Below are 57,632 nucleotides of genomic sequence, written 5' to 3'. Positions count from 1 at the left end.
GGCGCAGGCGGGGTTTCGCGCAGCCCGCTGCGCACCGCCGTAGCCGGCTGGCTGTGCAAAGCCAGCCGTGGGCAGCCGAGCAGCACATGAGCCCTGATCAGGGCCTCGCAGTCAAACTGTGAGTAGGTTCTCAGGCTCCAAGGTTCTGCACGCTCACCCAGGCATCGGTGAAGCGTTTGTCGACGGAAAGCACTTCCATCGCGGGATAGGTTTGCGGGCGCAGTGCGGCGAGTCTGGCCGCGGTGGCCGGGCGGTGTTCGGGCTGCCAGCGGCTGAGCAGTTCGGCGGTGAGCTCAGGGTGGTTGCAGACCAGCACCACATCGCAGCCGGCGCGGTGGGCGGCGTCGGCGCGGGCAACGATGTCGCCCATCACGGCAGCACCTTGCATGGTGAGGTCGTCGCTGAAGATCAGGCCGTCGAAGCCGACACGGCCGCGCAGCACATCCTGCAACCAGAATGAAGAGAAGCAGGCGGGCACGCTGTCGCAGGCGGTGAACACCACGTGCGCGGGCATCACGCCGGAGAGTGTGCCGCGCAGCTCGCCCCGATAGGGCGCGATATCCGCCTGCCAGATGGCGTCGAAATCGCGGCCGTCGACCGGCATGGCGACATGGGAATCCGCCTCGGCGAAGCCGTGCCCCGGAAAATGCTTGCCCACGCAACCCATGCCGGCTTCGCGCAGCCCGATGGCGACGGAATGGGCGAGCATGGCGACGATCTGCGGCTCGCGGTGGAAAGCACGATCGCCAATCACGCCGCTATGACCGTGATCGAGATCCAGCACCGGCGTGAAGGAAAGATCGACACCATGGGCGAGCAGCTCGGTGCCCAGCACGTAGCCGACATCCTGCGCGCTGAGCAGCGCGTCGCGCGGCGAGCGCGCGTACAGATCGCCCAGCGCACGCATCGGTGGCAGACGCGTGAAGCCCTGGCAGAAGCGCTGCACACGCCCGCCCTCATGATCCACCGTGACCAGCAGCGCAGGCTCGCGCAACGCGTGAATCTCGGCGCACAGGCGCTGCAGCTGCTCGGGGCTGTCGAAATTGCGGGAGAACAGGATCACGCCGCCCACCAGCGGATGGCGCAGCGTTTCGCGCTCGGCCTCGGTGAGGACATGGCCGGCCACGTCGCAAAGGACGGGGCCCAGCGGCAGGGAAATCGTCATGGCTGGGTTTCCAGGATCGCAAAGGCGACGACGTGCTGCTGCTCGTCGCTGATCGAGAGGTGTGCGCGCAGGCCGCGCGCGGCCAGATGCGCGGCGAGCGCCTCGTCATAGAGATAGAGGGGTTTGCCGAGTTCGTCGTGCGTGATGCCGATGGCCGCCAGCGTGGCCGGCGGGCGCAGCCCGGTGCCCAGCGCCTTGGCGAAGGCTTCCTTGGCGGCGAAACGCTTGGCGAGAAAGCGCGCGCCATCGCGCGCGCGGGCATAGTCGGCCAGCTCCGCGGGTGCCAGCACGCGCTCGGCGAAACGCTCGCCATGGCGGCCGAGCGCCTCGCGCATGCGCGCGATGGTGACGATGTCGGTACCGATGCCGTGGATCACGCGATCACCGGGCGCTGCGGGTGGCGTCGGCTTCGCGCATCAGGCGCTTCATCTCGGACACCGCCTCGCGCAGACCGACGAAGACCGCGCGGCTGACGATGGCGTGGCCGATGTGCAGTTCGCGCACTTCCGGCAGGGCAGCCACCGGCTGCACGTTGAAGTAGTTGAGCGCATGCCCGGCGTTGAAGCGCATGCCCAGATCGACGATGGCGCGACCGGCTAGGCGGATCTTTGCCAGTTCCTCCAGCACGGCCGGGCTGCGTGCATCGCGGCCCTTGGTGTGGAAGGCCGCGGCGTAGGGGCCGGTGTGGATCTCGCAGACGCGTGCGCCGATACGGGCGGCGGCTTCGACCTGCGCGGGCGTGGCGTCGATGAACACGCTGGTCATGATGCCCGCATCGCGCAGGCGGGCGATCACTTCCTTCAGACGCGCCTCTTGCGCCACGATGTCCAGCCCGCCCTCGGTGGTGACTTCCTGGCGCCCCTCGGGCACCAGCATCGCCATCTCGGGCTTGAGCGCACAGGCGATGCCGACCATCTCGTCGGTGGCGGCCATCTCCAGGTTGAGCTTGATGTGGGTGAGTTCGCGCAGGTGACGTACGTCGTCGTCCTGGATGTGGCGACGATCCTCGCGCAGGTGCACGGTGATGCCGTCGGCTCCGCCCAGGTGAGCTTCGACGGCAGCCCACACGGGGTCCGGTTCGTAGGTGCGGCGCGCCTGGCGCAGGGTGGCGACGTGGTCGATGTTGACGCCGAGTTCGATCATGGTGGGAAGTCCTATGTCAGAGTGCCTGCAGCTCCATCAGGATGCGGCGGGATTCGAGCGGCTGGCCGCCCAGATGGTAATGGATGAGCCGGCGCATGAGGCCTTTGGCGTGCGCCTGGGTCTCGGCGGCGGAGAAATCGCCCGCAGCCATGGCCAGCAGCGCCCGGCCCGGGATCAACGGCAGGTCGGTGGGCGCATCGGTGGCCGGCAGCGGACCGCGCTCGATGAGATACAGATAATGCGCTCCGGCCTGCACCGGTTCGCCGCTGTCGGCCTCCTCGGCCAGGAGCGGGGCGTAGCCCGCCTCGCGCAGCAGCACCAGTTCGAAGGCGCGCAGCAGCGGTGAATGGTCCTCCCTGGCCGCCAGCCGGGCCAGGGTTTCGGCGTAGGCGTCGAACAGCGCCGGGTGCGGATCTTCGCGCGCCAGCAGGCGGATCAGGAGTTCATTCAGATAGTAGCCGCAGAGCAGGCCAAGCCCGGTCAGCAGCGGCTGGCCACCTTGCCAGTGCGCCTGGGTCAGCGTCTTCACCTCGCCCTTGCCACTCCACGAAAGGTCCAGCGGCTGGAAGCCCATCAACACGCCGCGCAGCATCGAGCCGGCGCGGCGCGCGCCCTTGGCGACCATCGGCACGCGGCCGTATTCGCGCGAGAACATCTCGACGATCAGGCTGGTTTCGCGCCAGGGGTAGCTATGCAGCAGAAAGGCCGTCTGGTGGTCGGCACGGGCGCGGGTGGAAGACATGAGGCGGGATATTACACAGGAAGCGGGGTCGAGCGCCGCAGGATGCCATGTCATCTTTAAGCCGATTAACGTCCATGTCATCTGTGTTGCCGCAACTGCGCCGCGCCGCAGTTGCGGCAGATTCCACAGGAGGCGTACCACGATGACTACCCCTTTCCTGCGCTGGCTTGCCGCCGGCGCCCTGATCAGCCTGTTGGGCGCCTGCGGCGGCAGCGATTCGGGCAGCGACAGTGCCAGCAGCTCGTCGAGCAGTTCATCCAGCCTGGCCGCCACGGCCTACACCCTGCAGTTGCTGCACGTTTCCGACATGGATTCGGGGGGCGATCTGGTAAGCAACGCCAAAGCCATCTCGGCGCTGGTGAAGAAATTCCGTGCAGACATGCCGGACAACACGCTTTTCGTCTCCTCGGGCGACAACTACATTCCCGGCCCCTTCTTCAATGCCGCCGACGACACCTCGCTCACCGATGAACTGGGTGTTCCCTCGGCTGGCCGGGGCGACATCGGCATCCTCAACGCGCTGGGCGTGCAGGCCTCAGTATTCGGCAACCACGAATTCGATAACGGCACCCGCACCGTGGCGGACCTGATCAAGCCCGCCACCTCGGGTAGCCAGACCTGGCCGGGCACGCAATTTCCCTACCTCGCCACGAACCTGGACTTCTCGGGTGACAGCAACCTCGCCAGCCTGGCCGCAGCCGCGAACGATGGCGCCGAAGCCGGCACGCTGAAGAACAAGATCGCGAAGTACGCGGTGGTCACCGTGAATGGCGAAAAGATCGGTCTGGTCGGCGCCTCGACGCCCACCCTGCCGGTGATCACCACGATGGGGGGCGTCACCGTGCGCCCGGCCGACAACAGCCTCAACGCACTGGCCGCCGAGATCCAGACTTCCGTCGATGCCCTCACCGCCAGCGGCATCAACAAGGTGATCGTGCTCGCCCACATGCAGCAACTGAGCGTGGAACGCTCGCTCGCCCCGCTGCTCAAGGATGTGGACGTGATCGTGGCGGGCGGCTCCAACACCGGCCTGTACGACACCGACGATATCGTGCGCGCTGGCGACACCAAGGGCGGAATCTATCCGCTGGCGTACACCTCGGCCAGTGGCGAGCCCATCCTGGTGGTGAACGTTGATGCCGACTACAAATACCTTGGCCGCCTGGTGCTGCCCTTCGATGCCAGCGGCCGCGTCATCACCGGCAAGCTCGACATCGCCGCCAACGGCGCCTGGGCCACGGACACGGCCGGACTGGCCCGCGCGGGCGTGACCAGCGCGGACGCCATGCCTGCAGTCGTCGCCATCGCCGACAAGATCGGTGCGGTGATCTCTGCCAAGGATGGGAACCTCCTGGGTGCGGCCAGCGTCTATCTGGAAGGCGACCGTGTGTACGTGCGCAACCGCGAATCCAACCTCGGCAATCTTTCCGCCGACGCCAATCTCGCCTATGCGCAGCAGACTGATCCCTCCGTCGCGATCTCGCTGAAGAACGGTGGCGGTATCCGCTCTTCGATCGGCACCATCTACGCACCGGCGGGCTCCACCGACGGCGGCACCAAGACCAGAACCGCTGCCAATGCCGACGTGGGCAAGGAGGCTGGCGACATCTCGCAGCTCGATATCGAGTTCGCGCTGAAGTGCAACAACGGCCTGTCACTGCTCACGCTGACCGCCGAGCAGCTCAAGCAGGTGCTGGAGCACGGCGTGGCGGACTGGAGCGAGACCTCCACGCAAGGCAAGTTCCCGCAAGTGGGTGGCGTGAAGTTCAGCTTCGACCCCACTCAGCCCAATGGCAGCCGCGTGCAAACCATTGTGGTGAACGACCCGGATGGTGCCGGCCCGCTGACCGGCTCGGAAACGGTGTATCGCGATGGCGCACTGCAGGTGGCAGCGGGCAAAACCTATCGCATGGTGACGCTGAACTACCTGGCGGGCGGCGGCGACGGCTATCCCTTCTCGAGCTTCGCAAGCGCGGACAGCGTGCTGTTCGACCGTGTGGACCTCGTTGCCAGCGGCGCCACCATGAGCTTCACCATGGTGGGCGGTGAGCAGGCGGCCTTTGCCTGGTATCTGCAGGCGAACTACCCGCGCGGCACACCCTATGCCGAGATCGACACCGCGCACGCCAACAACACGCGCATCCAGAACCTCGCCAAACGCAGCAGCGGGCTCTGATCCCCGGCACCAGACGTACGAAGGCCGCGACGCTTACGCGTTGCGGCCTTTTTCATTGCCGGGCCGTCCCAAGATGAAAAAGCATCCCCTTGGGGGATCGGGCCATCGCATAGCGATGGGCCGAGGGGCCACTCTCCCTGTCACAGCCCCGCGATCAGACCTTCATCAGGCGGATGAACTTCTGCATCAGCTGATCCGGCGACTCGACGATGGCCGGGTCCAGCTGGATGCAATCGACCGGACAGACCTGCTGGCATTGCGGCTCATCGTAGTGGCCGATGCATTCGGTGCACTTGTCCGGGCTGATCTCGTAGATTTCCTCCCCCTGCGAGATAGCGGTATTGGGGCACTCAGGCTCGCACACATCACAGTTGATGCATTCGTCGCTGATCTTCAAGGCCATCTTGGCTTTCCTTCTACTGGCTATTGATGTTCTTCGAAAACGTCTCAGAGGGTGTTTCCGATCTTTTCTTCGCTCTGTATTCACCCTTCGACAGGCTCAGAGCCTGCCCCGGACCCGATCCGGGGGCAAACGGCCGTTCCTGAACAACCGACACTTCAACCCCGTTCGTGCTGAGGTATCGAAGCATGAACGAGCGCCCAAACCTTATTGAAAGAGGTCATAAACAGCCTCTTCAGGCTTCGTCGCACTGGCGTGCCTGCTGAATCTCGCGGATGCGCCGGGCCACGCACGGCGCCACGAAAGTGCTCACGTCGCCGCCGAAAAGGCCGATCTCGCGCACCATGGTGGCAGAGAGGAACATGTGCTCCTCGCCCGGAGTCAGGAACAGGGTTTCGACATCCGGGTGCAGACGCCGGTTCATGCCCGCCATCTGGAACTCGAACTCGAAATCGGACACGGCGCGCAGGCCGCGCACGATCACCCGGGCGCCACGTTCACGCACGAAATCGATGAGCAGGCCGGAGAAGCCGGCCACCTCCACGTTCGGCAGGTCTGCCAGCACCTCCCGCGCCAGTGCCACACGCTCGTCGAGCGAAAACAGCGGGCGTTTGCCACGGCTGTCTGCCACACCCACCACCACGCGGTCGAACAGTCGCATGCTGCGCCGCACGAGATCCTCGTGACCACGCGTGAGGGGATCGAAAGTACCGGGATAGACGGCAATCCGTTCAGTCATGGGCGCTCTCCACTCCGCGCAACAATTGGTAATGCACCATGCCCGCCTTGCCGGACTTCACCTGCCGCAGGGCACCCAGTTCCAACACCGGGGCTTCGGCCTCGGCATACACCGCACCGCCGGGCGTCAGCACCCGCGCAAGCATGGGCGCCAGGCGCACAAGCAAGCCTTGCTGAAACGGGGGGTCCAGGAAAATCAGATCGAAACGCTGCCGGGTGGCAGCGAGGAATTCTAGCCCATCCCCGGGTTGCAGCCGGACATTGGGCAACCCGAGCTGCGCGGCCGTCTTCTTCAGATGCGCAAAGACCTTGGGCGCACGCTCGACCAGCACCACCTCGGCAGCCCCGCGCGAAGCGGCCTCGAAGCCCAGCGCACCGCTGCCGGCGAACAGATCCAGACAACGCAGGCCGGCGAGATCTTGCCCCAGCCAGTTGAACAGGGTTTCGCGCACGCGGTCCGGCGTCGGCCGCAGGCCGATGGCGTCCGGGACTTCGATGAGGCGCGAGCGGTGTGTGCCGCCCACGATGCGAACCTTGCTCACTTTTGCAGACTGTTTTTGCAGGGGGCACGCATTCTGGCACGTTCGCGCCGCAACGTTCGCCTTCTGTCACGAAACGATAGCGTTCGAAGTCGAAAATTCACGGTTTGGTCAATGGAGTGCTCAGTACATGAACCGACGTGATTTTCTTGGCGCCAGCCTGGCGGCGGGTTTCCTGCAGGGTATGCCGGCAATGGCACACGCCCAGGACCGGAGTGGCAGGCCGATCGTCGTCGGGCAGAGCGTGGATCTTTCGGGCGCGATGCAGAACATCGGCCGTGAATATTTCAGCGGCGCCAAGATAGCCTTCGATCAGGCCAACGAGGCTGGCGGTGTGGGCGGCCGACCGATCCGCTTCCTGCAACGCGACGATGGTGGCGACCCGGCACGCACGGTAACCAACACCAAGGCGTTTCTGGACGACGGCGCCGAACTGCTGTTCGGCTTCTGCTCGGAGGCCTGCGTGGAAGCGGCCGTCGGCAGCGAATTCTTCCGCCGCTCGGACGTGGATCTGTTTGCCCCGCTCACCGGCATCGAGCACCCGGCCGGCGCCGGCCGCATCACCTACCTGCACCCCAGCCTCGTCGAGGAGATGCGGCAGATGCTGCAACGCCTGGGCAACCTGTCACTGACCCGGTTGGGCATCGTTCACACCGAAACTCCGTCAATGCAGGCCGCATACCGTGCGATCCAGAGCGAGCTGGCCACACAACGCCTCGAACGCCCGAAGAGCTACACCCTGCGCGAGAACGCCGCCAACAGCGCCGAAGTGATCCAGGCCCTGGCACGCGACGGCATCCAGGCCGTGATCGTGATGGCGGACGCCTTTTCCGCCGGCCTGCTGCTCAAGCCCCTGCGGCAACGGGATCCTGCGATGTTCGCCTGCCTCGGCTCGATGGTGGACCTGCCCACGGCACAACAGCTCATCGGCCCGGATCTCTCGATGGGAATCCTGGTGGCGCGCGCGGTGCCCGACCCGACCAACACGCTGATCCCGGTCGTGGCGAATTTCCGTCGCCTGCTGGGGCGTTACCTGGATGAAGCGCCGACGGCAATGTCGCTCGAAGGCTATGTGGCTGCGCAGACACTGCTCGCGGTGCTGCGCCGCGCCGACAGCCCCCGCCGCCTGGCCGCCACCGCGCGCAACCGCATCGGCATGGTGGATCTGGGAGGCCTGAAACTGAATCTGGGCGGCACGCGCGCGATCAATCAGATCCAGCTTTCGATGCTCACACGCGACGGACGCCTGATCTGAACGGAAATGAGGAAGAGGGCAATCGCCCGAGCGGCGGCCCCCCGATGGTTCAACCCCAGGCCGGCGATGCCGCGATCAGGGCATCGGCATGGTCGATGCACTGCTTCCGCGCGCTGCCATCCAGGGCGCGTACCCAGCGCTCGGGCAAGCCTTCCTCGCCGGCCAGTGCGCCCATGATGGCGCCAGCGATGGCGCCCGTGGTGTCGGCATCGCCCCCCCGGTTGACCACATCAATCAGCACGCTCTCGAAGCTGTCGTTGATGTCGATCCCCTGCAGCACCGCACCCAGGGTATCGACGATGTAGCCACTGGGATTCTCGGCGCGCCGCCCGCCCCGGAAACGGAAAGCCGGAAATTCACGCACCAGCAGGTGTGCCTGGGCCATCAAGGCACCGATGCCAGCGCCGGCCACGCCGGCCTGCACCATGTTGACCACCGTGAGCGTGGCCGCGTCGGTGAGCGGGTTGTGATGGGTGACGCGTGCCTGCGCCAGCGTGGTGGTGGCCACGCGGTCCGGCGCAGCACCCAGTAGGGCCAGTGCGACCGGCGCGCAACGCATGGTGGCGCCGTTGCCGGCATCATCCGACTGTGGCACGCAGGTTTCCCCGGTGCGCCGATAACGTGCAATGCCACGGCGCACGGTATGGCCGATATCCACCGGCTTGCTGCGCATCCAGGCATCGAAAGCCTGCGCGAAATCCTCGGCGCTGGCCTGTTGCCCAGCACGCAGCAGGCTTTCGGCGAGCGAGAAGGCCATCGAGGTATCGTCGGTGACCTGCCCGGAGGCCAGGCGCAGCCAGCCGCCGCCCCGAATGCGGTCATGCACGCCGTATTCGACGCGGATCTCGCGTGGAGTCATGAATTCCAGCGTGGCGCCCAGTGCATCACCGATGGCGAGCCCCAGCATGGCGCCGCGCGCATGGCTGCGCAGCCAGGCGTGGTCGGCGGTTCGCCCCCTCACCCGCTCATGCGCCCCCAGCGACCACCCGAGAGGCAGCGTGCCGGCCGTTGCCATCAGGCCACCTGCGGCTGCAAGGAACCCGGCGGATTCAAGGCCACGCCGAGGGAATCCACGATCACGCCTTCCACCGGGCAGATCGCAGCACACTGTGGCGTGGCATAGGCCTCCACGCACTCGGTACAGGCTTCCGGCTCGATGAGGAAATGCGGCCGGGCCTCGATGATGGCCTCATTGGGGCACAAGGGCAGGCAGGCCCAGCAATTCACGCAGCCTTCGATGATTTCAAGGGACATGCTTTTCCTCCCTCCGGTCGGGGCAGGTGCCGAGGATCGGGTGCTGAGTCGATGCATGCGCCGGCCAGGCCGGCGGAAGCATTCGCTCAGTCCTCAGCACTCGGTACTCAGCACTGATTACGCCCTCATCTGGTCGGCAAACGGCGCAACATCCAGCCGGCCGCTCTCCAGCATCTGCCGCCATACGGCGAACACGCTGCCCTCGATGGACTCCATGGCATGTTCGGTGTCAGGACGGATGCCCGCCTCTTCCAGCTTGCGCCAGGGCTCGATGCCGATGCGCGAACAGAGGATGACTTCGCAGTCGGCCAGGATGGCGATGGTGCGGGCCAGCGTGTTGTCCGCCTCGTGCTCGCCGCATTCCACTTCGCCGCCGCAGTACTGTGCGGCACGGCGCGTACCGAGGAAGCGCACGCCCTTGCTGCTGGCCTCGTAGATGAGGAATTCGCGCGCATGGCCAAAGTGCTGGTTGATCACGCCGCTGCCGCTGCTGGCCACCGCCATCTGTACGGGACGGCCACGTGCGAGTGGCGTAAAGCTCAGCACTTCGGCCTTGCCCCCATGACGCGTCGCCCGCTTGGCTTCCAGTTCGGCGTGGATCGCCTCGCGCACCTCGGCGCGGCGCTGCCGGGCGGCCTGCTCGAAAGCTTCATCGATCTGCAGGGCGTCGATGCGCGCCAGCGAGAATTCAGAACCACGATCCTCGCCTAGCATACCCACGGCATCGGCACGGCACTGGCGGCAGTGACGCATCATGCTCATCTCGCCGGCGCAGGCATCCTGCAGGTTCTTGAGTTCTTCCGGGGTCGGCCCGCGCTGGCCGGTGAGGCCGAAATGGGTGCCATGCTCAGCCTCGGAAATCAGCGGCATCACGTTGTGCAGGAAGGCCCCCTTGGCGCGCACCACACGCGAGACTTCCTTGAGGTGCTCGTCATTGATGCCGGGAATCATCACGGAATTCACCTTCACCAGGATGCCGCGCGCCACCAGCATCTCCAGGCCCTTTTGCTGCTGGGCAATGAGAATCTCGGCAGCCTCGCGCCCTTGCACGCGACGATGGTTCCAGAAAATCCACGGATAGATCCGGGCGCCGATCTCGGGGTCCAGGCAGTTGATGGTGATGGTGACGTGATCGATGTTGGCGGCGGCGATCTCATCGACGTACTGCGGCAGCATCAGGCCATTGGTTGAAAGGCAGAGCTTGATGTCCGGCGCGCGCCGGGAGAGTTCGCGGAACACTTCGAAGGTGCGCCCGGGGTTGGCCAGCGCATCACCGGGGCCGGCAATGCCCAGCACGCTCATCTGCGGGATCTCGGCGGCAACGATCAGCGTCTTCTTCACCGCCTGCTCGGGGGTGAGCACTTCGGAAACCACGCCGGGGCGAGATTCGTTGCTGCAGTCGTACTTGCGGTTGCAGTAGTTGCACTGGATGTTGCAGGCCGGAGCCACCGCCACGTGGATGCGCGCGAAGTACTGGTGGGCCTCCTCCGAATAGCAGGGGTGATCCTGAAAACGTTGCTGCAGGCTGGCAGGCAACTGATCGGTCTGGCTGGTCGCCGCGCCGCACCGGGCGCTGCTGCACCCGCCGGCGGACAAGGGGCTGCCGAGGATGGAGGCTGACATGGCTGAACTCCCGCAAAGGTGGTGTTGCCTTGTCAGTGCAAGCCGCGTGCCGCACCTGCAGCAAAAAACATATCTCTTTCAAAACATGATCTTGCCTATTGAAGACCGGCGGCGGGCTGTCGACTAGATGACAGATCGACCTGTCTGAAACGACACAAGCGTACGAACACGCAATCAGAACTTTCATTCATGAGCGAACACGACCAATGCACCACAAAAAAGCACAACACCACCAATAAAGGTGCATTTACACGCAAAACCTCTCCAGATACGCCACAAAACAGTGCTTAAACGACTAGTCAGCGTGATAATGCGCATCTTTTTTGTGCATACAGCAACGGAGGCAAGACAGATGCGGTATCAAAGCAGTCAGGAGTTCATCGACGCGGTCGCCAGTCGCAACCCCGGTCAGCCGGAATACATGCAGGCCGTCACCGAGATCATCGAGAGCCTGTGGCCTTTCATCCAGAAGCACCCCCGCTACACCGAGCAAGGCTTGCTCGACCGCCTGGTGGAGCCCGAGCGCGCAATCATGTTCCGCGTCTCCTGGGTGGATGACGCCGGCCGGGTGCACGTCAATCGCGGCTACCGCATCCAGCACAACTCGGCCATCGGCCCCTACAAGGGCGGCATCCGCTTTCACCCTTCGGTCAACCTGTCGATCCTCAAGTTCCTCGCCTTCGAGCAGACCCTCAAGAATTCGCTGACCACGCTGCCCATGGGCGGCGGCAAAGGCGGCTCCGACTTCGATCCCAAGGGTAAGAGCCCGCGCGAAATCATGCGTTTCTGCCAGGCCTTCGTCAGCGAGCTGTTCCGCCACGTCGGCGCCGACACCGACGTGCCGGCCGGCGACATCGGCGTCGGCGGCCGTGAGGTGGGCTACATGGCCGGCATGTACAAGAAACTCGCCAATCGCGCGGATTGCGTGTTTACCGGCAAGGGCATCAGCTTCGGCGGCTCGCTGATCCGGCCCGAGGCCACCGGCTACGGCACCGTGTATTTCGCCGACGAGATGCTCAAGCACCATGGCCGCAGCTTCAAGGGTTTGCGTGTCTCGGTTTCGGGTTCGGGCAATGTGGCTCAGTACGCCGTCGAAAAGGCCATGGCGCTGGGCGCCAGGGTGCTCACGGTATCCGACTCCTCGGGCACCGTGATCGATGAGGAAGGCTTCACGCCGGAAAAGCTCGCCATCCTGATGGAGGTGAAGAACCAGCAGTACGGCCGCGTGAGCGACTACGCCGAACGCGTGGGCGCCCGCTTCGAAGCCGGCCGCACGCCCTGGCATGTGCCGGTCGACGTTGCGCTGCCCTGTGCCACGCAGAACGAACTCGATGAAGCGGATGCGCAAACCCTGGTGAGCAATGGCGTGATCTGCGTCTCCGAGGGCGCCAACATGCCCTCCACCCTCGAAGCGGTGAAGGCCTTCGAGGCCAACCGGGTGCTGTATGCGCCGGGCAAGGCTTCCAATGCGGGGGGGGGTTGCCACCTCCGGGCTGGAAATGAGCCAGAACGCCATGCGCCTGTCCTGGACGCGCGAAGAGGTCGACGCCCGTCTGCTGGAGATCATGCAGGGCATCCATGCCGCCTGTGTAAAGTATGGCAAGCGCGAGGACGGCAGCGTGAGCTACGTCGATGGCGCCAACATCGCCGGCTTCGTCAAGGTCGCCGACGCCATTTAAGGCTGTGCAGTCATCCCAGCCCCGCGGCATGCAGCTATAAAGAAACACGCACTGCCAAGCGCGATTTTCCGGTTGATGCAGGATAAGGCGCCGGGCCCGCGCTGTGCGGCAGACTCGCCCCACTCCCCCAATCAGACGGATTCGCCCCATGGCCGTGATTCCCTTGTCCGAGCCGGTTCGCCGGCCAGCCACTCCGCCGCGCGGCTTCGCGCTCCTTGCTCTGGGCTTCCGCCCGTTCTATCTGCTCGCAGCGAGCCTCGCGCTATTGCTGGTACCGCTGTGGGTGCTGATGCTCGGCGGACAGATACCGCAACCCACCACGCTGCCCGGCCTGCTCTGGCATGGCCATGAAATGATCTTCGGCTTTGCCGCTGCGGTCATCGTCGGCTTCCTGCTCACCGCCGGGCAGACCTGGAGCGGCCTGTCCACGCCCAGCGGACGCCCACTGGCCGCGCTGGTGGCCTTGTGGCTGGCCGGCCGGCTCGGCCTGCTCATGGCGCCGCCGCTGCTCGGCGCCCTGCTCGATCTGGCTTTCCTGCCGGTGGCCGGCGTGATGCTGGGCCGGGTGCTGATCCGCGCCCGAAGCCGGCGCAATTATTTCGCACTGGTGATCCTCGCCGCGCTCGCCCTGAGCAACCTGCTGATGCATGGCGCGCAGCAGGGCTGGTTCGCGCTCAGCCCCCTGCTCGGCCTGCACCTGGCTGTCGCGATCATCGCCGTGCTGTGCACGGTGATCGCCGGGCGCATCGTGCCCAGCTTCACCGCCAATGCGCTGGGCACCAAACCCTGGCGGAACGCACGGGTGGATCAGGCCAGCATCGTGCTGACCGCCGCTGCGCTCTTGGCCTGGGCCTGCGCCCTGCCTGCCGCGCTCACCGGCGCACTCGCCGCGCCCGCCGCCGTGCTGCAGGCCCTGCGCTGCCAGGGTTGGCGCCCGTGGGCCACACGGCGCACACCATTGCTGTGGATCCTGCATCTGTCCCATGGCTGGCTGATCGTGGCACTGGCCTGGCTGGCACTGGCCAGTTTCGACCTCACTCCCGCGCCCAGCCTGTTGCACCTGATCACCGTCGGCACGATTTCCGGCCTGATCATTGCCATGATCACGCGCACCGCATTGGGTCACACCGGTCGCGCGCTCAAGGCTGGCGCACTGGAAACGGCCTGCTATGCATTGATGCAGCTCGCGCTGCTGGCCCGGGTGCTGCCTCCACTGATTGACAGCCGCTGGTATCTGCCCGGGCTGCAGCTCTCGGCCATCGCCTGGGCATTGTGCTTTGCGCTTTATCTGTGGCGCTACGCGCCCATCCTGTGGCATCCGCGCGTGGATGGGCGGGCGGGTTGAGCAGCTATTCGCAAACTGCGACCCGCAGCCGGCAGTCTGCGCCAACGCCCTGAGGTGTGGCGCTATTGAGAGAGCGTGGCGGCGCCCTGCGGAGGCGTGCCGGACAGATCCAGGGTGATCGCGAGCCCGCTCCGGGCGCCATTCACCGTCAGGCTGCTGCCGCTGGAATACACCCCGCAGGCTTCGCCCGCTTCGCAGTAGAGGCCGTTGTTGTCCACATCGGAACTGGCCAAGATCCGTACCTCGCCGGCAGGGATATTCGTCAGACGCCAGGAATAGGTGCCGCGCTCGGGATGGACGTCGGTCGTGGCCAGCACAGCGCTATCAGCCGCGCGCAGCGCGAAGACGCGGATACGCTCCTGGCTGGCGTTCGCGCTGCCCATATCGAGCAGGCGTATCACGTTCAGGGTCACGGTCAGCGTGCGTGCGCTGGTCTGGATCTGGATGGTGGCGCTGTTGCTGCCCACCGACATCCGGCTGCGGTCCACGCTGACCCGGTAGCTGCCCAGACCGGCCGCATCGACATCCACGGCCTCCACGCGCACGCCCGGATGAGCGGAGGTGATGGCAGAGACGGTTTCGGCCGTTTCCTCCGTGGCCTCGATGGTGAAGGTGGTCGTGCTGACCGTGCTACCCAGATGGATCTGCGCCGGGCTGACCTGCAATACTCCGGCCAGAGTCTCACTTCCCACGCGTAGCGCCAGTGCTTCACTCACGGCCTTGTCGGCGTCGATCAGGCCATATCCGGTCGCGGCATCCCAGCCGGAGCTTCCCAGATCCGTACTGAGCCGCCCCAGGGCAAGCAGCGTATCGATCTGCGTGACGGTGATGTCGGGGTTCGCGTAGCGCATCAGCGCGAGCACGCCGGATACGTGAGGCGCGGCCATCGAAGTGCCTATCAGCCCACCGAAAGAAGGCTGGCGGGTATTGCCGGAGAAACGTCCTACCGTGCTGTAGACATAGTCGGTAAAGCCGGAAAGCGATTGCCGGGAATCGCCCCCGGGCGCCATCACGTCCAGCGCGCTGCCGGCATTTGAATAGTCAGTGCGTCGGCCGGCCGCATCCGTCGCGCCGACGGCAATCACCCCGGCGCAATTGGCCGGCATGCCGACCGCATTGAGTCCGTCATTGCCGGAGGAGGCCACCACCACCACGCCCTGGGCGCGTGCCTGGGCAACAGCATCGGCGATGGCCATGGGGCAAGATCCCTGAGCCCCCAGGCTCATGTTGAGCACATCGGCGCGACGCGCGGCGATACGCCCGGAATTGTTCTGCAGCCCCGCTGCGTAATAGATCGCCTGCAGCACATCGTAGGTGGTCGCATTCTCGCCCTGGAATACGCGCAGGGGCATCAGCTTTGCCATCGGCGCCACGCCCAGCCCCCACAGACTGTTATCGGCCAGCGCGGCGATGGTGCCGGCCACGTGGGTGCCATGCCAGAGCGGATCGTCCGCTGCCGTACTGGGGTCGTCCGCCGATAGGCTGTTGCCATCGCCGGCGGAAACGAGGGAGATGAAGGCGTATTCATCCTCGATCTGCGCAGACAGATCCGTGTGATTCCGCACGATGCCATCGTCGATCACAGCCACCAGCGGGCGCGGGTTCGCCTCGAGCGCGGCATCCGACAGTCGGGTCCGTGCCGCCGGCAGCTTGATCTGCGCGTAATGCCAGGATTGGTAGACGTACAGCGGATCATTGGGCGCGAAGGCATGCGCCTTGAGCAGATAGTTGGGCTCCACGAAGGCGTATTCACCACCAGCGCGAAGGCGTTTGGCATACACCAGGGTGTTGATACCACGCTCTATCGCCGTATCCGCGCTGGCCCCGTGCCTCAATCCCGTGCCGTCCTGCCGGCTGAAGGGACGCATGCCCGCCGAGCTCAGCGCGGCCTTGCCCGGTACGTCGATCAACACGGGCGGCCGGTGCCGGGCGGCTTCCGCAACCCTCAGCGCACCGGCGCGCGAATCGCGTGGCTTGCTCAGCAACTGAGTGCTGACGAACAGGGCCTTGCTGCTGGACACCGTCGGACAGCTGACCTGCTCGCCTTCGGCGCTGATGCTCAGCGTATAACGCGCGGCCCCTGCATAGGCGTTCGCCACGACGTAGTAATCCCCGGCGGCCCCTGCGCTGATGCATTCGGTACTGCTGGCGTTTTCGGATGCGGAGAAGCCCACCACTTCCTGCGTTTCGGCATTCACGAGATACAGATCGAGATCCGTGCCACTGACGCTACCCGTGAACGACAACGAGACGGTTTGCCCAACGGCCAGATGCGTCAGGAATACATCCCAGGGATCGCCGCTCTCCTGGTTCGCTCCTTGCGGGCCGACTCCTGCCAGATTGAGCGTCCCGGTCAGAAGCGCGGGCGTACTCAACACCTGGGCCTGTTCCGGACTGTCATTGGCAGTGCGGCCGGTCTGCTGCGGATCGTTGGTATCCGAATCAAGCACTGCCACCGAAGACAGCTCAAGGCCTCCGCTCAGCGTATGCCCGGCACTGGTGCTGCTGGCGGCCCCCGTGCTGCTTTCGCCACCGCCACCTCCACAGGCAGCAAACAACTGCGCACAGATGACAAATGCAGCCAGCCTGACTGTCCGGTTCATAAGGTAGATCTCTTGCCAGTGGGAAGCTGCGAGCTTATCGGTCTGCAAACCGCGACAGAATCAAGAACGAGGGAATATATCGCACGCAGCAGCGATACCCCGAAAAGGAAAGGCAGCCGCAAGGCTGCCTTTCCTTCAGCACACGGCGATCACTGTGTATCCGACTGGCCGGTAACGCTCTTGAAACTCAGGCCGCTCGAATTGGTGATCGTCCAGCTCGTTCCGGAATCGGTGAAGGTGATGTCACGGAAACTGCCGACTTTCAGCCGATCGATACTGGGTGCCTTCACGTTCTTGAACTTCAGCGTATCGAAGACGATCTGCTCGTGGAATGTCTCGGGATACGCCGAACCGGCTTCGGATCCCGACAGGCCGATCACGGCGGAGCCCGTACTGGTGCTCACGTTGTCGACCGTCACGTTGCGCACGGTGACCTCACAGAACTGCGCAGCGCTCGTCGCACCTTCAAAGGTGTTCGAGCCGGCACCGTAGGACAGGGTGAAGGTGAAAGGACTGGCATTGCTGTTGTTGCTGAAGGTCCTGCCGCCCAGCGTCACGCTGTTCTTGGTGCCCACGTTGAGCATGGCATTGTCACGGAACACCACACGCCGCGCGCCGCCCCCCGTTTCCGTGGTGCTCTTCATGCGCAGACCGACATCGGTCAGGAACAGGACGTTGTCTTCGGCGAGGATGTCCTGGATCCAGGCACCGGTATGGCTGCCCATGACCACGCCTCCATGCCCTTCGCGCAGATAGTTGTTGAAGATCCAGGCGTTATGCATGGGTTCGACGCCGCTCTCGTAGGCTTTGCCCTGCCCGGCGGCAAAGTTGATGCAGTCGTCGCCGGTATCCACGAAGTTGTTGAACACGATGGCGCCATCGCTGTTGCCGAACTCCACACCATCCGCGTTGTTGATGTCGAAGGTCTCTAGTCTGGCGTTGGCGAACACCATGTTTTCGCTTTCCAGGAACATCACGCCGTGAAAGGCCGGGTTGGTCAGTTTCAGATCCCCGACATAGATGTCCGTGACGCCCCGGAAGGTTGCCAGGCTGGAGCGGCGATTGCTGTAGTAATTGCTGAACGCGGTCCCCGAGGTATCGCTGGTGGCCGCCGTCATCTGGTTCTTGGCCAGCACCCCGTTCGAAAGCACGGTGGAAGAACCACTGCTCTCGAACAGCGCCAACGTGTTCCCGAGTTCGTGGGTGGCATCTGAAGACCGCTTCCAGCCATTGCCATCCAGGGTGCCCTTGCCGGTCACGCGGATATTCCGGAAGACACCACGCTGCTCGTCGTAGCCATTGTGGTCTGCCAGGGCGCTGCTGCCGTTGCGGTGATCCTCGCTCAACGCATTGAGCAAGGACGGGGGCCGGCGGTCATCCGTGGCATTGGTGAAATAGCTGTAGATTTGATAACCCTTGCTGAGCGGATATTCATCCGCGCTTGACGATCCGCGGAGCGTGGCCCCCTCCTGGATCTCGAACGTCATGTTGCTTTTCAGGAAGAGCGCCCCGGTCTTGAATTCGCTGCCGCTGGCGAGATTCGCCGGAATGACCACCTTGCAGCCATAGGCCGAGGTGGAGGCCGCGGAGCATTCGTCTATGGCCGCCTGGATGATGACCGTATTGAGGGTGCTGTTGTCGCCGACAGCGCCGCGATCGCCCACATTGACCACATTGGTGAACGCAGCGGCGGTCCAGTCCTGCACGGGCAGGCTATCTTCCGACTCGGTCCCGTCCTTATACACGGCCCGCACGGCGAAACGGTAGCTGGTATCCGGCTGCAGGCCGGTCACCTTGAAGTTGTGGAAGAGAACCTTGGTATGGAAACCCGCGGTGTCCTTTGCATAGAACAACTTGATGTAAGACCCGGCCTGCGAATTCGCCACGTTGTTGTCCCAGGCGCCGCCCAGCTTGACTCCATCTTGATAGACATTGAAGTCGGCAACATTCGAATAGTCCGCGGGCTTCTGCCAGACCAGATGCAGGCTGGTGTCGTCATAGGCGAGGGTGGGCACCTGCAGGCTCAGATCCTCCCCGGTCGAGGCCTCGGAGCTACTGTGGCTGGAGCTGCTGCTGGTCTCGGCACTACTGCTCGAGTTGCTTGAGCTACCTGCACTGGAGCTATAGCTGGCGCTGGTGCTTCCACTTCCGCTACCACCGCCACCGCCACCGCCACCACCACAGGCAGTGAATGTCAGGGCCCCCATGGCTGCCAGTACGACAGCGCGGATCTTTGCTGCTGTGCTCATGCATCTCCTCCCGCTAGACCAGAGCGCTATCGCCCCGGCAAAGAATTATTCTAATTAATCACAGCATAAACCAATCTGTTGCCTGACTTTTGATGACTGCAACACTTTGTCAAAAAATTGAATGCTGCCCCGACGCCCCCTCGACAGTCCCGCCTGGTGGAATATCGTCGCCAAATCCGCCAATGGCGCATTCCGCACTATTCGCCAAGGCTTGATGGCTATCAGGAATTCCGCAGCCACTCGCCTTGTGGACTTTCGCACCCCGAGAAACCAGTGGCCCGGAATCTCGCCCTGATTTGTCAGACCAATCGAGTTTTCTCGCATTACAACGGCTTGACATCCCAAGGAGGCTTTACGAGACTTATATCTGCCTAGGCAGTCAATTTAAAAGCAGACACTGTCATGACAGAAAAACCCCACCACGATCCCGACCCCATTCATTACGAAGCCTCGACCTACCGTATGGACGAAAGCATCGGCCTGCTCCTGTCACGACTGAAAAGCGCGTTCGTGGCAGCGCTGGATCAGGAGCTTCAAGGGCTGGACCTCACCGCGCCACAGTGGGTGACCTTGATGCGCATTGCGAACCATTGCGGCGGGACGGCGACCGATCTCTGTCGCGATTTCCCCTACGACAGCGGCTCGATGACACGCATGCTCGACCGGCTCGAAGAAAAGGGGTTCATCCATCGCGAGCGCTCCACCGAAGACCGCCGCGTCGTCCAGATACGCCTCACCGAACAGGGTGAAGCCCTTCTCCCGCAACTGCGCGAGAAGGGTGCCGCCATGCACAACCGCCACTTAAAGGGCTTCACGCGCGAAGAAGTGGCACAACTCAAATCCTTGCTACGCCGAATGCTGGCCAACGCCGGCTGACGCCTGGAAACCATAATGAATCACCCTCCCCTGATCCTTGCGCTGCTGCTGGCAGCGCTGGCCGGTTGCGCCTCGCAAGGCGACTCGAAGACGGTCACGGCCCTGCGTAACCCGGCGTCGCTGGGCGAACTGAATCTGGCACTACCGACCGGTACGCCGTCCGTTTCCGGCGAATACTGGCAGCAGCTCGGCGACCCGCAGCTCGACGCCCTGATCGCCAAGGCCTGGGCCGAAGCACCCAGTCTGCAACTGGCGGATGCGCGCATCCGCCGTGCTGCAGCGCTCACCCAGCTGGCCGACAGCGCCCGCGAACCGCAGCTGAACGCTAACTTCGACTCCACCAGCCAGCGCTTCACCGAAAACGGCATGATTCCCGCGCCGGTTGCCGGCAGCTGGCGCACCAACAACCGCCTCGCGCTGGATGCAGGCATCGACCTGGATCTGTGGGGGCGCTACCGTGCCGGCCTGAAGAGCGCCGAAGCCCTGCTGCGCGAAGCCGAAGTGGAGAAACAGGCCGCAAAACTGGCACTGGCTTCCGCACTGGCACGCGGCTGGGTGGAGTACGACCGCCTGTATCGCCAGCTCGACCATCTGGATGCCCTGATCACCACCCGTGGCGAACTGGAGAATCTGCAACGCATCCGCGTGAAGGCAGGGCTGGACCCTGATTTCGATCGTAGCCAGCAACGTTTCGGCATCGCGGCCCTGCGCACTGAACGCGCCGCCACGCTGACCCAGCTGGCCCTGCAACGTGACCGGTTGATGACGCTGGCTGGACAATCTCAGGCCGAGGACGGTCAGTTGGGACGTCCGCAGATCAGATCCAGCCTGGACGCACGGCTGCCGTCTCAATTGCCGGCCGATCTGCTCGGCAACCGGCCGGACGTGCTGGCCAGCCGCTGGCGCGTCGAGGCGGCCAGCCACGACATCGAAGCCGCGCGCGCGCAGTTCTATCCGAACGTCAACCTCACGGCCTTTCTCGGTTTTTCCTCGCTGGGGCTGGAAAACCTGCTCGATTCGCATGCCCGCATCCTCGGCGGCGGACCGGCCATCCGCCTGCCGATCTTCGAAGGCGGACGCCTGCGCGCCAATCTGGCCACGCGCAACGCGGACCACGACGCTGCCGTCGCCCAGTACAACGCCACCCTGCTCGACGCCCTGCACGAAGTCGTAGACCAGGCGCGCAGCCTGGAAGGCATGCAACAGCAGAACGCCATGGCGCGCGAAGCCCTTACTGCCGCCGAACGTGGCGTGCAGCTCACGCAGACACGTGTGGAACGCCGCCTGGCCAGCCGCGTGCAGCTGCTCGGCGCCCAGCTGCAGGTGCTTGCCCAGCAACGCGTGCTCACCGATCTGCATGCCCGCCGCCTCGATGCCGCACTGGGACTCCAGCGGGCGCTGGGCGGCGGTTTCTCGCCCGACGCCAATCCTTTCACGCTTGCTGCCAACTGAACGCCACATAACACCGACTGCTGCACCCCGGAGCACATACACAATGAATACCCCGAATCCCTCCCCCTCTCCCGCCAGCGGCACGCGCAAACGCGGCCTGGTGATCCTCTCCTGCGCGGTGGCGCTGGCCGGTGTGGCCTACGGCACCTACTGGTACGAATACGGCCGCTGGCATGAAGAGACGGACGACGCCTATGTCTCCGGCCATGTCGTGCAGGTCACGCCCCATGTGGGCGGCACCGTGCTGGCCGTGAAGGCCGAGGACACCGACATGGTCAAGGCCGGCGCCACGCTGATCGAGCTGGACCCTGCCGACGCGCGCGTCGCGCTGGATCAGGCCGAAGCCTCGCTGGCGCAAACCGTGCGTGAGGTGCGCACGCTGTTCGCCAACAACGCCACGCTGGCCGCACAAGTGCGCGTACGCGAAACCGAGGTCGAACGCTGGAAACAGGACCTCGCCCGTCGCCAGGCTATTGCCGAGACCGGCGCCGTGGCACTGGAAGAGATCGACCATGCCCGCGATTCGCTGCGCAGCGCCGAAGCGTCGCTGGTTACCGCACGCGAACAGCTCGCCGCCAATCGCGCCCAGACCGAGGGCACGCAGGTAACGGATTTCCCTGCCGTGCAGCGTGCCGGTGCGCGTGTCGAGGAAGCCTGGCTAGCCGTGGCGCGCACCCATGTGGTCGCCCCGCTGGATGGCCAGATCGCCCGTCGCAACGTGCAGGTCGGCCAACGTGTGGCCCCCGGAGCTCCGCTGATGGCGGTGGTGCCGCTAGACAGCGTGTGGGTAGATGCCAACTTCAAGGAGACCCAGCTGCGCGAGATGCGTGTAGGCCAGCCCGTGGTGCTGACAGCCGACATCTATGGCTCGAAGGTGGAATACCAGGGCCGCATCGCCGGCCTGGGTGCGGGCACTGGCGGCGCATTCGCGCTGCTGCCGGCGCAGAACGCCACCGGCAACTGGATCAAGGTGGTGCAGCGCGTGCCGGTACGCATCTCGCTGGATCCGCAGGAGATTGCCACGCATCCGCTGCGTGTCGGCCTGTCGATGATCGTCAACGTGGACACCCACTCCCGCAACGGCCAGCCAGTGCTGCAGTCACGCGCCGAAGCGCCGCGCTTCGAAGCCGCCGAGGCTGCGCTCGCACAGGCCAAGGCACGGGTTGACGAGATCATCCGCAGGAATCTCGGCCAGCAGATCGCCGCAAGGGGATAAGCCATCATGGCACAGGCTCCTGCCACTCATTTCCCGCCGCTGGAAGGTGGCGCGCGGGTATTGGCCACACTGGTGCTGGCGCTGGCGACGTTCATGAACGTGCTGGACACCACCATCGCCAACGTTTCCATCCCGGCGATCTCGGGTGATCTGGGCGTATCACCCAGCCAGGGTACCTGGGTGATCACCTCGTTCGCGGTCGCCAACGCCATTTCGGTACCGCTCACCGGATTCCTGGCACAGCGCTTCGGCCAGGTACGGCTGTTCGTCGTCTCGATATTGCTGTTCGTGATCACCTCCTGGCTCTGCGGCGTGTCCAGCAGCATCACCATGCTGATCACCTTCCGCGTACTGCAAGGCCTGGTCGCTGGCCCGATGATCCCGCTGTCGCAAACCCTGCTTTTGCAGAGTTACCCGCCAGCGAAGGCGGGCATGGCACTGGCTGCGTGGTCGATGACTACCCTGGTCGCACCGGTGATGGGCCCCATCCTCGGCGGCTGGCTGTCGGACAATCTCTCCTGGCCGTGGATCTTCTACATCAACGTGCCGACCGGGCTGCTCGCGGCCTGGATGACCTGGCGCCTGCTGCGCCACCGCGAGATGCCTACCCGCAAGCTGCCCATCGACACCGTGGGGCTGATCCTGCTGGTGGTCTGGGTCGGCGCGTTGCAGATCATGCTCGACAAGGGCAAGGAGCTCGACTGGTTCAATTCCGGCGAGATCATCCTGCTCGGCGTCGTGGCGCTGGTGAGCTTCTGCTTCTTCCTGGTGTGGGAACTCACCGATGAACACCCAGTGGTCGATCTGCGGCTATTCATGCGGCGCAACTTCCTCGTCGGCACCATCGCGATCTCCATGGGCTACTGCGTGTTCTTCGGCAACGTGGTGATCATGCCGCTGTGGATGCAGCAGTACATGGGCTACACCGCCACCCTCGCGGGGCTCGCCACAGCGCCGGTCGGCATCCTGGCACTACTGCTCTCGCCTATCATCGGCAAGTACATGCCACGCCTGGATGCACGCCGGGTGGCCACCACCGCCTTCGTGATCTTTGCGATCACGGCGTTCCTGCGCGCGAAATTCAGCACGGACGTCACCTTCATGGGCGTGGTCATCCCACAGTTCATCCAGGGCGCGGCCATGGCCTGCTTCTTCGTGCCGCTCACGGGCGTGGTGCTGTCCGGCCTGCAGCCACACCAGATGCCCGCCGCAACGGGTCTGACGAACTTCGTACGCATCACCGCCGGCGCATTCGGGGCCTCCCTGTTCACCACGCTGTGGGAAAACCGCAGTGCGATGCACCATGCGCAGCTGGCGGAAAGCATCAGTCAGTACCGGCCCGCCGCCCAGCTCACGCTGGACGGTCTGATGTCCCAGGGCATGAGCCAGCAGCAGGCACTGGGAGTGATCAACCGGATGATCGATGTGCAATCGGCAACACTGGGCGCCGTAGAATTTTTCTGGCTCTCCGGCTTCATCTTCCTGGTACTGATCATCCCGGTCTGGTTCTCCCGGCCGGCAAAACAGGGCGGCGATGCCAGCGCCGGAGCCGGCGCGCACTGATTCCTTTTTTACCCGTGCAAGCGCTTGCGGCCTCCCCGGTCGCAGGCGCTTTTTCTTTGCATGGGCATACAGGGTCGAAATCATCGACGGCGGCTCCGGCGGCATCCCGAAAGTATGGGATTACAGCCAACCCTCCCAGCACGCACTAGCTTGCCTACACACAGGCGCGCTCGCCGCCCTTGCAAGCGCGTCGCCAAGAACCGGCACCCGGCCATCCAGGGCGCCGGCGTCGGGAGCCGAGCGCTCCCTGCCACCTGAGGAGAGACTCTGATGATCCGTTCCGCCAAACGCAGCACCCTGCTTGTCACGCTGGCTGCGATCGCCGCCCTGGCCGGCCTGCCCGCCTTCGCCTCGAAGGAAAAACCGGTGATCGGCTTTTCCATCGATGACCTGCGCGTCGAGCGCTGGACGCGCGACCGTGACTATTTCGTCGAATCCGCCAAGGGGCTGGGCGCCGAGGTCAACGTGCAGTCGGCCGATGCCAACGAGCAGCGCCAGATCTCGCAGATCGAGAATCTGATCGCCAAGAAGGTCGACGCCATCGTCATCGTGCCCTTCAATTCCAAGGTGCTCACCAACACCGTACGCGAGGCCAAGAAAGCCGGCATCAAGGTGATCTCCTATGACCGCCTGATCCTCAATGCCGACGTCGACGCCTACATCTCCTTCGACAATGTGCGCGTGGGTGCGCTGCAGGCGGAGGGCATCGTCAGGGTCGTACCCAAGGGGGCCTACTACCTGCTCGGCGGCGCGCCGACTGACAACAACGCCAAGCTGCTGCGCGAAGGCCAGATGCAGATACTCAAGCCCTATATCGACCGTGGCGACATCAAGCTGCTCGGCGACCAGTGGGTGAAGGACTGGAACCCAGAGGAAGCGCTGAAGATCATCGAGAACGTGCTGACTCGCAATGCCAACAAGGTCGACGCCATCATCGCCTCCAACGACGGCACAGCCGGTGGTGCGATCCAGGCGCTGGCCGCGCAAAAGCTCGCCGGCAAGGTCGCCGTCTCAGGCCAGGATGCCGAACTGGCCGCAGCCCGGCGCGTGCTTGCCGGTACGCAGACGCTCACTGTCTACAAGCCGATCCACGAGATCGCCGCAGGCGCCGCCAAGCTGGCCGTACAACTGGTGAAGGGTGAAAAACCCGCCTACAACGCCCAGCTCGACAACGGCGCCAAGAAGGTCGACTCCGTCCTGCTCACGCCGACCATCATCACCAAGGACAACGTGAACCTTCTGGTGACCGACAAGTTCTTCACCAAGGAGCAGCTGGGCATCAAGTAAGCGTCTACCCGAAGTCTGCAGCAGGGCTCTTGCAGCTAGGATGCGCCAGAGCCCTGCGCGGGACATGAACAGGCGCTCAACGCCCGCTGGCCGTGCCCCCAGTCTGCGGCATGACCAGCACACTTGGCTCCGGGAGGCTGCGTGGCTGATTACCTGCTGGAAATGCGCGGCATCGTCAAGGCGTTCTCTGGCGTGAAGGCGCTCAATGGCATCGACCTTCGCGTTCGCCCGGGGGAATGCGTCGGGCTGTGCGGCGAGAACGGCGCCGGCAAATCGACCCTGATGAAGGTGCTGTCCGCCGTCTATCCCTACGGCGACTGGGAAGGCTCGATCCACTGGGACGGACAGGAACTGCGCGCACGCGGCGTACGCGAGACCGAGACGGCCGGCATCGTCATCATCCACCAGGAGCTGATGCTCGTACCGCACCTGTCGGTCACTGAGAACGTCTTTCTCGGCAACGAGATCACCACCCGCCTGGGCACGCTCGATTACGCGGCCATGCATCGCCGCGCCGCCGAACTGATGGCCGAGCTGAAGATGCCGCATGTGAATGTGGCGCGCCCTGTCGCCCAGTATGGCGGCGGCCATCAGCAACTCATCGAGATCGCCAAGGCGCTCAACAAGCGCGCCAGGCTCCTGATCCTCGACGAACCCACCTCCTCGCTGACCAAGGCCGAGACCGCCATCCTGCTCGACATCATCCGCGACCTGAAACGCAAGGGCGTGGCCTGCGTGATGATTTCCCACAAGCTCGACGAGATCGAAGCGGTGTGCGACACCATCACCGTGATCCGCGATGGCCGCCACATCGGCACGCGGCCGATGGGTGAGCTCACCGTAGACCAGATCATCACCATGATGGTCGGCCGCGAGATCACCGAGCTGTTCCCGCGCGAGGCGCACGAGATCGGCGAGGTCGTGTTCGAAGCCAGGCATGTCACCTGTCATGACATCGACAATCCGATGCGCAAGCGCGTCGATGACGTCAGCTTCAGCCTGCGACACGGCGAAATCCTCGGCGTGGCTGGACTGGTGGGGGCCGGACGTACCGAGATGGCGATGGCGATCTTCGGCAGCTACCCGGGCCGGCATGGCCTGGAGCTGCGGCTCGATGGCCAGCCATTGCGCGTGCGCTCGCCACAGGAAGCCGTGGAGGCCGGCATCTGCCTGGTGCCGGAGGATCGCAAGCGCCACGGCATCGTGCCGCTGATGGGGGTGGGCTACAACATCACGCTCTCCGTCCTGCAGCATTACGCCCGGCTGGGGCTGATCGACGAAGCTGCGGAACTGAAGGCCATCGAAGAAATGATCGCCCGCCTGCACATCAAGACCGCCAGCCCGCTGCTGGCGATCAGAGGGCTTTCCGGCGGCAACCAGCAGAAGGCCGTACTCGCCAAGATGCTGCTGGCACGCCCGCGCGTGCTGATCCTCGACGAACCCACACGCGGCGTCGACGTGGGTGCCAAGTACGAGATCTACAAGCTGATGATGGCGCTCGTGAAAGAAGGCGTGGCCATCCTCATGATCAGCTCCGAACTGCCAGAACTCCTCGGCGTGAGCGATCGGGTACTGGTGAGCGGCGAAGGCCGCCTGCGGGGTGACTTTATCAACGACGGATTGAGCCAGGAAACCGTGATGGCCGCCGCCATCGGCCAGATTGCCGAGGCGGCATGACGACAGGACGACATGACATGAATGCGCTCCGTACCATCCAGGAAGTTTTCTCCCGCTACAAGATCCTCGCCCTGCTGATCGCCATCGCGCTGATCTGGGCCTTCTTCACCTGGCAGAGCGAAGGCGCCTTCCTGACCTCGCGCAACATCTCCAACCTGTTCCGCCAGATGGCCATCACGGCAATGCTGGCCTGCGGCATGGTGTTCGTGATCATTGCCGGCGAAATCGACCTCTCGGTAGGCTCCATGCTGGGCCTGCTGGGCGGCGTGGCCGCCGTGCTGGACGTCAGCTTCCAGGTGCCGTTCTGGGCCAACCTCTGCATCGTGCTGACCCTGGGCATGCTGCTGGGGCTGTTCAACGGCTACTGGGTAGCCTACCTGCGCGTACCTTCCTTCATCGTCGGCCTGGCCGGCATGCTGGTGTTCCGCGGCGCATTGCTCGCCGTCACCGACGGCGCCACCATCCCGATCGAATCCAAGGCCTTCGTCGGCTTCGGCCAAGCCTACCTGCCCGCTGGCGTGGGCTACGTACTGGCCGTATTACTGTTCGGCCTGATGGTGGTGCTGACCCTGCGCACGCGTGCCGGACGCCGGCGCTATCAGCTGGAAGTGGCGCCATGGTGGCAGGAAGGCGCCAAGCTGGCGGCGATTGCCATCATCATCGGCGGCTTTGTCAGCGTGCTCAACAGCTATGAAGGCATCCCGGTGCCCGTATTGCTGATGCTCGTGATCCTTGGTGCCTTCTCCTTCATGGCACGCCGCACGGTGTTCGGCCGGCGCATCTACGCCGTGGGCTCGAATCTCGAAGCCACCCGACTTTCCGGTGTGAACACCAAGCTGGTGAAGATGTCGCTCTTTGGTCTGATGGGCGCGATGTGCGCACTGGCCGGGCTCACCAACACCGCTCGGCTGGCCGCCGGCTCGCCTTCGGCCGGCAACATGGGCGAGCTGGACGCCATCGCCTCCTGCTTCATCGGCGGCACCTCGATGCGCGGCGGCTCCGGCACCGTGCTGGGCGCCATCATCGGCGCGCTGATCATGGCCAGTCTGGACAACGGCATGTCCATGCTCAGCGTGGAGAGCTACTGGCAGATGATCGTGAAGGGCTCGATCCTGCTGCTCGCGGTCTGGCTGGATGTCGTTTCCAGCAAGGGCTCCGAACGCTGACCTCAGGCCACAGGCCGGTTCGTTCGCCCTGCAACCTCACGCCTGCCAGCCCGACGACATATGATTTCATGATCGAACATTATTGTTCTTAAAGTTTCCCCCGGATGATCCGCTACGAAATCCAGGTCAGCAGGATTTCCAGCAGTTCTTCCAATCAGCCGGGGAGTCATGATGTCAGAGCAATCTTGGGGTTTGAGCGATTTTCAGGACGTCGCCGCAGGAGCAGCCATCCTGGGCAGCGGCGGCGGTGGTGGATATCAGGACGCGCAGTTGATCCTGAAGCAGTTCTCGGGCTGGGGCGGCACCGTGACAGTCAAAGACTATGACGGTGCCAGCCCTTGCAGCGTGATCGCCATGATGGGGTCACCGGATGCTGCGGGCGACATGACCCTCACGGAACTGAGCAGCTCCATCGGCAATACCCTGGCCGTGCAAAAGGCCACCTGCGGCTTCAGCCCGACCTGCTCGATTCCCATCGAGATCGGCCCGATCAATTTGCTGGTGCCTCTGCTGGCGGCTGCACTGCAACTCGGTGATGTACGCTGGGTCGTCGATGGAGACGGCGCCGGCCGCGCCGTACCGGAACTGCCGCAGACCACCTATGCCGGTGCCGCCACCCTGCCACCCACGCCCTGCGTGGTGGCTGACAACGCCACCCAGGCCAGCCAGATGCAGTCCGGCGTGGTCAACACACCGACCACGGCCCAGGTTGAAACGCTGGCTGGCGCGGTGGTGAAAGCCTTCGGAGCCTTCGCCGGCATCTCGATGTGGCCTTCGAGCAGGGCCAACGGTTTCGCGCTCAGCGGCCAGTACATCCCAAACACCCTGGGGCAGATCCGCGTACTGGGCAACTTCCTGCGCACACGGCCCGAAACGGCTGCGGTCGTCCGCCAGATATCGGTCCTGACGGGGCGCACCACGGAAGCCGTGGCGACCAACCACTACATCACGCAAGTAACGCAAGCCACCAGCGATGCCTCGCTCGACGCCGGCATCATCCGTCTGGACAACGATCCTGATCCGTCCAAGAGCACCAGCCGCTTCTACATCTACAACCTCAACGAGAACCTCATCGCCTATTCCACCAGCCAGGCAGCGCCCTTGATCCTGGCGCCGGACTCGATCTGCTACTACTCCGAGGATCAGGCGGCCGGTTTCTCCAATGCGACCTCCGATCTCTCGGTCTACTATGATTTCTCGTCGGGGCGCAGTTCGGGCAAGAAAGTCAGCGTGATCAAGATCGCAGCGCACCCCCGGCTGGTAGCCACGCCGGGAGTCCTGGATTCGTTCGCCGGATTGTTGCGCTCGATCGGCTATGCCAGCGCACTGCCCTATTGATTGAAGGATGGCCGGCGGCCCGCTCCGGGTCGCCGTGCCGATGACATCTTGCTCGGATGCGGAGTCCCCAGCCCACCAGCGACGATCACGACAGGCTGCAGCTCGCGGTGGAAGCCGCCGGGCTGGACCTATGGGAAAACGACCTGGTGGCAGGCACGGTGACCCATCCGGCAACACGGACTTTCATCGAACTGGGCTACAGCCTGGAAGAAGTCGGCAACAGCCTGAATTTCTGGCTAGACATCGTTCATCCGGAAGACCGTCCGGCCATCGATACCGCCTTGGTGGCCTACCGCGAGGGGCGAGCGGACAACTACCGCAGCGAGTTCCGCCTCCTGGGGAAGGATGGCGAATGGGTCTGGTATGCCAACTACGGCAAGGTCATGCGCGGCGCCAAGGAAAGCGGCATGCACCGCTTCATCGGCGTGACCTTCAACATCAACGACCGCAAGCAGCGCGAAGAAGAACTGGCACGCATCAACCGGCTGCTGTCGCTGCAGAACCAGCAGCTCGACCAGATGAACAACCATCTGGAAAAACTATCCACCACCGATCCGCTCACCAAGCTGTACAACCGGCGTGCGGTAAACGAACGGCTGCATCGCCTGGTCAGTGGCGAAGGTGCGGCCTCCGGGCTGTTGTTCGTCGATCTGGACAATTTCAAGAAAACCAACGACCTCTACGGCCATGATGTCGGCGACATCCTGCTGTGCCAGGTGGCGCAGCGCCTGCAATCCTGCATCGATTCGAACGACATGATCGCCCGCTTCGGTGGCGACGAATTCGTGCTGCTGATCCGCGCGCCGGAAAATGACAGGCGGCCGCTCAGGCAATATTTGGAATCGGTTTGCCAACTCGTCCTGAGCGTGCTGGCCCAGCCCTACGTCATCGGAGATCTGCTGGTGTACTCCTACGGCAGTATCGGTGCAGCCTGCTTTCCCGAAGATGGCTGGAGCGTGGATGAACTCACCAAACGGGCTGACATCGCGCTTTACTGCGCCAAGAAGCAGGGGCGCAACCTCTACCGGTTCTTCGAGCCCAGCATGGAAGTGGCGCTGCAGCAGCAGGACAGCATCGAGAAGGAATTACGGGCCGCACTCAAATCCCGCCAGCTCGAACTGCTCTACCAGATCCAGGTGGACCGCGAGCTCAAGCCGATTGGTGTGGAAGCCCTGCTGCGCTGGCACCACCCGGGCTGCTCGGCCCGATGGAATTTCTGCCCGATGCCGTGGCCTGCGACCTGATCCACGACATCGACAATCTGGTGCTCGACAGTGCCTGCGCCACGCTGGGCAAATGGCAACACGATCCGTTACTCAGGGAGATGAGCCTGGCCGTCAACATCACGGCCAAGGCTTTCGAGCACCCCGCCTTCGTACAGACCGTCGTCCGCCTGCTGGAAAAATACCGGCCGCCGCCCGGCAAACTGTGCCTGGAGCTTACCGAGCACGTCCAGGCAAGATCCTTCCCGGCAGCCTCGCGCGTGATCGAACAATTGCGCGTGTATGGTGTGCGCTTCGCGCTGGACGACTTCGACACAGGCTATTCCTCACTGGAAGGCCTCAAGCATCTGGCATTCGACCAGATCAAGATCGATGGCGCTTTTGTCGATGACGTGACCGACGACTCCATGAGTCAGGCCATCGTTGCCGGCGTGGCCTCGATTGCGAAATCCATGAAGGTACAGATCCTGGCCGAATGAGTGGAGCGGCACGAGCAGCTGGAGCACCTGCTGGATTGCGGCATCGACTGCTTCCAGGGGTTCTTGTTCGGCAAACCGCTGCCGCGCGAAATGCTGGAAGCCACGATACACGACGTGATACGGCAACGCGCCTGATGCCTTGCATACAAAAAGAGCCGCCCGAGGGCGGCTCTTTTTTCATCGCCGGACCGCCCCAGGATGAAAAAGCCCCCCTTGAAGGACCGGGCCATCGCATCGTGATGGAACCAGGGGCCAGTTTTCATCCGGGCAGATCAGCCCAGCCTGCCAAGCTGCTCACGCAGCTTCTCCAGCGTCGATCTGAAATCGGCCAGGCGCTTTCTTTCCTGCTCGACCACCGAGGCAGGCGCACGCGCCACAAAGCCTTCATTCCCGAGCTTGGCCTCGGCCTTGGCGACTTCGTTCTCGATGCGGGCGATCTCCTTGCCGACGCGTTCGCGCTCGGCGGCCACATCGATCTCGATCTTGAGCATGGCGCGAAACTCGCCCACCACCTGCACCGGCGCGGGCGAAGCCGGCAGCTCGGCGCCAACGGCGCTGACTTCCGACAGCTTGGCCAGCGCAGCGAGATACGGTGCATAACGCTTCACGGTCGCCTCATCACCGGCCACCAGCAACGGCACCTTCTGCGCCGGCGAAAGGCTCATCTCGGCGCGCAGACTGCGGCAGGCGTTGATCAGCGCCTTCAGCTCGGCCACGGTGGCTTCGGCGGCCTCGTCGATACGCTCGGGCGCGCTCACCGGATAGCCAGCGGTGCCGATGAAGTCAGTCTGCCTGGCGCCAGCCAGCGGGGCCACGGTCTGCCACAGTTCTTCGGTGATGAAAGGGATCAGCGGATGCGCCAGGCGCAGAATCGTTTCCAGCACACGGATCAGGGTTCGGCGCGTGGCACGCTGCTGGGCCTCATTGCCCTGCTGCAGCTGAACCTTGGCGAGCTCCAGATACCAGTCGCAGTATTCATCCCACACCAGCTCGTAGATCGTGCGTGCAGCCAGATCCAGGCGGTAGTCGGCGAATTGCTGCCCCATCTCGGCCTCGCTGCGTTGCAGGCGCGAGACGATCCAGCGATCGGCGAAGGAGTACTCCAGATCGTGGCTATCCAGCCCGCAATCCTTGCCTTCGCAGTTCATCAGCATGAAGCGTGTGGCGTTCCACAGCTTGTTGCAGAAGTTGCGATAGCCCTCGCAGCGGTGCATGTCGAACTTGATATCGCGGCCGGGCGACGCCAGCGAGGCGAAGGTGAAGCGCAATGCATCAGTGCCGAAGGCCGGAATGCCTTCGGGGTATTCCTTCCTCGTCTTCTTGGCGATGCTCTCGGCCTGCTTCGGATTCATCAGGCCGGTGGTGCGCTTGGCGATCAGATCGTCCAGCCCGATGCCGTCGATGAGGTCGATCGGGTCGAGCACGTTGCCCTTCGACTTGCTCATTTTCTGGCCTTCCGCATCGCGGATCAGGCCATGCACATAGACGTGCTTGAACGGAATCTTGCCGGTGATGTGCTTGGTCATCATGATCATCCGGGCGACCCAGAAGAAGATGATGTCGAAGCCGGTGACGAGCACCGAGGAGGGCAGGTAAAGGTCGAGCGCAGGATTGCTCTTCGCCGGCCACTCGGGCGTCCAGTCCAGCGTGCTGAACGGCCACAGCGCGGAGGAATACCAGGTATCGAGCACGTCGTTGTCACGCGTGAGCTCACCGGTATAACCATCCCCGGCGGCCAGCGCCTTTGCCTCGGCTTCGTCGTGGGCAACCCACACACGGCCATCCGCACCGTGCCAGGCCGGGATCTGGTGGCCCCACCACAATTGACGCGAGATGCACCAGTCCTGCAGGTTGCGCATCCAGGAGTAGTAGGTGTTGACCCAGTTCTCGGGCACGAACTTGATCTCGCCGGATTCGACGACTTTGATCGCCTTCTGGCCGATCGACTTGCCATCGGGGCCGGGCTTGTTCACGGCAACGAACCACTGGTCGGTGAGCATCGGCTCGATGACCACGTTCGTACGGTCGCCACGCGGCACCATCAGTTTGTGCGGTTTGATCTCGCCCAGCAGACCCAGCGTTTCGAAATCGGCCACGATCTGCTTGCGTGCTTCGAAACGATCCAACCCGTGATAGCGGGCCGGGGCGTTGTCGTTGATCTTCGCATCCAGCGACAGCACCGAAATCATCGGCAGATGATGGCGCTGGCCGACCGCATAGTCGTTGAAGTCATGCGCTGGGGTGACCTTCACGCAGCCTGTGCCGAATTCCTTGTCGACATACTCATCGGCGATGATGGGAATCTCGCGCCAGTGAGCAGCATCCAGCGCATCGCCCTGCGTCGAGGAAAGTGGCAGGCGGATCATCTTGCCGATCAGGTGCTTGTAGCGCTCGTCCTCCGGATGAACCATCACGGCGGTGTCGCCCAACATGGTTTCGGGGCGGGTGGTCGCCACGGTCAGATGACCGGAGCCATCAGCCAGCGGGTAATTCAGGTGCCACAAATGGCCGTTTTCTTCTTCGGACACGACCTCCAGATCGGACACCGCGGTGCCCAGCACCGGATCCCAGTTCACCAGGCGCTTGCCGCGATAGATCAGGCCTTCGTTGTAGAGACGCACGAAGGTTGCCGTGACGATCTTGGAAAGGCCTGCGTCCATGGTGAAACGCTCGCGGCTCCAGTCCGGCGAAGTCCCAAGGCGACGCATCTGTTGGGTGATCGCGCCGCCGGAATACTCCTTCCACTCCCAGACCTTTTCGATGAATTTCTCGCGCCCCAGATCATGACGGCTGACGCCTTTCGCATCGAGCTGGCGCTCAACGACGATCTGCGTGGCGATACCGGCGTGGTCGGTGCCGGGCTGCCACAGCGTGTTCACACCGCTCATGCGATGAAAACGCGTCAGCGCGTCCATGATGGTCTGGTTGAAGCCGTGCCCCATGTGCAGGGTGCCCGTCACATTGGGCGGCGGCAGCAGGATGCAGAAGGACTGGTCGGCGGGCTTGCTCTGGTCAAGCCCTGCGGCGAAATAGCCGGATTTTTCCCATTGCGGGTACCAGCGACGCTCGATGTCGGCCGGTTCAAAGCTCTTGGCGAGTTCCATGACGGAAATACCTGGGTCGGATGCGCGAAACCGGTAATTATACGGTGCGCGCAGCGCGCGCCACACACCCGGAGCATGCCGCAGGGTGCGCCATGGACATCGCGCCTGCTCCGGCAAAGTCACACCTCGCCGATATCCTCCAGCTCGGTCTGGATCTCCAGCCAGCGCTCCTCGCCCTCATCGATGCTCGCCGCCAGTTCGCCCTGTCGCTTGAGCAGGCTCTGCACCAGCGTGGAATCCCCACCGCTGTAGAGCGCGGGATCGGCCAACCGATCATCGAGCAGTTTCTTCTCGCCCTGCCAGCCCCCTAGCTTGCGTTCAAGCTGCTCCAGCTCCTTGAGCAAGGGACGCCGCCGCGTGAGTCTTGCCTGCCGGTCCGCCTTTTCGGCCTCGCGCGCGGCAATGCGCGCAGCCTTGTCATCGGCGGCCTGCGCATCCATGCTGGCAGCGCTCTCGCGGGCACGGCGGGCATCCAGCCAGACCAGGTAGTCATCGATATCGCCATCGAAAGGCTGCGCCACGCCGTCGGCTACCAGCAGGAAATCGTCGCAGACCGTGCGCAACAGGGCACGGTCGTGACTCACCAGCACCATGCTGCCCTCGTACTCCGACAACGCACGCGTCAACGCATGGCGCATCTCCAGATCGAGGTGGTTGGTCGGTTCGTCGAGCAGCAGCAGATTGGGCTTGTGGCGGATCAGCAGCGCCAGCGCCAGGCGGGATTTCTCGCCGCCGGAGAAGGGGCCGACCTTCGCATCGGCCATCGGCCCGCGAAAATCGAAGCCGCCGAGATAGTCGCGCAGTTCCTGCTCGCGCGTCATCGGTTCCTGACGCACCAGATGCTGCAAAGGCGACTCATCCGGGCGCAACTGTTCAAGCTGGTGCTGCGCGAAATAGCCGAGCACCACGCCCTTGCCGAACAGCGCCGTACCGGCCTGCGCGGCCATATCGCCAGCCAGCAGTTTGATCAGCGTCGACTTGCCGGCGCCGTTGGGCCCGAGCAGGCCCAGTCGTGCGCCGGGCCGCAGTTCGAGCTTCACGCCAGTCAGCACAGTCTTGTCGGCATAGCCCAGCCGCACGTCCTTCAGCGTCAGCATCGGATCGGGTGCGCGGTCGGGCTCCGGAAAAGAGAAATCGAAGGGGGTGTCGACGTGCGCGGCAGCGATGCGCTCCATGCGATCCAGCGCCTTGATGCGGCTCTGTGCCTGGCGGGCCTTGGTGGCCTTGGCGCGAAAGCGGTCGATGTATTTCTGCAGATGCGCGACCTCGCGCTGCTGGCGCTCGTACATCGCCTGCTGCTGGGCAAGCTGGGCGGCGTGCTGATCCTCGAAGGCATCGTAGTTGCCGGTATAGAGCGTGAGCTTCTGCTGATCCAGATGCGCGACATGGGTCACACAAGCATCGAGGAAGTCACGATCGTGCGAAATCAGCAGCATGGTGCCGCGATAGGCTGCGAGCCATTTCTCCAGCCAGACCACGGCATCCAGATCGAGGTGGTTGGTCGGTTCATCAAGCAGTAGCAGATCGGAGCGGCACATCAAGGCCTGCGCGAGGTTCAGCCGCATGCGCCAGCCCCCGGAGAAATCCGATACCGGCCGGACAAAATCGGCGTCGGCAAAACCCAGGCCGTGCAGCAGTGTGGATGCGCGCGCATTGGCCGCATAGCCGTCGATCTCCTGCAAGCGATTGTGCAGCTCGCCGATGCGATGGCCATCGTGCGCAGCCTCGGCCTGTGCCAGTTCGCGTTCGACATGGCGCAGCTCGGTGTCGCCGTCGATCACATAATCCAGCGCACTGCAGCTCAGCGCCGGCGTTTCCTGGGCGACGTGGGCCGTGATCCACGCCGGGGGGATCTCCAGTTCGCCCTGCTCCTGGTGCAACTCGCCGCGCAACAGGGCAAACAGGCTGGACTTGCCACTGCCGTTGGCGCCAACGACCCCGATGCGCCAGCCGGGGTGAATCTGCAGGGAAAGATCTTCGATGAGACGGCGGGCGCCGCGCGCGAGCGCAAGCTTGCGGAACTAGATCAAGGCGTGAGGCTCTGGGAGAATGGGAAGCGACCCGCATTCTACAGGCCCTCGCCGGACCACCCCAGCCATGTCACTCAAGCATTCGCTCCTGCCCGCCCTGCTGCTACTCTCCGCCTGTGCCCAGACGCCTCGTCAGGATCCGGCCGAAATACCGCTCCCCGTGCCGCAGACCCAGGCCGACGTAGACGAGTATCTGCAGCGCGCGGCCGGACTGCGCTCACAGGCCAGCGATCTCCGCGACCAGGCCGAAAGCCGCTACGACAGCGAGGACGCGGCCTGCTTCAAACGCATCCTGGTCAACGCCTGCCGTGATTCGGTGCGCGTGCGCTACGTGGAACAGCTGGATCAGGCCAGGGAATACGAGATCGAGGCCAGCCGCCTGTCGCGCGCAGCCCGCCAGCGCCAGCTAGTACTCACGCCGACGCGTGAAGCGCCCGTTGCAGGAGAGGGCGCACAGCTACTCCCGGTCACGCCCACTACCAAGACAATGCCTGCACCTGCGGGCAAGGCCCGCAGCGCCACCGAAATCCGCACGCCACCGCCTGCAGCGCCCACACCGGAAGCCAAGGCCCGCGCCCAGACCGAGCGGGAGCAGCGCGCGCAGCGCGCGGAAGAACGCAAACAGCGTGAGGCCGAAGCTGCGGCCGAACGCGCCAGACGTGCGCGTACCGATGCCGAGCGCTATGCCGAGCGGGAAGCGCGCCGCAAGGCGGAAGAATCCGGCGCCGAGGCCAGCGCACCGCGCTGAGTCGACTCTCGGGCGACGTGTGAAATCCATCACGCGTCGCGCTCCTGCAAGCCCTTATGCTCATGTCTCGTTCGGGGCATGACAGCACCGCAGTACCCTGCCTTTCACTCTGCCACCACCTCGACCATACTGAACCGGCACGGGCAGGCAAGCAAATTCCGCGTGTCCAACGAGAACCTCCCTGGTGACATGAGCATGCGGCAGACATCCCCGACCCCAACCGATTTCAGCCAGCCCGACCAGAGCCTGGACTTCCTGCGGAACATCAACGTCACTGACATGGATGCGGCGACGTCGGCGCTGGAGACGCTGCTCCAGGGCATGGCCATCTCCAGCCCGGAACCTCTGGGACAGTTGCGGGTGCTGGAGGAAGTGCGGCCGGCGCTCGACTATGTGATGGGCGAAGTCTCCAAACGCTATGCCTCCCGCCCGCTGCCACCGCTCAGCAACGAAGAAGAAACGCTGCAGCAGGTCGTCCGTCTGTGGCGCCTGATGGAGAACAACTACGGCTTCGTCGTTCAGCGCCTGGCGCTGCAGGATGAAAGCTCGCATCAGGACAAGCGCGCCCTGCTCTGCCAGCGCCGCCTGCGTTACCACAGCCTGGCGATGATCGAATTTTTCCGTGCGCATCAGGAAATCCCCGCTGATTACTGGCGCGACCTGCACCGGCTCTTCGCCACGGCCGAACGCGCGGGAGTCGCCAGCGTGCGCGTGTCCGACCCGCTCAACGAAACCTGGGCCGCGCAGAGTGCGCAGGAATGCTATATCGCCACACTGCTGATCGACGCCGCCAGCCCCTACAGCCGCACGCCGTGCGAATTCCTCTGGCTGATCCGCTGGGCTCTGCGTTTCGCACCGCACTGCACGCTGCATGCGGACCGCCAGCCTGGCAACGCCTCCAGCTATCTGCTGTCACCCGAAGCGGACTTCGGCCTGCGCCCTGCACTGGCGCTGCCGGCCGACACCCCCGCGCGCAGCCTGGAAACCACCCGGCTGGCCAGCCACATCCAGGTGGTGGTCGCCCAGCTCAAGGGCGGCGTCAGCGCATCCTCGCTGGGGCTGGGAGAAGACTGTGTGCAGCCGGCCTGCGCGCGCCTGCTGGTATCGCTGTACCGCCCCTGGGGACTGGCCTCGGCGGGCCGCAGGTTCCCGCGTACTGCTGCGCAGGGGCAGATCCGCGTCTGCGTGGAACCGGCGGCGGTCGCCTTCTTCATGACCGGCAAACCCTTCACCCAGCCGGATGACGTACAGGCGAGCTTCAATGACTTCACCCGCACCGAAGCCATGCTCGCGCTCGGCGAGCGCGTGGAGGACATTGCCGGGAAGGAAAACTATCTGGAGCGGAAGGCGCTGGAGCTGGGCTATGTGCAGGAGCTGTGGGACGTACTGGACCAATCCGTCACCGGCTTCCGCCTGATGCGCGCCGATGGCAGCTCACGTATCGATCATCGGCAGCTGATCGGCCTGCGCACCGACGCCCGTGCCCGCATGATGCTGGCCGAGATCAGCTGGCTGCAGTATCAGCAGCGCGGCACGCTGTGCGCGGGGATCTCCATGCTGCCCGGGCCGCCCATGGTACTGGCAGTCAAGCTGCTGGCGGCCGACCGCCGCAACGGGCGGGAACCGTTCCGCCTGGGCTTCCTGATTCCCGGGGTGCCGGTGTTGAAGACCGACCCCAGCCTGATCGTGCCGGCGGGCTGGTTCGCTGCAGAACGGCGTGTCGAGGTGCGTGCCGACGAACATGTCTGGGTCGCGCAGATGACACGCCTGATTTCACGTGGCGCGAACTTCGACCGCATCGGTTTCACGCGCCAGGAGAGCGCTGCAACCGGGCAGCCGGAAAACGCGCAGTGAAACAGCTGCCCTCGCCGGGCTGGCTGCTGATTTCCAGCTGGGCCTGGTGACGCGTAAGCACGTGCTTGACGATGGCCAGCCCCAGCCCGGTGCCGCCGGTAGCGCGCGAACGCCCCTGATCCACACGGTAGAAACGCTCGGTCAGACGCGCAATGTGCTCCGGCGCGATGCCGATGCCACTGTCGCGTACCGAGAAACGCCCCGTGCCGTCCGCCAGCACCTCCCAACTCAACTGGATGCGCCCGTCCTCCGGGGTATAGCGCACGGCATTGCTGGCCAGATTCGAGAAGGCGCTATGCAGCTCGCGCTGGCTGCCCCGCAGGCAGGCCGCGTCCCCTGATTCCAGCTCGATACGGTGCCGTCCACCGGAAAGAACCTCGGCCTCGTGCGCCACCGTGCGCAGCAAGGCCTGCGCATCCACCGAATCCTCTTCGGCCACCGCCACATCTGCCTGCAGGGTGGACAGGGCGAGCAGATCCTCCACCAGACGCTGCATGCGCTGTGATTGCTGCAGGGCGAGTTCAAGGTAGTGGTTGCGCTCCTGTGCCGTGATCTCGTCGCCAGCGTCCAGCACGGTTTCGACAAAACCATTGACCACGGTGAGCGGCGTCTTCAGCTCATGCGACACGTTCGCCACAAAATCCCGTCGCATCGTGTCCAGCCGCTCGGCCATGGTGATGTCGCGTGCCAGCACCATTTCCTGATCCTCGCCGAAGGGGATCACCTGGACCGCCAGCGTCAGGCCATCGCGGTGCGTGCTGCGCAACACCAGCGGCTCAGCAGCCTTGCGCGTGGGGTTGCGCAGATAGTTACCGAAAGCCGGATCGCGCACGAGGTTGGTGATCGGCTGGCCCAGATCGCGCACGGCATCCAGACCGAAGAGACTGGATGCCGAGGGGTTGATCCACTCGATGAGATGCACGCTGGAGAGATAAATCACGCCATCCGGCAAGGCCTGACTGGCTTCACGGAAGCGCGCCAGCGTGCGCGCCAGCCGCTCGCGCTGGTCGCGGTCCGCACGCGAACGGCGTGCCAGACTGGCAAACACGTAATTCCACACGCCCAGCGCGCGCGGCACGGGCGTACCCACGGGCGAAAGACTCCAGTGCATCAGGCGCAGCAGGTGGCGCATGTGAAAGAGCCACAGCGCCAGCGCCAGCACGAACAACATCCACAACGCCGCCTCGCGCCCCAGGAAAGCCCAGGAAAGCCCGCCGGCAATCAACAGTGTCAGCAGCGAAGAGGCGAGGCTGAGCCAGACGATGCGTGCCGAATGAATTTTCCGCCCCCTTCAGTTGGTACTGGCGACGGCCATTTCGGTCGACAACCGGTAGCCGCTGCCACGCACGGTCTGGATCAGCCGGTCGTGTCCGGTCGCCTCCAGCGCGCTGCGCAAGCGCCGGATATGCACATCGACAGTACGTTCCTCGACGAACACGTGGTCCCCCCAGACCTGATCGAGCAGCTGCGCACGCGAGTGTACCCGCTCGGCATGTGTCATCAGGAAGTGCAGCAGCCGGAATTCGGTGGGCCCGAGCACGATGCCCTGGCTGCCGGCAACCACACGGTGGGTGACGGGGTCCAGCTTCAGACCGCCCATTTCCACGGCGTCCTCGGTGGCCTGCGGTGCACGGCGGCGCAGCACGGCCTTGATGCGCGCGACCAGTTCGCGCGGCGAAAAAGGCTTGGTGATGTAATCATCGGCACCGATCTCCAGCCCCATGACCTTGTCCTGTTCCTCGCTGCGAGCGGTCAGCATGATGATGGGAATCGCGCGCGTGCGCTCTTCCAGACGCAGGCGGCGAGCCAGCTCGATACCGGAGATGCCGGGCAGCATCCAGTCGAGCAGGATCAGATCGGGCAGCGCATCGCGCACGATGCGCAAGGCCAGCTCAGCATCGGCGGCGCGCATCACGGTATGACCGGCGCGCGTCAGGTTGGCGGCAATCAACTCCTGGATCGCGGGCTCGTCTTCGACGAGCAGGATGTTCGCAGGCATGTCCTCTCCCGGGTGTCAGTGTGGCAGATCGCGAGTCTATTGCGGCTCCGTTAACCTTTTGTGACACGTAACCATTGTGCAACAAGCCGGCTGTGCGCGCCGCAACCAAAACTGCCCTGAGGTCGTTCCGTGCAAGCACCTGACAGCCCGGTATGCTTGCGCCGGAATCCTCTTTGCCGCCGGATCTCCTCGTGAAAGCCCTGCTCCGTCTGCTCCTGCTCGCCCTCCTCTGCTCCGGTGCCCTGGCCGCCGAGCCTCGCGTCGCACTGGTACTGGGCGGTGGCGGTGCTCGCGGCGCGGCCCATATCGGGGTGCTGGAGGTACTGGAGCGGGAACATATCCGCATCGATTGCGTGGCGGGCACCAGCATGGGGGCCCTGGTCGCCGGCGCGTACGCGGCCGGCATGCGCCCGGCGCAGATGCGCGAGGCCTTGCTCTCTGCCGACTGGCTGGACATGTTTCTCGACAATTCGGCCTATTCGGAACTGGACTATCGCCGCCATCAACTCGACCGCCTGTATTTCCCGGGGGCCGAGCTCGGTGTCGGCCCTGGCGGCACGCTGCTGGGTAAGCCAGGCATGATCGCCGGCCAGAATATGAAGCTCTTCTTCAACCGTTTGCTGGGCGCCGATCTGGGCGAACCTCAGATCGAGCGCCTGCACCTGCCGCTGGCCATCGTCGCCACCGACATCGGCAGCGGGGAGCGCGTGGTATTCCGCGACGGCAGCCTCCCGCTAGCGATGCGCGCCAGCATGTCGGTGCCGGGCCTGCTCGATCCGCTCGATTACCGGGGGCGCAAACTCGTCGACGGGGGCCTGGTGGACAACCTGCCAGTCATGGAGGCGCGCGCCCTGTGCAATGCCGACACGGTAATCGCCGTGGAGGTGGGCACGCCGTTACTGCCTTCCGAACAGGTCAATTCCCTGTTCGGCATCACGGCACAAATGATTGGCATCCTGACCAAACAGAATGTCCAGCAATCCCTCGCCCAGCTGCGCCCGCAGCAGGACATCCTCATCCGCCCCGACCTGGAGGGCTTTTCCGCCGCCGACTTCGCGCGCAATACCGAGATCGCCGATCGCGGCCGGGCCGCGGCCGAAGCCATGCAGGCCGCCCTGCAGACGGTGGCAGTGCCTGTCGGCACCTACGCCCGCTGGCGCCAGGAGTTTTCGCCACTGCAGCAGGCCATGCTGCCCATCGATGCGGTAGAGGTGGCCGAACTCCGGCGCGTGAATCCGGAAGTCGTGAGCCGCCACTTGCGCATACGCGTCGGAGACGAGCCTGACGCCGCACGCATCGAGGCCGACGTGCAGCGCATATTCAGCGACGGCTATTACCAATCCGTCGACTACAGCGTGGTCAACACGCGGGATAAGCGCGTGCTGCGCATCACGCCGATCGAAAAGCCCTGGGGGCCCGACTACGCGCGTTTCGGCCTGCGCCTGGACAGCGTGATCGGCAAGCAGTCAAGCTTCAGCCTGCGTGGCGCGCTGCACCAGACCTGGCTCAACTCGCTGGGCGGCGAGATGCTCTACGAAGGCGAAATCGGCCAGACCTCGTCGGCCGCCGTCAGCTGGTATTAGCCGCTCACACCGCGTCAGCGCCTGTTCTTCGAACCCCGCGCCAGCTATCAGCGCACGCAGCAGCCGCTGTATCAGAACAACTGGCGCATCGCCGACTACCAGGTGCGCAAAGGCGAGCTCTCGTTCGCGCTCGGCAGCGTTTTCGGCAGTACCGGTCAGGCCCGCATCGGCTGGACTGGCCGTCATTACGAGTACGAGCTGGAAACCGGCCTGCCGGTGCTGCCCCAGGGTGGCACGTGGTCCAATGGTCTGGACGCCCGCATCGAGATCGACCAGTTCGACCGGCTCTATTTCCCGCAACGCGGCTGGGCCTTCTCCAGCCGCTACTTCAGCGCCTATACCGACGATTACACACGCCTGACCCTGGATCTGAAGACCGCGCACAGCCTGCACGATTTCGTGCTCAACACCCAGTTGCGCCACGATCGCGCGATGCACGGACGCCTGCCCTACTACGATGCCGCCACCCTCGGCGGCTTCCGCCGGATGTCCGGCATGCTCACGGGCCAGATGCTGGGCAACACCACCAGCTTCGCCAGCCTGGACATCGCCCGCATCATCGGCCGCATGCCGCTGGGGCTGCGTGGCGACATGCGCCTTGGGCTCACCCAGGAATTCGGCCGCATGCAGGACGCCTACACCGAAACCCAGCGCACCGGCTGGCAACGCGCCAATGCCGTCTACCTCGGCGGAGAAACGCCGCTGGGTGCGCTCTACCTGGGTTGGGGGCATATGCAGGACGGCCCCACGCACTGGTACCTTTTCCTCGGCACGCCATAGGCCCCGGGGCAGCAGCATGAGACCTGCCGAATGCCTACGGGGGACCGGGGTATGTGACCTTCAAGTCCTGCGGATTGCGGGCAGAGACCATGGAACGCCGCCCACCGCCCGACTCAGCGGTATCATCGCTTTCCCGACGACCAACCCGCCCGCATCCCATGGCCGGTCTCAGCCCAGACACCCCGCTTCCCACCGCGATCACCCTGCACCAGCGGGCGCGCGAACTCGAGATCGCTTTCGAGGATGGTCTCGCCGCGCGCCTGAGCTTCGAGTTCCTGCGCGTGCACTCGCCATCGGCAGAGGTGCGCGGCCACGGTCAGGGCCAGGAAGTGCTGCAGTTCGGCAAGCGCGACGTGGAAGTACGCGACATCCTGCCCGTCGGGCAATACGCCGTCCGCCTGCTGTTCTCCGACGGCCACGACAGCGGGATCTATTCCTGGGATTACCTGCACCTGCTCACACGCGAGCATGAAAACCTGTGGCAGCAGTATCTGGGCCAGCTGGAAGCCGCAGGCGCCAGCCGCGATCCGGCGGCCCCCGTCCCCGAACACCTGCGCCCCAGGCCGGCCAAGGCCTGCGGCAAACACTGAGAGAGCCCCATGAGCGAGAAAACCACCCATTTCGGCTTCGAACAGGTTCCCGAACATGAAAAGGCTGCGCGTGTGCGCGGCGTGTTCGCCTCCGTCGCGCGCAAGTACGACGTGATGAACGACCTCATGTCGCTGGGCATGCACCGGCTCTGGAAAGCCTTCACGGTGGAGCTGGCCAACGTGCGCCCCGGAGAACGCGTACTGGACGTGGCTGGCGGCACCGCCGACCTCTCGCTCGCCTTCGCACGCCGCACCGGCCCGCAGGGTCAGGTGTGGCTCACAGACATCAATCACGACATGCTGGGTGTTGGCCGCGATCGCGTGCTCGACAAAGGCCTGGCGCTGCCGGTGGCGCAGTGCGATGCCGAGAAACTGCCCTTCCCGGACAAGCACTTCGATCTGGTCACCATCGCCTTCGGCCTGCGCAACATGACTCATAAGGAGGTCGCGCTGGCCGAGATGCGCCGTGTACTCAAGCCCGGAGGCCGCCTGCTGGTACTGGAATTCTCGCGCATCTGGAAACCGCTCGCCAAGCCTTACGACGTGTATTCCTTCAAGGTTCTGCCCTGGCTGGGCAAGAAGGTCGCCAACGACTCCGCCAGCTACCAGTACCTCGCCGAATCCATCCGCATGCACCCCGACCAGCCCACGCTGGCCCGCATGATGGAAGGCGTCGGTCTCAAGCGTGTCGAATACTTCAAGCTCGCCGCTGGTGCGGTGGCACTGCATCGCGGCTACAGGCTCTGATTGCGCGGAGCACGCCTCCGCGCCCGCCACACTGGCTGATGGAAAAGAAAAAGCCCCCGGGGGAAACCCCGGGGGCTTTGCGTTTCGCAGATCAGTCTCAGCGGGACTGGAGCGTCACCTCGATGTTTTCCAGTTCCGTCCGGTTGCCGTCTGATGTCGTACCGGTGAACTGGACGCCGAAACCGCCCACAGTGCTGCTCGCGTTCGGCAGCGTGGCACTGAAGTGGATTTCACTTGGCAGCTTGTAGCCCAGTTGCGTGTTGGTCTGCGCGGATGCGGTGGTGACATCCGCCGACAGCACGTTACCCACCAGTTTGAAGACTAGCCTGGCGCCCGGCATGTAGACCGAGCTTTCTACGTAGCTGTTGGGCAGGATCGTCCGCGTGCCATTGACGTACTCGATCATCGAAACACGCGTGGAGTTGCCCGAGGACGGGATCGCCTGATCACCATTGAGCGGGTCTTTCGACAGCCGCTGGAAGCGCAGCGCATAACCCGTCTGGGTTGCCGGATCCCACTTGATATAGACCTCCAGGTACTGATCCGTCGCACTGCCGAAGCCCTGCCCGGCGATCTTCTCCGGCGTCAGCTCCATCGTCAGCGACATGTCGGAGAACGAGCCCTGCGGTTGATAGAGCAGGCGTGCGCCCTGGGTGGCGGTTCTCAGTCCGCGAACCCCCACGGCACCATCGCGGTTACCCACCACGTAGGCCCACGGCGTGCTGGTCGAAGGCGTCCAGGCCTGGGTGATGTCGCTGGGCTTGATCGTATCGGCGTACCAGACGTCATGCTGGTTGAGCACGTGCCCGGTCCAGGTAATGTTGGCGAAGTCGGTGGCGATCACCCTGCGGATTGCTGACGTCTCCCGCCACGATGGCGCGGCTGGTCGACACGTCGACCGGGCTGCCCGCCGCCGGGCTGAACTCGTACTTCGGCGTGATCACGGCCGTGAGGTACTGGCCGATGTCACCCGCCGAAAGCTGGTAGTTCTTGTAGGGTTCGTTCAGCGTCGTGATGGCGACCTGCACGGCCTTGTCTCCCGGTGCGCTGCCCCTGTACCAGGTGATGTCCGAAGCGTCGGTGTAATCCCCATGGTTATAGGCGATCTGCAGTGCAGCCAGATTCTGGCCGATGGTGATCGAGGGCGATCCCACGATGACCGGAGCGGCAACGGTTTCTGGATTGATGTGCAGGGTCACGTGCGCCACCAGCCCGTTGGGGGCGGTTGCCTTAATGACCGTGTCGATGATCTTGCCGGTAGCGTTCAGGTTGGCACGCAGATGGAGCTTGCCGTCGCCGGTGCTGCTCAGTGCCGTGAACAAAGACGTGTCGTACACGAAGGAGATCGACTCGTAGCTGAAGGCGTTTGCCGGCGTGAAGGACGGCGTGACGATGATCTCGTTTGCCGGGTCATCCGACTGCACGCGGGTGGCGTTGGCGGCCAGATCGAAGCGGAACGCGGTGTCATGCATCACTTGCTGGCCAGAAGGATTCCAGCCATCGCTGCCCTTGAGCAGGTTGTAGACGTTGTAGCCGGCGCTGGTCTTGAATGCCTGCAGTGCACTGGCATCCAGCGACAGCGTCACCAGCGGGTTCTGCGGATCGAAGACGACGGGCGTACCGTCCTCATACACGTTGTTCGAGACGTAGTGCGTCACGTCCGGCCTTTGCGTGTTCTCCCAGCGGATCTCTTCCTTCTGCCCCTTGAAGACGTTGTCGATCAGTGCCCAGTTGCCTCCGCTCTTCGAGAACCAGAAGACCTGGCTATCGTTGTAGAAATTGAAGGTCGAGTTCAGGAAGGCTGCGATCGTCGAGGAGCCACCATACGACGGATGGCTACCGTAGAAATCGAAGCTGCAGTTCTCGAAGACGTTGATCCCGCCGCCGGCGATGGCGTCATCGGTCAGCTGGAAGTACGAATTCTTGAAATACGCACGGGTCGGGCTGACGGCGATCAGGTTCAGGAAGCTGACGAAACGCACGTTCTCGAAATACAGCTTGTCCAGCGTGGCGACCCCGTCGGCATTCGTGATCGTCTGAGCCTGGACGCGCGCATCAGTCCGTCTCGACAGGTTTTGCGACGGGTCGCGCGGGAAGACCAGATCGACCGAGGTGTAGTTGCCAACCGTCAGGTTGTAGGCGGAGAAATTCGTCCCGATGCCGATCACGTTCCAATTGCCATTCGAGCCCATGGTTTGGCCGCGGTTACCGGCGATCCTCACATCGTCCGCATTGGAGGTAAGCCCCCTGAAGATCAACCCGGACTGCGGGAACGAGATGCCGATCAGGCCCGGATGCTCGGGCGTGTTGGCATTGTTCGTATCCTGGTAGTCGTCGGTCCAGTACACCCCGGGGGCGAAGTTGACGGTGGTGCCATCGGCAATACCGGCGGCCTTCAGTTCCTGCAGGGTCTTGAAGGTGAATTCGGTCCGTCGTGCTTCGGTCAGGTAGGCATCCACGATCACGTTGGATGCGGAGGGCGTGATGAACTTGGCTTTAAGCACGAGATCGGAGGCGACCTTGTCGTGCGCAAAGTCCCACATCTGACCCTCGCCCTCGCCAGCGATGAACCAACCAACGAAATAACTACCCTGCCCCTTGGCCGGCGCGGCCGGTGCCGTCAGCAGTGCGCCATTGCTCACCTGAACCTGGGTCTTGGTACCTTCGACGTCATAGGAAATCGTACGCGGCACAGCAGCGTCGCCACCACCACAAGCCGCCAAGATGAAAAGAGAAAACGCCATGACCACCAGCGAGAGGGGATTTCCTCTCGCATAAGTTTTATTGCAATCCATGTCTCCTGCCCTTTCTTCAGGCTGCCCTGGCAGCCCGCTGGACTTAACGAATCAATCGATGCTGCGTGGGGGGCTTCCACCACCGGTCGTTTCCGCCTACCGGCAGAACAAGAACGTAAGGCCAACGAATGCCGTGTCGGGCACGGCGATTCGATGGCCCGGTGGGGATGTCCTGCTCAGTCGAAAAAACTGTACTTAAGTACGGGATGTAAATTAATCCAAAATAATCCCGGGAACAATTTAATTCATGTAAGCGTTTTCCCCAGGAGCAGCAATCTCCTCAAAGCAAACAAAGAGGTGTATGTCGGCCCGCTGCGTCAGCAGAATCCAGGACGCAAGTAGCCCATCGACGTGAGAATGGAGAGATCAGGAGCGCCGGATGGCGTGCCCAAATGGCGTGCCCAAATGGCGTGGCACGCATGGCCAGAACGCGGGCCCCATGCGTTCAATGCTCGGGGCTTGCGCCCCACCGCGCCATCAATTGATGCGGCACGCCGAGCTGATCGAGGATGCGGGCAACGACGAAATCGATGAGGTCGGCAATGCTCTGCGGCTGGTGGTAGAAACCGGGATTGGGCGGCAGGATCACCACCCCCAGGCGTGCCAGGCGCAGCATGTTCTCCAGATGCAGGGCCGAAAACGGTGCTTCGCGCGGCACCAGCACCAGTCTGCGGCCTTCCTTGATGCAGACGTCGGCAGCACGCTCGATGAGGTTGGACGACAGGCCGGCAGCCACGGCCGCCAGCGTACCCATGGTGCAAGGGCAGATCGCCATCGCGTCCGGCGGATTGGTCCCGGAGGCGATGGGGGCGAACCATTCCTCGCGGCCATACACCAGCAGCTCCCCGGGCAAGGCGGCAAAGCGTTCGCGCAGTGCCGCCTCGGTCTCCTTGGGCTGGGCGAGCGCGAGATCCATTTCCTGACGCGCGACGATCTGCGCTGCCTGCGTATACACCAGTTGCACACGGCAGCCGGCGGCCAGCAGGGTTTCGACGAGGCGGATGCCATAGGGCATGCCGGAAGCACCGGTGAGAGCGACGGCGATGGTCTTCATGATGAGGGCACGGATTCTGGATTGGCGGGCACCGATGGCTCGGCGATCAAGCGGGCGACGATAAGGCCATTGACCAGACCGAACACCGTGGCGGCGGCCGAAAATACCGGCCAGAGGGCCCACAGCCCCTCATGCGGCACCAGCCAGACGCGTGCCAGCAGCATCTGCCCGAGCATGTGGGCGAAGGCGGCAAAGAGCGACAGGCTGACCGGGCCGAACCAGCGCCGGGGCAGGCTCACAGTCAGCGCCAATGTGGCAAGACTGAAAAGGCTGCCGGCGAGGCTGAGGAAAAACCCGGGCGCGAACAGCTGGCCCAGCAGCAGATTGGCGGCGAACACGCGCAGCAATGCCACCCAGGCGGCTTCATGCCAGCCATGGCGCAGCAACACCAGCAACACGACGATATTCGCCAGCCCTGGTTTCACGCCGGGCAGCGGTGATGGAATCGCTGCTTCCGCCACCGACAGCATGATCGCCGCCGCCGCATAGCGGGCCACACGGTAGTCACTGGCATCGGCACGGATCTCAAGCGTGTTCATGCTCAATACACCAGGGAGTCATAGAGGCTGCGGCGCGCATCCAGCTGCAGCGAAATCTCGTTCGGCGCACAGATCGCCACCGCGCCCGCACGTGTCAGCCAGCCCTGCTTGACGCAGTACTGGCGGGGGCCAGGATCGATCGCTACACGCGCACGCCCCGGCTGCACCTCGATCAGGGTCTCTCCCAGCGGGCCCCGCACCCGGAATTCGGCCGGTTTGTCCAGGCTCAGCCGCGCCACCACTTCGCCACGCAGACGCACCAGCGCATGCTCCGGCACATCGCTGCGCCACAGGCTGCGTGCAGCGGCCAGGGTAGCCACGATAGCCACCAGCAGCACCAGCCAGTCGCCGGCGCGCAGCAGATGCAGCGCACGCAAATGCCCTCGCCAGTCTGCCCTCACCGTTGCTGCCCGGCGGCCAATGCCCGATGCCGCAACATCACGCGCGCCTCGCCGGCAAACGCCTGCGCCAGTCGTTCGGCCAGATAGACAGAGCGATGCTGCCCCCCGGTACAACCGATGGCCACGGTGAGATGGCTCCGCCCGTCACGGCGGAAGACCGGCAGCCAGCGCGCCACGAAACCCTGGATGTCGGCCTGCATATGCTGGACCTCCTCGCTGGCAGCAAGGAAGTCCGCCACGGGCTGATCCTGCCCGGTCAGCAATCGCAACGCAGGATCGTAGAACGGGTTGGGCAGGCAGCGCACGTCGAAGACGAAATCCGCATCCACCGGTAACCCATGCTTGAAGCCGAAGGACTGGAACAGCAGGGTGGTGCCCGCACCAGAGGGAATCTGGATCAGTTCGCGCACCCAGGAGCGCAGCACGTTCGGATGCAGGGCGCTGGTGTCGATGCGTTGCCCCAGCTCGGCCACACGCGACAGCAACTCGCGCTCACGCCGTATCGCTTCTTCCAGGGTAACGCCATCCTCGGCCAGTGGATGGCGGCGGCGGGTTTCGGAGAAACGCGCGATCAGTGCTTCGTCGCGTGAGTCCAGGAAGATGAAGCGCAGGTCATCCACTTGCGTGCGTGCTGCCGCCACACGCTCGGGCAGGCCGGCGATGCTTACGCCGGAGCGCACATCCATGGCCACGCCGACACGGGCATAGCCCTCGGCAGCCAGTTGTACGATCAGGGGTTCGAGCAGGGTCGAGGGCAGATTGTCGACGCAGTAATAGCCTGCGTCCTCGAGCACCTTGAGCGCGATGCTCTTGCCTGAACCCGATAATCCGCTGATGAGGGTGAGTTGCATGCCAAATGTCTTTCGTCTTTCCGGCGCGAACGCGCGCAGGACGTCCGACGCTGCAAGGATAGCGAAAATCCGCGTCACTGACCGCCGGTACGGCGGTGTTCGGCACGACGCTGTTCGCAGCGCAGCAGGATCGCGGTACGCGCGACGGCATCCGCCTCCTGCCAACCGGTGATCTCGGAGACGTGGCGGAAGCAGCCCAGGCAGACATTGTGGTCGTCCAGACAGCAACGCCGCACGCAGGGCGACGCGGGCAGATCCTGTTGCGCCATGCTCACCAGTGGAGGCTGCGGCCGAGATGGTCGAAGAAGCCGCCATTGCTGTCCGCACCAAGCCCGCCGATCACCTGGCGCAGCCCATCCACGGACTCGCTCACGCCGACCAGTGCACTCTCGCCGCCCATGTCGGTACGCACCCAGCCCGGATGCAGCGCCACCACGGTCACGCCGCGCAAGCCGTGCTCCATCGCGGCCATCTTCACCACCATGTTCACGGCAGCCTTGGAGGTGCGGTAGGTGAGCGAATCTGCACTCGTGGTTTCCTGGATCGACCCCATGCGCGAGGAAAGCACGGCAATCACGCCGCCGTTGTCGACCACGGACAGCGCGAAGGCATCGATCAGCTGCATCGGCCCCAGCACGTTGGTATGCATGACCAGATCGAACTCCGCGCGCGTCGGCACTTGGAAATGTTTGCCCCCCGGGCCTGCCACCCCGGCGTTGATGATCAGCAGATCGATCGTCCGCTTGTCAAGGCTTGCTCGCGCGCGCGATGGAGTCGGTATCCACCACGTCCAGCTTCATCAACTCGACGTCCGGCGCCAGCCAGCTGCGTGCGGCTTCCGGATTGCGGCAGCCGGCAATCACCTGCCAGCCCTCCGCCGCATATTGCACGGCCAGCTCCAGCCCGATGCCACGGCTGGCCCCTGCGATCAGCACGGTCTTGCTCATCTCTCGCGTCTCTTTGATCAGGAAGGTTGATGCCCCGGGCATTATGAGCCCGATCTTTCCGCCAAGGCTAGCGGCAGCGCGTGACCGCCACGCCGCCGCCCGGGATGATCCACCCCGGGGCTTGTCCGCCTCACCGGCGGCATTGCATCATGCATCGATGCAGACGACTCTCGATCATCCTTTTCCCACGCCTCCGGATGCCGGCGGACAATCCGCCGTGGCGCCCGGCGTGTACTGGCTGCGCCTGGCACTGCCCTGGCGCCTGGATCATATCAACCTGTGGCTGCTGGAGGATGGTGGCGAGCGCGTACTGGTCGATACCGGCCTGGGAGATGACGCAACCCGCGAGCACTGGACTCAATGGCTGGAGAGAGCCCGGCATCCATTGTCCGGCATCCTGGTCACACACTACCACCCGGACCACCTCGGCAACGCGGCCTGGCTCGCCGCGCGCACCGGCGCACCGATCAGCATGGCGCTGGGCGAATTGCTGCTGGCCCGTGCCGTGTACGCCCAGTTGCCGGGCTTCGACACCGCTGCGATGCTGACCCAGTTCCGCAGCCATGGGCTGGATGAGGCCTCGCTGACCCGGCTGGAAGCGCGCGGCAACGTATACCGGCGTGGCGTGCCCGAGCTGCCCCGGCAAATCCGGCGGCTCGCCGATGGCGACGAATTCCGTGTCGGAACCCAACGCTGGCGGGTAATCGCAGGGATGGGACATAGCCCCGAGCACCTCGCCCTGCACAATGCAGAGGCTGGCGTACTGATCTCCGGTGACATGCTCCTGCCACGCATCAGTACCCATGTCGCAGTGCCGCCTGCGATTCCGGAAGACGACGCCGTAGAACGTTACCTCACCAGCCTGCAGGCATTCATGCCGCTGCCTGCCGAAACGCTGGTGCTCCCCTCGCACGGCCTGCCCTTCCGCGGGCTGCATGCCCGGATAGGGCAGCTGCAGGCGCACCATGCCGAGCGCGATGCAAAAATGTGCGCGGACCTGGACACTCCACGCTCGGCCGCCGACATCCTTGCCACCTTGTTCCGGCGCGAACTGGACGCCCACCAGTTGATGTTCGCCATGAGCGAAGCCATCGCCCACCTGAACCATGCAGCAGCAGCCGGCCGTTTGCGCCGACTGGAACCCACGCCCGACGGCGTGGTCCGTTTCCTGGCAACCGACTGACCTCCCCCAACCGTTTCATCGCAGGAGTCACGCCATGGCCACCGCACAGACCGAAGCGCCCAAACCCGAACTGCCGGACCCCGAAGAACTGGCCCGTACCTATGCCGAGGTGGCGCAGCGGGCCTCCCGCCTGCTGGGGGAGCACCTGCAGCGCGAAGCGCGTTGCGGCATCGAGCCGCCAAAGGATGAGTTCGGCGTGGCCCAGGCCTTTCTCGACATGACGCACAAGCTGCTCTCGGATCCGTTCCGCCTGGCGCAGGCGCAGATGAATCTGGCGTGGGACTACTACACGCTGTGGCAGCACACCATGCAGCGCGCCTGGGGCCTATCGCCCGATCCGGTGGCTGTGCCGGAAAAATCCGACAAGCGCTTCAAGCATGAGGACTGGCAGGAATCCTTTCTTTTCGACTTCATCAAACAGAGCTATTTGATCGCTGCACGCAACATCCATGACACCGTGTGCTGCGTGGAAGGGCTGGACGATGAAACGCAGAAGAAGGTCAATTTCTACACGCGCCAGTACATCGACGCGATCTCGCCCTCCAATTTCGCACTGACCAACCCCGAGGTGTTCCAGGAAACACTGCGCACCCAGGGCCAGAACCTGATCCGGGGTTTCAACAACCTGTTACGCGACGTGGAAGCAGGCAATGGCCAGCTGCGCATCCGCATGACCGATACCTCGGCCTTCGAGCTGGGCAAGAACGTGGCCACTACACCGGGCAAGGTGGTGTTCCAGAACGACATGATGCAGTTGCTGCACTACACGCCGACCACCGAGAAGGCCTTCGCACGCCCGCTGCTGATCGTGCCACCCTGGATCAACAAGTACTACATCCTCGATCTGCGCGAAAAGAACTCCTACATCAAATGGGCGGTAGACCAAGGGCACAGCGTTTTCGTGATCAGCTGGGTGAATCCCGATTCACGCCACGCCGAGAAGGGCTTCGACGACTATCTATCCGAAGGGATATTCACGGCACTGGACGCCGTGATCGAGCAGACCGGCGCCAAGGAAGTAAACGCCGCCGGCTACTGCCTGGGCGGCACCCTGCTCGCCTGCGCACTGGCCTGGATGGCCGTGAAGCGCGACAAACGCATTGCCTCGGCCACCTTCTTCACGACCTTGCTGGATTTCTCGCAACCGGGCGAACTGGGCGTATTCATCGACGAACAGCAGGTACAGGCGCTGGAGAAACGCATGGCCGAGCGCGGCTACCTCGAAGGCTCGGAGATGGCCGGCACCTTCAACATGCTGCGAGCCAACGATCTGATCTGGTCCTTCGTGGTCAACAACTACCTGATGGGCAAGGATCCCTTCCCCTTCGACCTGCTCTACTGGAATTCCGATTCCACCCGTCTGCCGGCCAAGATGCACAGTTTCTACCTGCGCCGCATGTACATGGAAAACGCGCTGAGCACCCCCGGCAGCATCGAACTGTGCGGCGTGAAGATCGATCTCTCGAAGATCAAGATTCCTTGCTATTTCATCTCCACGCTGGAAGATCACATCGCCCCCTGGAAGACCACCTACCTCGGCGCGCGGTTGCTGGGGCGCACGCCACGCTTCGTGCTTGGTGGCTCTGGCCACATCGCCGGCATCGTGAATCCGCCGGCGGCGAACAAATACGGTTTCTGGGTGCATGAGGACGGTGAGCTCCCGGAAGAGGCCGAAGCCTGGCAGGCGGGCGCACAACAGCATGCAGGATCCTGGTGGACCGACTGGCAGCACTGGGTGACTGCGCTCGACAGCAAGCAGGTGCCTGCCATCGACCCCGCTGACGACAAACTGGGCGTGCTGGAAGACGCGCCGGGCGGCTACGTCAAGGCACGCCTGGACAAGAGCGCGCGCTGAACGCCCATGACAAGACGCCGCGTGACGCACGCGGCGTCAGTCCATCCGGGGGAAATTCGCCGCATAACGCATGATCCACTCCTGTGCGGCCTCCGCGCTTGAAAGCAGACGCCCTTCGCGGCGAGCCACCATGGCCCGATAGCGCTCGATCTGACAGAGTTGCTCGACCATGCGGGCGGCAAACATGTCTTCCTGGGCCAGGAACTGGATTCCCAGTTCATAGCAGCGGCGATCCGGGCGACACCAGACCACGGCGCCGATTGCCCTGAAAGGGTCGTGCCCCACAGGGATTTCCACCGAAACCTCCCGGCCCACGTCGATCGGCGCCTCGGAACGGCAGGCCAGGCCTCCCAGGCTGACATTGCGCAGATGGCGGGGGCCTGTCTCCGGATGCCCCTCGCACTGGATGTGGATGGGCATTTCGGAGGGATGGCGCAGGAACGCGCGCTGCTGTACTCGAGAGGATCTCTGGTTCATGGGGCGACGTATTGGATACCTGTAGCTGAACGATAGTCCGCCATGTATGGATTCCAGCGTCCCCACATGGAAAGCGTGACAAAAATCACACCTGTTTTCCAGGTTTTTCAAAGCACTCCGTACGCAATCCGGTACGTTCCTCCCTGACAGCCCATCAGGCTTTCATCGCGCCATGGCCAGGGCTAGACTGATGCCTCCTTCGTCAGTCCAGCGTCTGCCGCCGGTGCTCTCCCGCCATCTGCCCCTACTGTTGCTGACGACCATCCTGTGCGCGGCCTGCTCCGTGCCAGGCGGCCCGCCGTGTGATGACAGCGACTGGGAGCACATGGGCTTTCGCGATGGACAGCGCGGCCGCAGTCTCGAGCAGCCGGATACACAATGCCCGATCCCCCTGGAGGCGGACTTCGCGCGCTATCTGCGAGGCCGTGAGCGTGGACTGGCGTACTACTGCACAGCCGCCAACGGTCTGGCGGCAGGACGCAGTGGCAAGACCTACACCGAGGTCTGTCCGGCGACCAGCGAACGTGACTTCCTGCATGGCTACAGCCTGGGTCAGTCGATCCTGGCCGCCAGGCAGCGCATCGATACGCTGGAACAGCGCCGCAGACATGTCGAAGCACAGATCGACCGGAGACGCAGCTCTCCCCGGGATCTGCAGCCGCAACTCGAACAACTGCGCCTGAAACTGGACATGGCCTGGGATGAGTTGCGCCGCCGGGAGGCTCACGCTGCTCGGCGTGCGCCGCCAGGCCCCGGCGCTCAGCGCATGTAGCTGCGCAAGGCCGCGAGCAGGGGCTCCAGGTCGTGCGCGCGCTCGGCCTCGGTACGTTCTGGCGACAGCAGGTGGTCACGGATGTGCCCTTCCATCACGTGGTTCATCAAGCCACTCACTGCCCCACGCACGGCAGCGATCTGCTGCAGCACCGCACTGCAGTCACTCCCCTCTTTCAGTGCCACCTCCAGCGCGGCGAGCTGGCCCTTGATGCGGCGTACGCGGGTCAGCAAGGGTTTGCGTTCTCGGATGGTATGGGGCATGGCAATCTGTCCTGGCAGGAATATACTGGGGGGAGTATTAAAAAGAAGGTTCTGGTGAAATCCCAGGGCTTTCCCGATCTCCTTTCGGAGCGACCGGAATCCATCGAGGCCGGGCCAGCGCTCGCGAAAATTTCCCCTCATGGACGTCCATTCTATGTCGCAGACACACCACTGCAGCCATGCCGGCGACTTCAGTACCGGCAACCCGATTGGCGAGCGTGCCACACGCATCGCCGTCATCCTCACTCTCGTCGTCATGGTCGCCGAGATCACCGGTGGCTGGTACTTCGGCTCCATGGCACTGCTGGCCGATGGCTGGCACATGAGTTCGCACGCCCTGGCGCTGGGTCTGTCCGTGCTGGCCTGGCGGCTGTCGGCCCGTTTCGCACATGATCCGCGCTTTTCCTTCGGCGCCTGGCGTTTCGAAGTGCTTGGTGGCTATACCAGCGCGCTGATCCTGCTGGGCGTGGCGCTGCTGATGGCCTGGGAATCGCTAGCCCGGCTGTCCGCGCCACGCCCCATCCATTACGACGAAGCCATCGCCGTGGCCGTCGTCGGTCTGCTGACCAACCTCGTCTGCGCCTGGTTGCTGCGCGACCAGCATGACCACAGCCACGAGCATCATGCTCATGCTGATCACGAGCACGCCGATCTCAACCTGCGCGCAGCCTATCTGCACGTCCTGGCAGACGCGGCCACCTCGGTGCTCGCCATCCTCGCGCTGCTGGCCGGGCGTCTGTGGGGCGCGGACTGGCTGGACCCAGTCATCGGCATTGTCGGTGCGCTGCTCGTGGGAAGCTGGGCGCTGGGTTTGCAGCGCCAGACGGGGCTGGTGCTGCTCGATGCGGAAATGGATGCGCCAGTGGTCGAGGAAATCCGCGAGGTGATCGCCGCCAGCCCGGTGCCTGCACGTATCCGCGACCTGCATGTCTGGCGCATCGGCAAGGGTCAGTACGCCTGCATCCTGGGCCTAGAACTCAGCGGTTTTGGCAGGGTGGGGGCCGAGTACTTCCGCAACCGGCTCCGCATCCACGAAGAGCTGGTCCATGTCACCGTGGAACTGCAGCACACGGAATCGACCTGACGCCGTCACCGTCCGCAGATCCTGCAGCCAGAAAGCACAGCACGGGCAAGCTTTGCCGGCAGACACTGCCGCAAACATGCTCCACGCTGCCTGGCACGCCCCTGGAACATTGCTTGCATCGGCAGAAGTCCATCCTGTGTGGAGACTTCCGCCATGAGAATCGAGGATTCGATCAGCTACGCCGCCGGGCGTCTATCCCAGCCACTTGCCGTCGGTAATACGACCACATCCTTCTCCAGCGCGCTCGCTGGCGCACAGCAGCAACAGGCTGCCGCCGCCGTCGGCAAGAGCGCCGGCAGCGCCGATTCCGGTGAGCTGAAGAGCGAGACACCCAACCGCCTCGAAAGCCTGCTCGAGGAATTACGCGAATACCAGCGCAAGAGCCCCATGGAGCGGCTGCGCGAGCAACTGCTCGCAGACATGAACCTCACCGAAGAAAGCCTTGCCGCCTTGCCGCCGGAACAACGCGAGGCCATCGAAGCCGCGATCACGGCCGAGATCAAGGCCCGTCTGCTGGCGCAGGACAAGCAGACGCCCGACACGACCAACATTAGTGCCGATGCCCGCTTGCAACAACTGCTTGCCGCCGGCTGATCCTGCGGCACGCTGTTCATCACACTTGTATTTCGACAATTAACGAAATAATATTCGCCAGAGCACGAAATAAATTTCGTGCTCTGGCGAATTCATGAGCACTTCCGATACTTTCGGTTTCCCCTCTCCCGATCTCGACGAGTAAAGCGGCTTTGAATTCCGGATGAAACTGCTTTGAAAACCGGATGCGAATT

The 57,632-nt window shown here is 64.1% G+C and carries 53 protein-coding genes; 26 read left to right on the top strand and 27 right to left on the bottom strand.

Features of this window, described 5'->3' with window-relative positions:
- Positions 1–130: 130 nt before the first annotated feature.
- From nagZ to recO, 4 genes are read right to left on the bottom strand one after another with little or no spacing between them, the layout of a single operon-like run.
- Positions 131–1,165 carry a beta-N-acetylhexosaminidase gene (gene nagZ, locus BGI27_RS07710; RefSeq protein WP_095524306.1) on the bottom strand — a complete coding sequence of 345 codons (1,035 nt, stop codon included), beginning with the start codon at positions 1,163–1,165 and terminating at the stop codon, positions 131–133.
- The gene (gene acpS / locus BGI27_RS07705) at positions 1,162–1,542 is read right to left on the bottom strand and encodes a holo-ACP synthase (RefSeq protein ID WP_095524305.1); all 381 of its coding nucleotides are present in this window, start codon (positions 1,540–1,542) and stop codon (positions 1,162–1,164) included. Before acpS ends, nagZ begins: the two co-directional genes overlap by 4 nt.
- Positions 1,543–1,546: 4 nt before the next feature.
- The gene (locus tag BGI27_RS07700) at positions 1,547–2,308 is read right to left on the bottom strand and encodes a pyridoxine 5'-phosphate synthase (protein ID WP_095524304.1); all 762 of its coding nucleotides are present in this window, start codon (positions 2,306–2,308) and stop codon (positions 1,547–1,549) included.
- 16 nt (positions 2,309–2,324) lie between these two features.
- Complete coding sequence (recO, locus tag BGI27_RS07695) at positions 2,325–3,050, bottom strand: DNA repair protein RecO (RefSeq protein ID WP_095524303.1); 726 nt, start codon at positions 3,048–3,050, stop codon at positions 2,325–2,327.
- Between the two features lie 142 nt (positions 3,051–3,192).
- Between recO and BGI27_RS07690 the strand changes: the two genes are divergently transcribed.
- Positions 3,193–5,226, top strand: a complete 2,034-nt coding sequence (locus BGI27_RS07690) for a bifunctional metallophosphatase/5'-nucleotidase (protein ID WP_095524302.1) — start codon at positions 3,193–3,195, stop codon at positions 5,224–5,226.
- 154 nt (positions 5,227–5,380) lie between these two features.
- On the opposite strand, the gene BGI27_RS07685 is transcribed toward BGI27_RS07690, so the two are convergent.
- From BGI27_RS07685 to rsmD, 3 genes are all read right to left on the bottom strand, one after another.
- Entirely contained in the window at positions 5,381–5,713 is a 333-nt protein-coding gene (locus BGI27_RS07685; protein WP_223871666.1) for a YfhL family 4Fe-4S dicluster ferredoxin, read from the bottom strand.
- Between the two features lie 148 nt (positions 5,714–5,861).
- Positions 5,862–6,365: a pantetheine-phosphate adenylyltransferase gene (gene coaD, locus BGI27_RS07680; RefSeq protein WP_095524300.1), complete on the bottom strand. Its 504-nt coding sequence runs from the start codon at positions 6,363–6,365 to the stop codon at positions 5,862–5,864.
- Positions 6,358–6,906 carry a 16S rRNA (guanine(966)-N(2))-methyltransferase RsmD gene (gene rsmD, locus BGI27_RS07675; protein ID WP_095524309.1) on the bottom strand — a complete coding sequence of 183 codons (549 nt, stop codon included), beginning with the start codon at positions 6,904–6,906 and terminating at the stop codon, positions 6,358–6,360. The genes coaD and rsmD overlap by 8 nt, the downstream gene beginning before the upstream one ends.
- Positions 6,907–7,033: 127 nt before the next feature.
- On the opposite strand from rsmD, the gene BGI27_RS07670 reads away from it, so the two are divergent.
- Entirely contained in the window at positions 7,034–8,158 is a 1,125-nt protein-coding gene (locus BGI27_RS07670) for an ABC transporter substrate-binding protein (RefSeq protein ID WP_170942935.1), read from the top strand.
- A 49-nt stretch (positions 8,159–8,207) separates the two neighbouring features.
- Here BGI27_RS07670 and draG read toward each other — a convergent pair whose 3' ends face one another.
- From draG to nifB, 3 genes are all read right to left on the bottom strand, one after another.
- Positions 8,208–9,173 carry an ADP-ribosyl-[dinitrogen reductase] hydrolase gene (gene draG, locus BGI27_RS07665; protein WP_095524298.1) on the bottom strand — a complete coding sequence of 322 codons (966 nt, stop codon included), beginning with the start codon at positions 9,171–9,173 and terminating at the stop codon, positions 8,208–8,210.
- Positions 9,173–9,412 (bottom strand): 4Fe-4S dicluster domain-containing protein, encoded by a 240-nt coding sequence (locus BGI27_RS07660; protein WP_095524297.1) that lies wholly within the window; start codon positions 9,410–9,412, stop codon positions 9,173–9,175. The genes draG and BGI27_RS07660 overlap by 1 nt, the downstream gene beginning before the upstream one ends.
- 117 nt (positions 9,413–9,529) lie before the next feature.
- A complete protein-coding gene (gene nifB / locus BGI27_RS07655; protein ID WP_095524296.1) occupies positions 9,530–11,035 on the bottom strand; it encodes a nitrogenase cofactor biosynthesis protein NifB in 1,506 nt (501 codons plus the stop codon).
- A gap of 352 nt (positions 11,036–11,387) precedes the next feature.
- Here nifB and gdhA point away from each other — a divergent pair, with 352 nt between their 5' ends.
- Positions 11,388–12,800: an NADP-specific glutamate dehydrogenase gene (gene gdhA / locus BGI27_RS07650; protein WP_239591098.1), complete on the top strand. Its 1,413-nt coding sequence runs from the start codon at positions 11,388–11,390 to the stop codon at positions 12,798–12,800.
- A 62-nt stretch (positions 12,801–12,862) separates the two neighbouring features.
- Positions 12,863–14,059 (top strand): NnrS family protein, encoded by a 1,197-nt coding sequence (locus BGI27_RS07645; protein WP_095524295.1) that lies wholly within the window; start codon positions 12,863–12,865, stop codon positions 14,057–14,059.
- Between the two features lie 62 nt (positions 14,060–14,121).
- Here the strand turns inward: BGI27_RS07645 and BGI27_RS07640 are convergent, their stop codons facing one another.
- Entirely contained in the window at positions 14,122–16,662 is a 2,541-nt protein-coding gene (locus BGI27_RS07640) for a S8 family serine peptidase (protein WP_095524294.1), read from the bottom strand.
- Between the two features lie 149 nt (positions 16,663–16,811).
- On the bottom strand, positions 16,812–18,911 hold the full coding sequence (locus tag BGI27_RS07635) for a glycosyl hydrolase family 28 protein (RefSeq protein WP_223871665.1): 2,100 nt from the start codon (positions 18,909–18,911) through the stop codon (positions 16,812–16,814).
- A gap of 402 nt (positions 18,912–19,313) precedes the next feature.
- Between BGI27_RS07635 and BGI27_RS07630 the strand changes: the two genes are divergently transcribed.
- The 11 genes from BGI27_RS07630 to BGI27_RS07580 all read left to right on the top strand — a co-directional run bounded on the left by BGI27_RS07630 (position 19,314) and on the right by BGI27_RS07580 (position 31,323).
- Entirely contained in the window at positions 19,314–19,787 is a 474-nt protein-coding gene (locus BGI27_RS07630; RefSeq protein WP_095524293.1) for a MarR family winged helix-turn-helix transcriptional regulator, read from the top strand.
- Positions 19,788–19,802: 15 nt separating this feature from the next.
- Positions 19,803–21,239 (top strand): efflux transporter outer membrane subunit, encoded by a 1,437-nt coding sequence (locus BGI27_RS07625; protein WP_095524292.1) that lies wholly within the window; start codon positions 19,803–19,805, stop codon positions 21,237–21,239.
- A gap of 43 nt (positions 21,240–21,282) precedes the next feature.
- Positions 21,283–22,455, top strand: a complete 1,173-nt coding sequence (locus BGI27_RS07620) for an HlyD/EmrA/EmrK family protein (RefSeq protein ID WP_095524291.1) — start codon at positions 21,283–21,285, stop codon at positions 22,453–22,455.
- A 6-nt stretch (positions 22,456–22,461) separates the two neighbouring features.
- Positions 22,462–24,018, top strand: coding sequence for a DHA2 family efflux MFS transporter permease subunit (locus tag BGI27_RS07615; RefSeq protein WP_095524290.1), 1,557 nt, complete (start codon positions 22,462–22,464; stop codon positions 24,016–24,018).
- 270 nt (positions 24,019–24,288) lie between these two features.
- Entirely contained in the window at positions 24,289–25,305 is a 1,017-nt protein-coding gene (gene xylF / locus BGI27_RS07610) for a D-xylose ABC transporter substrate-binding protein (protein WP_095524289.1), read from the top strand.
- Between the two features lie 141 nt (positions 25,306–25,446).
- Positions 25,447–26,982, top strand: coding sequence for a D-xylose ABC transporter ATP-binding protein (gene xylG, locus BGI27_RS07605; protein ID WP_095524288.1), 1,536 nt, complete (start codon positions 25,447–25,449; stop codon positions 26,980–26,982).
- Positions 26,983–26,999: 17 nt separating this feature from the next.
- Complete coding sequence (locus BGI27_RS07600; protein ID WP_095524287.1) at positions 27,000–28,148, top strand: sugar ABC transporter permease; 1,149 nt, start codon at positions 27,000–27,002, stop codon at positions 28,146–28,148.
- Positions 28,149–28,340: 192 nt separating this feature from the next.
- Positions 28,341–29,486 (top strand): S-methyl thiohydantoin desulfurase domain-containing protein, encoded by a 1,146-nt coding sequence (locus tag BGI27_RS07595; RefSeq protein ID WP_223871664.1) that lies wholly within the window; start codon positions 28,341–28,343, stop codon positions 29,484–29,486.
- Positions 29,487–29,542: 56 nt separating this feature from the next.
- Positions 29,543–30,730, top strand: coding sequence for a sensor domain-containing diguanylate cyclase (locus BGI27_RS07590; RefSeq protein WP_095524285.1), 1,188 nt, complete (start codon positions 29,543–29,545; stop codon positions 30,728–30,730).
- Positions 30,694–31,188, top strand: coding sequence for an EAL domain-containing protein (locus BGI27_RS07585; protein WP_095524284.1), 495 nt, complete (start codon positions 30,694–30,696; stop codon positions 31,186–31,188). Before BGI27_RS07590 ends, BGI27_RS07585 begins: the two co-directional genes overlap by 37 nt.
- On the top strand, positions 31,189–31,323 hold the full coding sequence (locus tag BGI27_RS07580) for an EAL domain-containing protein (RefSeq protein ID WP_141239708.1): 135 nt from the start codon (positions 31,189–31,191) through the stop codon (positions 31,321–31,323).
- Between the two features lie 137 nt (positions 31,324–31,460).
- Here BGI27_RS07580 and BGI27_RS07575 read toward each other — a convergent pair whose 3' ends face one another.
- Together BGI27_RS07575 and BGI27_RS07570 are read right to left on the bottom strand one after the other, a co-directional pair.
- Positions 31,461–34,292 (bottom strand): valine--tRNA ligase, encoded by a 2,832-nt coding sequence (locus BGI27_RS07575; RefSeq protein ID WP_095524283.1) that lies wholly within the window; start codon positions 34,290–34,292, stop codon positions 31,461–31,463.
- Between the two features lie 119 nt (positions 34,293–34,411).
- Positions 34,412–36,274, bottom strand: a complete 1,863-nt coding sequence (locus BGI27_RS07570) for an ATP-binding cassette domain-containing protein (protein ID WP_223871668.1) — start codon at positions 36,272–36,274, stop codon at positions 34,412–34,414.
- 115 nt (positions 36,275–36,389) lie between these two features.
- On the opposite strand from BGI27_RS07570, the gene BGI27_RS07565 reads away from it, so the two are divergent.
- Positions 36,390–37,070, top strand: a complete 681-nt coding sequence (locus BGI27_RS07565; protein WP_095524282.1) for a hypothetical protein — start codon at positions 36,390–36,392, stop codon at positions 37,068–37,070.
- 162 nt (positions 37,071–37,232) lie between these two features.
- Positions 37,233–38,924: a hypothetical protein gene (locus BGI27_RS07560; RefSeq protein ID WP_141239709.1), complete on the top strand. Its 1,692-nt coding sequence runs from the start codon at positions 37,233–37,235 to the stop codon at positions 38,922–38,924.
- Here BGI27_RS07560 and phoR read toward each other — a convergent pair.
- Entirely contained in the window at positions 38,875–40,188 is a 1,314-nt protein-coding gene (gene phoR / locus BGI27_RS07555) for a phosphate regulon sensor histidine kinase PhoR (protein ID WP_317984284.1), read from the bottom strand. The genes BGI27_RS07560 and phoR overlap by 50 nt on opposite strands.
- 27 nt (positions 40,189–40,215) lie before the next feature.
- Positions 40,216–40,923, bottom strand: coding sequence for a phosphate regulon transcriptional regulator PhoB (phoB, locus tag BGI27_RS07550; RefSeq protein ID WP_095524280.1), 708 nt, complete (start codon positions 40,921–40,923; stop codon positions 40,216–40,218).
- A 191-nt stretch (positions 40,924–41,114) separates the two neighbouring features.
- Between phoB and BGI27_RS07545 the strand changes: the two genes are divergently transcribed.
- The 4 genes from BGI27_RS07545 to ubiE all read left to right on the top strand — a co-directional run bounded on the left by BGI27_RS07545 (position 41,115) and on the right by ubiE (position 44,623).
- Complete coding sequence (locus BGI27_RS07545; RefSeq protein WP_170942936.1) at positions 41,115–42,506, top strand: patatin-like phospholipase family protein; 1,392 nt, start codon at positions 41,115–41,117, stop codon at positions 42,504–42,506.
- 102 nt (positions 42,507–42,608) lie between these two features.
- The gene (locus BGI27_RS07540; protein ID WP_095524278.1) at positions 42,609–43,286 is read left to right on the top strand and encodes a BamA/TamA family outer membrane protein; all 678 of its coding nucleotides are present in this window, start codon (positions 42,609–42,611) and stop codon (positions 43,284–43,286) included.
- A gap of 158 nt (positions 43,287–43,444) precedes the next feature.
- Entirely contained in the window at positions 43,445–43,876 is a 432-nt protein-coding gene (locus tag BGI27_RS07535; protein ID WP_095524277.1) for a gamma-butyrobetaine hydroxylase family protein, read from the top strand.
- A gap of 9 nt (positions 43,877–43,885) precedes the next feature.
- Positions 43,886–44,623, top strand: coding sequence for a bifunctional demethylmenaquinone methyltransferase/2-methoxy-6-polyprenyl-1,4-benzoquinol methylase UbiE (gene ubiE / locus BGI27_RS07530; protein ID WP_095524276.1), 738 nt, complete (start codon positions 43,886–43,888; stop codon positions 44,621–44,623).
- Positions 44,624–44,720: 97 nt separating this feature from the next.
- On the opposite strand, the gene BGI27_RS07525 is transcribed toward ubiE, so the two are convergent.
- From BGI27_RS07525 to BGI27_RS18495, 9 genes are all read right to left on the bottom strand, one after another.
- Positions 44,721–45,467: a hypothetical protein gene (locus tag BGI27_RS07525; RefSeq protein WP_095524275.1), complete on the bottom strand. Its 747-nt coding sequence runs from the start codon at positions 45,465–45,467 to the stop codon at positions 44,721–44,723.
- The gene (locus BGI27_RS07520) at positions 45,409–47,418 is read right to left on the bottom strand and encodes an InlB B-repeat-containing protein (RefSeq protein WP_095524274.1); all 2,010 of its coding nucleotides are present in this window, start codon (positions 47,416–47,418) and stop codon (positions 45,409–45,411) included. Before BGI27_RS07520 ends, BGI27_RS07525 begins: the two co-directional genes overlap by 59 nt.
- Positions 47,419–47,863: 445 nt before the next feature.
- Positions 47,864–48,472: a flavin prenyltransferase UbiX gene (locus BGI27_RS07515; protein WP_095524273.1), complete on the bottom strand. Its 609-nt coding sequence runs from the start codon at positions 48,470–48,472 to the stop codon at positions 47,864–47,866.
- Positions 48,469–49,017 (bottom strand): Gx transporter family protein, encoded by a 549-nt coding sequence (locus BGI27_RS07510; protein WP_223871663.1) that lies wholly within the window; start codon positions 49,015–49,017, stop codon positions 48,469–48,471. The genes BGI27_RS07515 and BGI27_RS07510 overlap by 4 nt, the downstream gene beginning before the upstream one ends.
- Positions 49,014–49,388, bottom strand: coding sequence for a NusG domain II-containing protein (locus BGI27_RS07505; RefSeq protein WP_223871662.1), 375 nt, complete (start codon positions 49,386–49,388; stop codon positions 49,014–49,016). Before BGI27_RS07505 ends, BGI27_RS07510 begins: the two co-directional genes overlap by 4 nt.
- Before the next feature lie 20 nt (positions 49,389–49,408).
- A complete protein-coding gene (gene rapZ, locus BGI27_RS07500; RefSeq protein ID WP_095524271.1) occupies positions 49,409–50,263 on the bottom strand; it encodes an RNase adapter RapZ in 855 nt (284 codons plus the stop codon).
- Between the two features lie 74 nt (positions 50,264–50,337).
- On the bottom strand, positions 50,338–50,532 hold the full coding sequence (locus BGI27_RS07495; protein ID WP_095524270.1) for a DUF1289 domain-containing protein: 195 nt from the start codon (positions 50,530–50,532) through the stop codon (positions 50,338–50,340).
- A 2-nt stretch (positions 50,533–50,534) separates the two neighbouring features.
- Positions 50,535–50,993 carry an SDR family NAD(P)-dependent oxidoreductase gene (locus tag BGI27_RS17970; RefSeq protein WP_263406608.1) on the bottom strand — a complete coding sequence of 153 codons (459 nt, stop codon included), beginning with the start codon at positions 50,991–50,993 and terminating at the stop codon, positions 50,535–50,537.
- Between the two features lie 16 nt (positions 50,994–51,009).
- Complete coding sequence (locus BGI27_RS18495) at positions 51,010–51,210, bottom strand: SDR family NAD(P)-dependent oxidoreductase (protein ID WP_170942938.1); 201 nt, start codon at positions 51,208–51,210, stop codon at positions 51,010–51,012.
- 157 nt (positions 51,211–51,367) lie between these two features.
- Here BGI27_RS18495 and BGI27_RS07480 point away from each other — a divergent pair, with 157 nt between their 5' ends.
- Both BGI27_RS07480 and BGI27_RS07475 read left to right on the top strand, forming a co-directional pair.
- Entirely contained in the window at positions 51,368–52,393 is a 1,026-nt protein-coding gene (locus BGI27_RS07480; protein ID WP_095524267.1) for an MBL fold metallo-hydrolase, read from the top strand.
- Positions 52,394–52,427: 34 nt separating this feature from the next.
- The gene (locus tag BGI27_RS07475; RefSeq protein ID WP_095524266.1) at positions 52,428–54,248 is read left to right on the top strand and encodes a PHA/PHB synthase family protein; all 1,821 of its coding nucleotides are present in this window, start codon (positions 52,428–52,430) and stop codon (positions 54,246–54,248) included.
- Between the two features lie 36 nt (positions 54,249–54,284).
- On the opposite strand, the gene BGI27_RS07470 is transcribed toward BGI27_RS07475, so the two are convergent.
- Positions 54,285–54,725 (bottom strand): PilZ domain-containing protein, encoded by a 441-nt coding sequence (locus BGI27_RS07470; protein WP_095524265.1) that lies wholly within the window; start codon positions 54,723–54,725, stop codon positions 54,285–54,287.
- A gap of 190 nt (positions 54,726–54,915) precedes the next feature.
- On the opposite strand from BGI27_RS07470, the gene BGI27_RS07465 reads away from it, so the two are divergent.
- A complete protein-coding gene (locus BGI27_RS07465) occupies positions 54,916–55,497 on the top strand; it encodes a DUF2799 domain-containing protein (protein WP_170942939.1) in 582 nt (193 codons plus the stop codon).
- Here the strand turns inward: BGI27_RS07465 and BGI27_RS07460 are convergent.
- On the bottom strand, positions 55,485–55,760 hold the full coding sequence (locus BGI27_RS07460; protein WP_095524263.1) for a metal/formaldehyde-sensitive transcriptional repressor: 276 nt from the start codon (positions 55,758–55,760) through the stop codon (positions 55,485–55,487). The genes BGI27_RS07465 and BGI27_RS07460 overlap by 13 nt on opposite strands.
- Positions 55,761–55,899: 139 nt before the next feature.
- On the opposite strand from BGI27_RS07460, the gene dmeF reads away from it, so the two are divergent.
- Both dmeF and BGI27_RS07450 read left to right on the top strand, forming a co-directional pair.
- On the top strand, positions 55,900–56,844 hold the full coding sequence (dmeF, locus tag BGI27_RS07455) for a CDF family Co(II)/Ni(II) efflux transporter DmeF (protein ID WP_272896536.1): 945 nt from the start codon (positions 55,900–55,902) through the stop codon (positions 56,842–56,844).
- Positions 56,845–56,997: 153 nt separating this feature from the next.
- Positions 56,998–57,438, top strand: a complete 441-nt coding sequence (locus BGI27_RS07450) for a hypothetical protein (protein ID WP_095529437.1) — start codon at positions 56,998–57,000, stop codon at positions 57,436–57,438.
- Positions 57,439–57,632: the final 194 nt, after the last annotated feature.

It is taken from the genome of Candidatus Dactylopiibacterium carminicum, assembly GCF_014736495.1.
Classification (GTDB): domain Bacteria; phylum Pseudomonadota; class Gammaproteobacteria; order Burkholderiales; family Rhodocyclaceae; genus Uliginosibacterium; species Uliginosibacterium carminicum.
Note: the sequence above shows the minus strand (reverse complement) of the source record. Positions and strands in the feature narration are given on the sequence as shown.

Coding starts and splice junctions, on each gene's coding strand:
- nagZ (WP_095524306.1), bottom strand. CDS start 1,165: ATGACGATTTCCCTGCCGCTGGGCCCCGTCCTTTGCGACGTGGCCGGC.
- BGI27_RS07700 (WP_095524304.1), bottom strand. CDS start 2,308: ATGATCGAACTCGGCGTCAACATCGACCACGTCGCCACCCTGCGCCAG.
- recO (WP_095524303.1), bottom strand. CDS start 3,050: ATGTCTTCCACCCGCGCCCGTGCCGACCACCAGACGGCCTTTCTGCTG.
- BGI27_RS07690 (WP_095524302.1), top strand. CDS start 3,193: ATGACTACCCCTTTCCTGCGCTGGCTTGCCGCCGGCGCCCTGATCAGC.
- coaD (WP_095524300.1), bottom strand. CDS start 6,365: ATGACTGAACGGATTGCCGTCTATCCCGGTACTTTCGATCCCCTCACG.
- BGI27_RS07670 (WP_170942935.1), top strand. CDS start 7,034: ATGAACCGACGTGATTTTCTTGGCGCCAGCCTGGCGGCGGGTTTCCTG.
- draG (WP_095524298.1), bottom strand. CDS start 9,173: ATGGCAACGGCCGGCACGCTGCCTCTCGGGTGGTCGCTGGGGGCGCAT.
- BGI27_RS07660 (WP_095524297.1), bottom strand. CDS start 9,412: ATGTCCCTTGAAATCATCGAAGGCTGCGTGAATTGCTGGGCCTGCCTG.
- nifB (WP_095524296.1), bottom strand. CDS start 11,035: ATGTCAGCCTCCATCCTCGGCAGCCCCTTGTCCGCCGGCGGGTGCAGC.
- gdhA (WP_239591098.1), top strand. CDS start 11,388: ATGCGGTATCAAAGCAGTCAGGAGTTCATCGACGCGGTCGCCAGTCGC.
- BGI27_RS07645 (WP_095524295.1), top strand. CDS start 12,863: ATGGCCGTGATTCCCTTGTCCGAGCCGGTTCGCCGGCCAGCCACTCCG.
- BGI27_RS07640 (WP_095524294.1), bottom strand. CDS start 16,662: ATGAACCGGACAGTCAGGCTGGCTGCATTTGTCATCTGTGCGCAGTTG.
- BGI27_RS07635 (WP_223871665.1), bottom strand. CDS start 18,911: ATGAGCACAGCAGCAAAGATCCGCGCTGTCGTACTGGCAGCCATGGGG.
- BGI27_RS07630 (WP_095524293.1), top strand. CDS start 19,314: ATGACAGAAAAACCCCACCACGATCCCGACCCCATTCATTACGAAGCC.
- BGI27_RS07625 (WP_095524292.1), top strand. CDS start 19,803: ATGAATCACCCTCCCCTGATCCTTGCGCTGCTGCTGGCAGCGCTGGCC.
- BGI27_RS07620 (WP_095524291.1), top strand. CDS start 21,283: ATGAATACCCCGAATCCCTCCCCCTCTCCCGCCAGCGGCACGCGCAAA.
- BGI27_RS07615 (WP_095524290.1), top strand. CDS start 22,462: ATGGCACAGGCTCCTGCCACTCATTTCCCGCCGCTGGAAGGTGGCGCG.
- xylF (WP_095524289.1), top strand. CDS start 24,289: ATGATCCGTTCCGCCAAACGCAGCACCCTGCTTGTCACGCTGGCTGCG.
- BGI27_RS07600 (WP_095524287.1), top strand. CDS start 27,000: ATGAATGCGCTCCGTACCATCCAGGAAGTTTTCTCCCGCTACAAGATC.
- BGI27_RS07590 (WP_095524285.1), top strand. CDS start 29,543: ATGCGGAGTCCCCAGCCCACCAGCGACGATCACGACAGGCTGCAGCTC.
- BGI27_RS07585 (WP_095524284.1), top strand. CDS start 30,694: ATGGAATTTCTGCCCGATGCCGTGGCCTGCGACCTGATCCACGACATC.
- BGI27_RS07575 (WP_095524283.1), bottom strand. CDS start 34,292: ATGGAACTCGCCAAGAGCTTTGAACCGGCCGACATCGAGCGTCGCTGG.
- BGI27_RS07565 (WP_095524282.1), top strand. CDS start 36,390: ATGTCACTCAAGCATTCGCTCCTGCCCGCCCTGCTGCTACTCTCCGCC.
- phoB (WP_095524280.1), bottom strand. CDS start 40,923: ATGCCTGCGAACATCCTGCTCGTCGAAGACGAGCCCGCGATCCAGGAG.
- BGI27_RS07535 (WP_095524277.1), top strand. CDS start 43,445: ATGGCCGGTCTCAGCCCAGACACCCCGCTTCCCACCGCGATCACCCTG.
- ubiE (WP_095524276.1), top strand. CDS start 43,886: ATGAGCGAGAAAACCACCCATTTCGGCTTCGAACAGGTTCCCGAACAT.
- BGI27_RS07520 (WP_095524274.1), bottom strand. CDS start 47,418: ATGGATTGCAATAAAACTTATGCGAGAGGAAATCCCCTCTCGCTGGTG.
- BGI27_RS07515 (WP_095524273.1), bottom strand. CDS start 48,472: ATGAAGACCATCGCCGTCGCTCTCACCGGTGCTTCCGGCATGCCCTAT.
- rapZ (WP_095524271.1), bottom strand. CDS start 50,263: ATGCAACTCACCCTCATCAGCGGATTATCGGGTTCAGGCAAGAGCATC.
- BGI27_RS07495 (WP_095524270.1), bottom strand. CDS start 50,532: ATGGCGCAACAGGATCTGCCCGCGTCGCCCTGCGTGCGGCGTTGCTGT.
- BGI27_RS18495 (WP_170942938.1), bottom strand. CDS start 51,210: ATGAGCAAGACCGTGCTGATCGCAGGGGCCAGCCGTGGCATCGGGCTG.
- BGI27_RS07480 (WP_095524267.1), top strand. CDS start 51,368: ATGCAGACGACTCTCGATCATCCTTTTCCCACGCCTCCGGATGCCGGC.
- BGI27_RS07475 (WP_095524266.1), top strand. CDS start 52,428: ATGGCCACCGCACAGACCGAAGCGCCCAAACCCGAACTGCCGGACCCC.
- BGI27_RS07470 (WP_095524265.1), bottom strand. CDS start 54,725: ATGAACCAGAGATCCTCTCGAGTACAGCAGCGCGCGTTCCTGCGCCAT.
- BGI27_RS07465 (WP_170942939.1), top strand. CDS start 54,916: ATGCCTCCTTCGTCAGTCCAGCGTCTGCCGCCGGTGCTCTCCCGCCAT.
- BGI27_RS07460 (WP_095524263.1), bottom strand. CDS start 55,760: ATGCCCCATACCATCCGAGAACGCAAACCCTTGCTGACCCGCGTACGC.
- dmeF (WP_272896536.1), top strand. CDS start 55,900: ATGGACGTCCATTCTATGTCGCAGACACACCACTGCAGCCATGCCGGC.
- BGI27_RS07450 (WP_095529437.1), top strand. CDS start 56,998: ATGAGAATCGAGGATTCGATCAGCTACGCCGCCGGGCGTCTATCCCAG.